The sequence below is a fragment of the Pseudanabaena mucicola FACHB-723 genome (genome assembly GCF_014696385.1).
Taxonomy (GTDB): domain Bacteria; phylum Cyanobacteriota; class Cyanobacteriia; order Pseudanabaenales; family Pseudanabaenaceae; genus Pseudanabaena.
Map to the genome: position 1 here is coordinate 1 of NZ_JACJQB010000015.1, position 57671 is coordinate 57671.

Genomic DNA, 57671 nt, shown 5'->3' on the forward strand with positions numbered 1-57671 from the left:
AACGTCTTCCTGAAGTAAGTGAGGCGGTTGTTCATACTGCCATGATTTCTCTCATGCTCAATCGCCTTTCTGCTTAATATTTCTTTTACAAATACCTTCTAGCATTAGTCTCATTAATTTTTATCTTGTCATAGAGATTGCAAAAAATTTCCTGTGTATTTGGGAATCGATAGTTGCGAATGGGTCTTATTTGAATATCGAGATCTGCAATGACAAATATTTTTTTAGGATGAAAATATTGATTTTCTACATCATTTTCAAGAATTTCCGCAAGAGTGAAATAAACATTTACAACATCGTTGCAGTCGCCACAGTTGAAAAAACAAGGTCGAAGACTTGCCCATGTTTTTGGGATACAGGCACTATAAAAATTTGCATCTGGAAAGTGTTCCATTTTTTTATAGTACAGAGGAGACAGTGTACCACCTTCTTTGTAAACTAATCCTTCACACAAAACAATAATTTTATTGCTAATTTTGCTGTTACTTAAAATAAATTTGCAGTGTTGTTCTAATTCTTCCTCACTAAAACTCATAATTAATCACTACGTCTTTCTGTAAGTTTTGGTTCTAATATTTTGACGTGAGAGGGAGTTAGCGCATTACATAATTCGTAAGAGTGAGTAGCTAATATATACTGATTGCTAGAAACCCAATCAAGTAAATCTGAGACTATCTGATACTGCCAATCTGGATGTAATGCAAGATCGACTTCATCCATTAATACAATAGCATCTTCAATATTTCGGTGTTTTAACCACATATAGATACTTAGTCGTTTCAGTTCTCCATGACTCAAATCCTCTGGATATAGCTCAACATCATCATCAGGCAAATTTGTTGTAAAAGTTAATGCAGAAAAATCTGGTTTTAGGTTAACACGTTTGTTATTTAAAAGAGCATCTAAATCATTTAATAAAGCTTTATAACTATTTCCATATTCACCCGTTCCTAAAGCTTGTCTAAAATCTTTATCTCTAGCATCTTTAAAAGATTCTATCAGTAAATCCACAGCCAGAAAATCATAAGTAAAGAGTCCACTTAAATGAGCATTCGATTCTTTTAGCTTTTGAAGATAACTAGTATGTTTTACAAAACTATGTCCATGCTCTGCAAATAATAGCTTTCTAACATCTTGAGATAAAAACAAAAAAACTTGAGTTGAAGGAGCCGCCAAAAACACCTTATTTGATATAGATTTTAGAAAATCTTTAGCTTCTTTAATGTCAATTTTATTAGCTTGACAAAGTAATATTCTTGGATCATTTTTATTGATTTTATCTCCATAGCTACATATGTACTCAATATTTTTAGATTGAAGTCCTATCATTAGTTCTTGAACTAATAAGTTTAAAGTGTCAACTACAGATTTCAAATCATTTATCCTGATTTGTATATCTTGTTGTTTTTCTTTTAGTGCTGTTTCAATACTTGTATAAACTACTGATAAAAGCTGCGGATCTACTGGTAAAGACCTTGACACCTCAATCCCCAAGTTCCGTAACTCCGAACTAAGTTGTCTTAAACTAATGGTTGCAATATCCTTATTATCTCTAGATACAGAATATAGGGTCTTTAAGACATCTGAGACTCGATTTAAATCTTTAGACAAGACATTTATCGTTGTCCTTGTTTTTTCTAATTCAGTAATCAAAGAGAAATCTAGTTTTGTATCCTCCTTTTTGTCATCTGTTAAGTTTTGGTTAATATAAGAATTTCTACAGACAAAGAAATCTAGCTGTACGCTTTTTTTACCATCCCAAATATCAACTATTGCTAGTAGCCTTTTATGCTCATCTTTACGTAAATCAAATCCACTTAGTAAATTCTTTAAAGCAAAATGCTTTTTAGGACTAGCTGAACAATGTAGTAGTACAAAAATCAATTGCAATAAAGTACTCTTCCCACCACCATTTTGACTACCAAGCGGGAATACTCTAGGATTAAAATCTTTCTCGAAAGTGATATCTACATCCTTTAGAACCCGAAAATCAGGAACTTGAACTCTTTGTAAATGCATATAGACTCCTGTTGTTTTCTTGTAAACGCTTAATCAACTGATTCCTGCTCAATTAATTTTACTGCATCTGCCAAAATCTCATCGCGATCGCACATTGCCGCTAACTCATCCGCCTCATAGCGCCCTTCAAAAGCCTCGATCGCTGCATTAGCAAGCGCAATATTATAGGCTTCTGCCAAGGTTTCAGTAAGTTCTAATTTACTAAGATAAGTTCCCTTAGCCTTACGACGCTGATTTGTACGCCGAATTTGAACTATTGAGTTGTAAATTGAAAGATCCCAAGATCTTGTAGAGCGTTTTTCTACTTTCTGTTTGATGAGGTGAACTAATAAAATAATACTGTAGCTGAAAATTTTGCTGATTTTGTCATCTTTACTCATCTCAGTCATTTCCTCAACCAAAACCATCGCCGCAGGAATATCACCACAAACTAGCAATTCCTTTAGAGTCATTAATTCTTCCATGAAAATATAGCCTCGTTATTAAGTAAATAGATGGGGTGGCGATAAACACCACCCACAAACTTAGACAACTACAAAATTCACCAACTTTCCGGGAACAGCAATAACTTTTTTGATTTCCTTACCTTCGAGATACTTCTGCGCCGCTTCCGAACTGCGAGCATATTCCTCCAATGCTTGCTTATCATTGCTGGCGCTAGATGGAACTTGAAGACTGCCGCGCACTTTGCCATTGATTTGAATAACGAGCGTAATCTCATCAACGGTTAGTGCATCAGGATCATGGATAAGCCAAGATTGATTATGAATGGAATCTTCATGTCCAATTAGTGACCAGAGTTCCTCTGCAATGTGTGGTGCAAAGGGAGCAAGCAAAGTTAAGAGAGTTTCCACACCTTCTAGGAAAGTAGCCGAACTCTTGTCTTCAGCATCTTGCAAAGCATTGCTCAACTTCATCATTTCCGAAATCGCGGTATTCAGTTGATAGCCTCCATCGAAGTCTTCAGAAATTTCCTTAATCGCGATGTGAATTGCTCGGCGGAGATTCTTATCAACTTTTTTAGAAATACCATTCTGTCTAGTTTCTGCAAAACTAGACACTAAGCGCCATACCCGATTTAAGAAGCGTTGCTGACCTTCTACGTCCGCATCTTCCCATTCTAAATCCTTTTCAGGTGGGGCTTTAAAGAGAGTGAACATTCGCAAAGTGTCGGCTCCATACTTAGCGATTGCATCTACAGGTGATACACCATTGCCCTTAGATTTGGACATCGTGGCAAAGAGCGCTTGCAAAGGTTCGCCAGTTTTCGGATCTTTCGGATCTTTCGGATCGACCAAAGCTGAGGGAACCCATTTATCTTTGCCCCCTTTGTTGGGATTCATGTAAGTCAAACCCTGCACCATGCCCTGAGTTAGCAATCGCGTAAATGGCTCATCGAATTTGAGTAAGCCGCGATCGCGTAAAACTTTAGTGACAAAACGTGAATAGAGTAAATGTAAAATTGCGTGTTCCACACCACCGACATATTGATCGACGGGCATCCAGTTATTAATGGCATTGCGATCGCCTACTTCTTGATCGTTCTTTGCATCAGCAAACCGCAAGAAATACCAAGAAGAATCAATGAAGGTGTCCATCGTGTCAGTTTCACGCTTTGCCGCCGTGCCACATTTAGGACAGGAGACATTGATCCAAGATTCCTTTTGAGCGAGAGGCGAGGCTCCTCGTCCTGTGAGTTCCACATCTTCGGGCAAGATCACGGGTAAATCTGACTGAGGCACAGGCACAATGCCACAGCTAGGGCAATGGATAACGGGAATGGGACAGCCCCAATATCTCTGACGGGAAATCAACCAGTCACGCAAACGATAGGTGATTTTGGCGGTTCCCCATTGATTCTGTTCGGCAAGTTCCACAATCTTAGTTTTCGCGGTTACAGAATCTAAGCCGTCAAACTCTCCCGAATTGACCATGATTCCTGCTTCAGTGTAGGCAGATTCCCTCACCCCCTGCCCCTCTCCCATAGGGAGAGGGGAGTTAGATGTGATTACGGTTTGAATGGGAAGATTGTACTGTTTAGCGAAAGCAAAATCACGAACATCGTGGGCAGGAACTCCCATGACTGCGCCTGTTCCATATTCAAATAGAACATAGTCAGCGATCCAGATGGGAACTTCTTTTCCTGTGAAAGGATTAATCACACTTGCACCGATCGCTACACCACGTTTGGGGCGATCATCAGAAGTGCGATCGATTTCACTAAGATTTTTAACTTCTTGAATGAATGTTTCAACCGCTTCTTTTTGAGCAGCACTGGTTAGAGTTTCGACTAGCGGATGCTCAGGGGCAAGCACAACATAGCTCACACCGTAGACAGTATCAGGACGGGTGGTAAAGACTGTGATTTTTTCTTCACTGCCAACGATGGGAAAACTTAGCTCTGCGCCTGTGGACTTGCCGATCCAGTTGGCTTGCATGATCTTGACGCTAGAGGGCCAGTCGTTGAGCTTATCCAAATCTTGCAAAAGCTGCTCGGCATAGTCGGTGATTTTCAAGAACCATTGACGCAATTTGCGCTTCTCGACAATCGCCCCCGATCGCCAAGATCTGCCTTCACTATCCACCTGTTCATTGGCAATTACGGTCTGATCAATCGGGTCCCAGTTAACCTTTGCTTCCTTTTGATAAGCCAACCCTGCTTCTAAAAACTGCAAAAAGATCCATTGTGTCCATTTGTAATAGTCGGGCGAACAGGTTGCTAACTCGCGATCCCAGTCGTAGGACAAGCCCACTTGCTGAAGTTGCGATCGCATATTGTCGATATTCGCGTAAGTCCATTTGGCGGGGTGAGTATTGCGATCGATCGCCGCATTTTCCGCAGGTAAACCAAAGGCATCCCAGCCCATTGGGTGCAACACTTGATAGCCCTGCATTCTTTTGTAACGAGCAATCACATCGGTGATCGTGTAATTACGGACATGACCCATATGCAGATCGCCCGATGGATAGGGAAACATTGACAGTGCATAGAATTTCTTTTTGTCTGCACTAATTGCGTCGTTGCTTACTTTGTCAAGTTGTTTATCTGCCCAAACTTTTTGCCATTTGGGTTCGATCTGCTGGGGATTGTATCTAATGTCCATTACTTATCAATATGCGAAAATATGCGGATACAGAAGCAAGCAATCTACGCGATCGCTAATCTTGAATCTTAATAATACTAAACATTTAGCATGAAAGCTCTAACCTATCTGAATTGAGGACATAAAACCCAAGAAGTAAGTTGCGGTGCTTCGTACCGCAACTTACTTCTTGGGTTTTGAAATGTCTTTCGCATACATGTCCTCAAACATTACACACTACCGAATCATTGATAGCGCTCAAGCCTTATGCTGCAAAAATCCCACTAAACTCTGCAAAAACGAATTGCTAATCTCAGTACGTTCTGGTGTATTTACCACTTGGGTCGCATTAACTTCGCCATTCATATCCACAGGCACATTATTAGCAACAACACCCATATCAATATCTGGAACTTCTTCGACAATGCCGACCACAACTAATCGAAATGCAATTTGCTGCACTTTCTCAATCGGCAATTGCAACTGATTTGCCATCTTTTTGAGACTAGTTGCACCGTCAGCAAACCGCAAGATTTGATTCTCATGGGCATCTAAACGTAGAGGAGAATCACCAGAAATAATATTAAATAATGTCGAATTAGGTTCAGGTAATTTACTCTGAAGGGTTTTCCAATCCTTGAGACTGCGTAAGCCCATTAACGTCGTTTCAGTGGCGGGTAAACTCAAACCCGTCATCTCAGCTTTAGGCAAGTCAACCTTAGCATCAAAACGGAATTGACCAGTTTCTATTTGAAAAAGAGCGCAGACCTGACGCAATACTTGAATGCTAAATAGTAGTTTTAGTTGATCAGGTTGCAAGATGCCCAAGGATTTGAGATTAATACCAAGGGGCGCATTCTCCCTAATCAATCTATCTACTTCATTGCGATTACGATCATTAATCCATCCCCTTTGTTCAATAAGTTGAGCTAAGCCTTGATTATCTAAGCGATCACCTGCTGCCACAACCCTCCCGCCATGCAACCAGATGTAGCGTAAAAATGGCTTGCCTGTGCGGATATCTTGTGGATCTCTAATAGTTAATACACCAGTTTTCTGACCTTGATCTAAAAACTGGAATATCTCTGGAAGAGAAAACTCGGACAAAGAGCCTGTAATTGCCATAACTGTGAACTAGAGAATAAATATCCAACCCTACGTCATCATCATCTAAGCATCTTAAGGATGAATGTCACCAGAATATATATCTAGGAAGCTTGCTTAGACATATAGTATTGCACGAGAGCCACGATTGCGTTGACAACCGTATCTCGATCATCAGCATTTAAGATCACCACGGGTGGCTGATCTTTTTCATCAACAAAGCCTAGGGCTAGTTTAATGTTGTCGCTTGACCATGCCCCTTCACAATCCATGTGGGTAATGCCAATGATGTAGGGTATATGGACACGCCGATTCATAAAACTGAGGATGCGTCTAGCATAGCGAAACTCATGGGGACGATGCGCGGCTACTAGCAAAACAAAAGCATGGGCTTTGCGAATTAAAATATCCCACATAAAGTCAAAACGCTGCTGTCCTGGAGTTCCATAGATATGCAAAGCCATATTTGCTCCAAAGGTCAAACGACCAAAGTCCATGGCAACAGTAGTTCTATGTTTTATTTCTGCGGTTTCGTCTGTGGCACGGCGATCGGTGTCAACCACATCAATCTCACTCACAGTTCTGATAAAGGTTGATTTCCCCGCACCAACCGTACCAGCTACAACCAAGCGCATGATTTCCATAAATTTTTATTCTTTCCCTTTGTCTTGGTTATAGCATAGCGATTTCCAGTTTAGTCAGAGCTAGTTCAACTAATGCGGAAATCGCTATGTCAAAGCATTTACAAGAAATACCTATCCAAGGGCTGTCTTAAGTTCACCGACTACCCGTTTGATTTCTAGCATTAGAACACCTTGTTTAGCAGCTTTACTGGCTAATACTAGCAAAACAGCTTCTTCACCGCAGCTAGTCAAAATTCCATAGCCATTATCGCCTTCTACATATAGACGATCAATACCGCCTCTGGCGAGTTCATTGCCAATGCGTTCACCGAGAGATAGCATTGCCGCAGACATGGCTGATACTCTTTCTTCATCCATGCCACTGGGGAGTGTTGAGGCGAGAGGCAGTCCATCGGGCGATACTAGGGCAGCGCCTTGGACATCACTGGTACTAGTGACCAGATTTTGTAGAATGCCTTCTAATTTGGCAACATTGATAGACATTATTTTCTCCTTGGTTTTAGTTGTTGGTAAACTTGCTAGAGACGTTTTGATTATCCTCTAACATAGTCAATTGCAATGCATTTGGGGATTAGCCAATCACATCAAACTCAATCACATCATGGTCGCTGCCACGGAGGACAGATTCTATCTGTTTACCCCGTAGGCGTTTTCCAGTCACCTTCTCTAATACCCCCTGAATTGCTCCCATGGTGAAGGTGAGCTTGCGTGCAGAGCCTTGAGGTTCTCCAGCCGAACAGATTGTTTCCTGACAGTAAACCTTGATTGTGTGATCAGTTTCTTCCGCCTTGTCAACAATACAGAGCCTTGTGCCATCTTTGCCAAGGGCTTTTTGCAGCGCAGGAACTACTTCAGCAATTGTCATGTGGTCACCCAGCCCAAGCTGTTCAGCAAGTTGTTTGCCTCGGTTGCGCCCCGCAGCAATGAGAGTGATAGCTGCGGCTTTTTCCCCTAAAGCTTCTTCTGCACCAGTGACTACGGCTTTAAAACAGACAATACTGCTAAATTCGCCTAGTTCTTTCCGAGCCATATTCATCATATACCTCAATATAATTCTTGAATTTTGTTTAATGACTGAGGTTGATTTGGGAACTCTATTTCATACTGGATGCGCCAGTAGCAATCATCCGTTTAAACAGACCTTCAGTCCATCCAGTTTCCCGTAGAACTGCCGCTGAAGACACTTCTACATAGGCTTGCTCAATAAAGGCAAGATCAATCATACAAATCCGACCTAATGAATCACGCAATTCTTCAGGTAAGCCTGCGGCTTTGAGTTGTTTGCCGACTTCATTGACAACGGTTGCCATCGCAGGAACAACATGCTGTGGCCCGATCCCAATCTGTACATGCACTAGACCAATTCGCCAGCGACGAGCGGCATAGGCACTTCCCCAATTGTCCATACCTGTAAACATTTCCCCGAACCACTCAATGAAAGTTTCATTGAGGCGATGCATTCTACCTTCTTTGGCATTGAGGATCTCGTTCATTTCGGGATCACGGGCTAGGTATCCGTAAAATACTTCTGCCATTTGCAAGGCAATCGAACTTCCCCATGCTGCATTTGCTTTAAGTGATGCTTTGTCGGCAGCGGAGAAATCCATTCGTTTCTCCATTGTTGTCATAAAAGTCGTAGGATCGAGAGCCATAACAGTACACCATGATATAAAGAGCAAAATTGCTTCTCAATTCTCATACCATCCGCAGGATTAGTAATAGACAATATCCACCCCCGCAAGTTGGTCATGAAAGTCTGGATGAGAAAGCTCAAGATAAACTGTGAAATCGAGATAAAGGTTAATTTACTGAGCAAGGCGAGGTCACTTTATTTAGAGCTTTTCGCCATATCATGTGGATAAACCATTATAATTAAGATTTTTTTATGACTTGTTTAAGGCTTGCTTAACACTCGTTTTATTTCAATCTCGGTCTTAATTATCAATCTAAGATGACTGGTTATGAAACAAATGCAACATAAGGTAATAATTTCTCCTAAATCTTTATCTTTTTGGTGGTTAGTTCCCAAAAACTGGCTTTATTTTATATAGCAAAGCAAGAGTTAGCTAGGATAAATTCAAACCCCAGAAAGCGAGTGGCGGCGATTCACGCTGCCACTCGCTTTCTGGGGTTATGTCTTAAGTAAAAGTTGACTTCCCATAACGGTAAAAAAGCTGCAAACTGCGATCGCGGAAAAAATAGCCGTGATCAAGTTGTTATACAATTTATATAGAAGAAGTACATAAAGACACCTACGCGAAGTAAACATAGGTTAGTTTATGTAAACTCGTCTAAGTGTTGTTTGGGCGAATCTAGAATGGTAATGGATACAAAACGAGACCAAAGTATTGACGGCTTTGTGAAGAGATTTGAACTAGCCTTGTCAGGATTTCTGGAAAGCTCAAGGAATCAGGGGAGAGAGCTTGATGTAAAGCTGTTTCAGCAAAATGTTTTTAAAGCTGCCAGTAACTATAGAAGAAATTATCTTAAATCCCATGGATTCATACAGATTTTTGGCAGTCGGAAGCTATCAACTCTTTCTTCTATTTACATTCCACAAAGATTGCAAGCTCATACTTCAATTCGTAATTTTGATTCTGTGGATGAATTAGAAGAAGCATTCTCTCGCGATCTCCAGAGGGGGAGTCACACTAAGGGTAATAACTTATTGGGGCTAAATGTTGCCAATGAGGAGGAATACTTAACAGTATTGGGAGAGCCTGCAACGGGGAAAACTACTTTTTTAAAATATATCGGGCTAGAAGCATTAAGACATCCTGAAGGTAGATATAAGCATAATCTGATCCCTGTGTTTATTCCAATGTGGAAGTTTTGCCACGATAGTTATACACTCTTGGCGGCAATTGCCGAGGAATTTGCCAGATCGGGGTTTCCTGATCCGCAGGGGATCGCTAAGTGGCTACTGGCGCAAGGAAAGTTATTGATTCTCATTGATGGACTGAATGAAGCAACCACTAAGCAAAAAGAACTCTCTAGTAATTTACGCGATTTTGTCAAGAGTTATCCTAAGAACCGTTACATTGTCTCTAGTCGATTGATTTCCTATCAAAATAGCCTTGGACAGTTTCTCGAATTGGCATTGCAGCCTTGGAGTGATTTATTAATTCAGGAATATATTCATAAGTGGTTTACCCTTTTGTATCAAGGGAAGGATGGATTACCATCGGAGATTGAGACGGTCGACGATGATACGTTGGATTTTGGGCAATTAGATCAGGCTTCATTGAAGGCACAGCAATGTTGGCAAGCCCTGCAATCGAATCCCATTGCCAAGGAATTGGCGAATTCTCCTCTACGACTATCGTTACTGTGTTTACTCCACGATCGCCGTTATAGTTTCCCCAGTCATGGCAGTGGGCTTTACCAGAAGGCGATTAATTTAGTGTTAGAAGAGCAAGTTGTGAAATGCCAAGCTCTTAATCTTCAAGCGGGTAATCTTCTGACCACCGATATTTTGGAACTTTTCTTGACTGAGATTGCCCATCAAAGTTTTGAAACTAAGCGGACACATCTTCCTTTAGCGGAAGTAACAGAAAATTTGCAAGTCTTGCTCTCGAACTGTAAGAAGCACTTGCGAGGATTAGATCTTGATTTTGCACTCAAGGTGTTGCAGCAGGTGGAGCTTTGTAATTTGAATACATTGGCTAGCGCCACTGACTCAAAGGGGAATGCTGTTCCAAATTTTATTTTTAGTCACATTACTTTTCAAGAATATTTTGTTGCTCGCTATATCTATCATCATCACAAAATAGAAGATACTGTGACGAATTATCTAAGCGATCGTCGTTGGCAACAGGTGTTTTTGCTATTGGGGGGAATGATGTTAGGGAACGTTGAATCATTGCTTTTATCCATTGAGGCAAGGGCTGCTAAATACATTTGTACCAGTAAATTGATGGGGATGTTGGATTGGCTAGAACAGATATCTTGTCAGAGCAAAGGTGACATCAGGCATGTGGCAAAACGGATTGCCGCTTTGTTTATTGCCCGTCCACGATTTCTGGCGGAGCTTGCGCCTGCAATGGGTTTAACCAATATGCTGAGTATTGCCCGTGCGCTATATGGAATGTTTGAAGAACCGCTTGATTTTGATCATATTTTTGCTACGGATATCTCGATGAGTCTTGCCCATGCTCTTGATTTTGATAGCACTACCGAAGTTCATTTGACCATTCAGCTTGCTCAGAATTTAGAACAAGCGCTCTCTAAAATGAATTTTGACGAGCGATATATTAATTTCTCCGCGTTAGTTGCTCGTTTAGAATTGTTAATTTCTCAGGCTCCCAGTTATGATCAGCCCTATGAGATCAGAGAAAACTTTCGTCAACAAATCAATCAAGTGTGGCTCAAAACTCTGTATTTACCAATGGAACTTAATCAAATTTCGCATCAGGAAGTGGAAGCTCTGGAAAATTACCTCTATGCAAATTTATTGATGGTGCAATGTCGGAATATTGCGATCGCAGTTCCTACGAAAATCTGGGACAAAATCGAGTCCAGAATATTAGGTTTAAGCCCTGACCCTGATATTAGTTGACCACTTTGAGGCGATTGACGCGCAAGACAAATTTACCGCCACTGCTGCCACCAAAGGAGGAGACGCGGATGGTGTAGTTACCTGACTGCACCACACGGAAGAACACTAGGGAATTGCTACCCTCGCCAACGGCATCATCATTTTCTGCAACAACTTCACCCTTGCTATCTAGTAAACTCAGCACTGTGTCAAAGCTTTCGGATCGCACCGTAATTTCTAGACGCTCATCCTTTTGGACGGTAATGGTATAGTCACGGGCAAAGCCTTTTTGCCCTGTGGGAATATCTTTGTCGGTGAGGGTATCATTCACATCAATTCCCGTAGTGACTGGTGTGGGCTTGTATGTTGAACTGGATGCGGGCTTGAGTGATTGTGCCGATAGTGCGGACAAATTGGCAAGCGCTAAACTAATCGCCGTAAAACTTGCGATCGCAAATCGCTTGTGAGTCCATGGACGATGGTGATAGCTAGACAACAAATTTAGATACTTCAAGACACTTCTTTCAATTCAGAGAATTTTAATTGTAACTGAGTTGAATCGGCTGTGGACTTTGTGCCATGAGAAAGTGATAAATCTTTGGGGATCGATTTGATGGTGGGTACAATCTGGATTTTGCCATAGAAGTCTTCTTGAAACAGCTCCACTTTCGATTGTGAAGACATGAGCAGCAGTCCCCAAAATACGCCAACCCGATCGTTAAATACGGCCGCAAGATCAGATATTTCAATTTCTTGTTCGGGATGCAGCACAAAATAGCGCTCAATTTCTTCAACCATCTCCGACAAATTTTCTTTGTGGGCAAGCTGGGCAATTGCTTTCATGGCAGCACGTCTTGCCACTTTACCCTGTACCTGTCGCTTGGCAGGTTTGGTGGTTTTGCGATCGACGATTTCGGCAATCGCTTCGATTTGGGCGATTAACTCCTCAAGGGTGATCCGTCTGGCTTTGGGGGGCAGTGCCACAGGGAGACGACGCAACCGTTTGTCAAAATCCGTCGGTAATCTGCCCGAATCTGCGATCGGCTCAGGCTCTAGTCCCTCTAGATCTTCAGGACTATCTTCCTGCTCATAGGCAGCCTGAATATCTGACAAAGAATTTGCCTTGAGCAGTACCAGCATCGAGGCATACAGCATTGCTTGCCCAGAATCGTACAAATCGCGGCGATCGCTCACAATTAAACGCGATAAAAAACGGTCAACGACATCAATTACCTGTACATCCCAAGGATTGATTTCCCCTTTTTCGGCAAGGTCAATCAAGAGAGCAATGGCATCTTTAGTAACTGATTCGGTGAGCGATAGAGTCATGGAGCTTGAAGTAGCGAATGTTTAAAATATCACCGATTGTGGTGATATAGCCACAGAATCTCGCCTAAAACCAGAAGATGAGTTGCTATATCATCAAAATATTAAATTTTTAATCTTTTGCTCTCTCTTCATCAATTTCAACATCGATTGCAGATGCCGAGACGAGACGCTTCCGTTCCTCGATTTCCACGCTGAGATTTTGCACGGTTTCTTGTAAGTTTTGAATCTGTACGTTTTTATTACGCATCTCAATCGACTTTTGCAATCCCGACCATACGCTGAAGATCCAAGCGAGGACTGCACCTAAGCCCATGGCAAGAATCAGCTCGACGGCGATCGGGGCTTCAACTTTAAGTTGAGGGATAATTTGTATAGATGCGGGAGCAGTATTTTCTAGGGCAAATAGCACTAGTGCTAGGGCAACACTAAAAATAACGACAAAATTAAGTTGACGCACAGTGGTTAAACTCTCCTTCTAAAAATACTTAGCTAATGGTTTATCAGACAATGCTCATAATGTCTACATGAAAAAAGAGTGGCGATGCTAATGCTCCTAAATCTTTTTGAAGCTACCCTAAAAAACGATAAAGCCCGCTAAGCGGGCTTTATCGTTTTTAGATCTAGGTTTTAATTGCACTTAGCTACTTAGACTTTGACCGCAGTTTTACGGACACCTGATATTTTCGATTGGTTACTCTTAATTTCTTCTTCAGTCAGAGGAACAATATCAATATGGTTAAACAATGTGGTGACGAAGGTAAATAGCAAAAATGGTAAAGAGGTGACCACAATTAGACCAACTGCACCAAAGGAATAAATTGGCTTGCTCATCAGGGACAAGGCTGATGCTAAAGCGGCAAAAATGACACCCAACCAGACAATTACCTGACCCAAAATATCACTAAGGGTGAGGGTGCAAACAAAGCGATACTTACCAATGTCGTTCATCATTCTTCACCTACTAGGATTGTTAGGATTATCTAGGACTATTATTCAATGCTTAAATATAAAACCCCAAAACCTGTGGCACAGGTTTTAGCTTTGTTTCTTAACTAGTTACTTAGTTCACAGTATACGAATCATGCTTGGGGTTTAGGGTTACGTTTTATTGAGAAACTACGATAAACCCATACTTTGAGTAGCCTCATTGGCGATTAACCCAGACTGGGGCAAAATTTTTCAATCTCTCGTATACTTTTTGTAAATAGTTACATCGCAAAGCTCATCTATGGATATCCGTATTGGCAATGGTTATGACCTACATCGACTCGTCTGCGATCGCAAACTGATCCTTGGTGGTGTCGAAATTCCTTACGAAAAAGGATTGCTAGGACATAGTGATGCCGATGTTTTGACCCATGCGATCATGGACGCAATGCTAGGAGCGCTTGCCCTTGGCGATATTGGTCATTACTTTCCACCCTCTGATCCCAAATGGGCGGGAGCCGATAGCATAATGCTATTACAGCAGGTGCAGCAACTAATTACCAGTCAGGGGTGGCGGATCAATAATTTGGATGCAACTGTGATTGCCGAAGCGCCCAAAATGAAACCTCACATTAAGGCAATGCGCGAACGTCTCGCACAGGCGATCAATTTGCCGATAGATTGTGTCAGTGTGAAGGCAACTACAAATGAAGGGATGGATGCAATTGGTCAGAAAGATGCGATCGCAGTTCATGCGGTGGTTTTGTTAGTCAAATAGTTTTTGCCAATAGTTTTTAAGAGCTACGTTTGTAAATTAGGAAAGATAGGGAAATTGCGATCGTGAGAAGAAGCCTCCAGAAACGCACCAAGATCAAACAATGGAAAGCCCTAGTATTACTGCTGCTGATCAGCGTATGTTCGCTCTTGCTTTGGGGATGCTCAGTCAAGCCAGAAAATCTCAAAAATCGCTTGGTAGTTCCCCTCGACAGTGACATCAAAACCTTCAACCCTATTTTGATTGGTGATGCCTATAGCGGCATTGTGATTGGCTATACCCTCAGTGGCATGATTTCCGAAAGCCCAATTACATCAGAAATTCAGCCTGAACTCGCTGAGAAATGGGAAATTCAGGAAGATGGTAAGCGACTTATTTTTACATTGCGTCCTGATCTCAAGTGGTCAGATGGACAGCCACTCACCGCCGATGATGTCCTATTTACCTATCAAGACATCATTTTCAATGAGAAGATTCCCACAGGCACTCGTGATGTCCTAAGGATTGGGCAATCACAAACCTTACCCAAGGTCGAAAAAATAGACGATCGCCGTATTGCTTTTCAACTTGCTGAACCCTTTGCCCCTGCCCTCCGCACCCTTGGCGGCATCGGCATTTTACCCAAGCATGTGTTTGCCCCGACGCTCCAAGAAGACCCCAAAGCTCCTGACAAAAAATTAAAGTTCCTCGAAACATGGACGCTCAGCACTCCTGTTAATCAGCTCGTTGCAAGTGGTCCCTATATCCTGCAAGAGTATCGCCCTTCCGAAAGGGTTATTTTTAAACCAAATCCCTACTATTGGCGAAAAGGTCAACCATACATTCAACAGCTAGTTATGCAGATTGTTGAATCTCCTGACACGGCTTTACTCCGCTTTAGATCGCAGGATTTTGATATGTATCGCCTGCGTGGTGAAGACTATCAATTGCTCAAACGTTTTGAAGAACGCGATCGCTACAACATTTATAATGCTGGCCCCTCCACAGGGCAAGCATTCATCATGTTTAACCTCAATAAAGGTCGCAATCCGAAAACTAATCAACCCTTTGTCGATCCCATCAAATCCCAATGGTTTAATGATGTAAACTTCCGTCGAGCCGTAGCCCATGCCCTCAACCGCGACGCAATGATCACCAATCTAGCGCGAGGCTTAGCCCAAACCCAAAACTCACCCGTCTCCATTCCTAGTCCCTATTTCCTTTCTCCTGAACAGGGTCTCAAGGTCTATGATTACGCACCCGAAAAGTCCAAGGAAATCCTCGTCAAAGCAGGATATAAATACGATGCACAGCAACAACTGCTAGATGCTGCGGGAAATCAAGTCCGCTTTACCTTACTCGCTCCTGCGGGTGGTCGAGTTGCCTTAGGAGCGCAAATCAAGACTGACCTAGAACAAATTGGCATGAAGGTTGACTTTAATCCCGTCGATTTTCGGATTATCTCTGACAAGCTGGACAATGCTAAGGATTGGGATGCCACTATTCTTGGTTTTACGGGTGGCGCTGAGCCTAATAGCTCAATTAATCTCTGGGCAACCGATGGCGACTCCCATCTATTTAATAAGGGGCCAGTTGGCGATGAACCGCCATTTCCTGGTCGTGAAGTTGCGGATTGGGAAAAACAAATTCACAATCTGATGATTAAGGGCGCACAGGAATTGGATGAAACTAAGCGTAAGGCAATCTATGCTGAGTATCAGCAACTAGTTCAAGAACAACTACCGCTCATCCATTTAACAATGCCTCTGTATTTGGTGGCAGTTCGCGATCGCGTTGAGAATGTGCAGCCTTCAGCCCTTGCTGGTAGTACGGGTGTGACGGGCGCATTGTGGAATATTGAGCAGCTAAAAGTCAAATAAAAAAACAGGGTGCGTAGCACCCTGTTTTTTTATAAGCTAGATGCCTTAATAACTATCAGTTTTGCTAACAGTTGTATTAATCAATTGTTGATTGGCTTGGTTAAGTCGATCAGCGATCGCTTCACGCACATCACAATTAACCGCAGAGTCAGCCAGAACTTCCTGAGCCATTTCTCGATAGACAGCACTAGTCGTCAAGTCTACTTGATCGAGTTGGTTGAGATTCTCATAGATAGTCTCAAGTGAAACTGCAACATTGCTTTCCATAAATTGTTCCTTGAATGTTTTACACGCAAGGGGCTTAAGCCCCTTGACCATACGCTGAGCTAGACCAAAACAAAAAATGGCATAGTCATTTTTTGTTGTAAAACCCTTACTGGGCTTGGTTTTTAATTCACGAAAGTGTGACAACACTTTCGTGAATTAGTTCGTAAATTTAGTATTAGGGTAAATCTGTATCACCCATAAGATAGCGATCGCACTCACGAGCAACCCCACGACCTTCGTTAATCGCCCAGACGATTAAACTCTGACCACGGCGGCAATCTCCTGCGGCAAAAACTTTAGGAATACTCGTTGTGAATTGACCATGATTAGCTTTGACATTACTGCGGGGATCGCGTTCCAATCCGAGCGAATCTAGCAAAGGTTGCTCTGGCCCTAAAAATCCCATTGCCAATAGGACAATCTGAGCAGGGATAACTTTTTCAGTACCAGCCACTTGCTTAGGAATGAACTGACCTTTGTCATTGCGTTCCCACTGCACTTGGACGGTGTGGACAGCTTTGACTTGACCTTGTTCGTCTCCCTCGATCTTAGTCGCAGTCGTAATGTAGGCTCTGGGATCGTCACCAAACTTAGCACTTGCCTCTTCCTGTCCATAGTCCATTTTGTAGACTTTGGGCCATTCAGGCCAAGGATTATCCTTCGCACGGGTTTCGGGAGGCTTGGGCATAATTTCGAGCTGCACAACACTATTGCAACCATGACGAATCGATGTACCCACGCAGTCAGTTCCCGTATCACCACCACCGATGATCACGATGTCTTTACCTTGGGCAGAAATAAAGTCATCCCCTGACTGACCATTGAGAACGGCCTTGGTATTTGCCGTCAGAAATTCCATTGCGAAATGAATGCCCTTCAGCTCGCGACCTTCGATGCTTAAATCACGGGGTTTAGTTGCACCAGTACAAAGCACCACCGCATCAAAATCTTTTAGTAAATCTTCCGCTGCCAGATCTTTACCAATTTCTGTATTGCAAACAAATTTCACCCCCTCTTGCTCAAGGATATTGAGGCGGCGCATCACCACTTTTTGTTTGTCTAGCTTCATATTGGGAATGCCATACATCAACAGTCCACCTGGCCGATCAGCCCGTTCATAGACTGTGATCCAATGTCCTGCTTTATTCAGTTGGGCGGCGGCACTGAGTCCTGCGGGTCCAGATCCAATTACGGCAACTTTTTTACCCGTGCGCTTGGCAGGAGGTTCTGGCACGATCCAGCCTTCTTCCCAACCCTTGTCAATGATGGAATATTCAATATTTTTGATGGTGACGGGAGGATTAGTGATCCCCAGTACACAGGAACCTTCGCAGGGAGCTGGGCAGACACGACCTGTAAATTCTGGGAAATTGTTGGTTTTATGGAGGCGATCGAGGGCTTCGCGCCATAGTCCGCGATAAACCAAGTCATTCCATTCAGGAATAAGGTTATTGACGGGGCATCCGCTTGCCATGCCACTGATCAAATTACCTGTATGACAAAAGGGTGTACCGCAATCCATACATCTTGCCCCCTGATTTCGCAGTTTCTCTTCGGGCATATGCAGGTGAAACTCGTCCCAGTTTTTGATGCGCTCGTTGGGGGGTATTTCCGTTGGTGCTTCGCGGAGGTACTCAATAAATCCTGTTGGTTTTCCCATTAGTCTACTTTTCTAAGTTTTGATAAACAGCCCATACGTCATTTTTAAACGGCTGAACTGGCTCTAGTTGTAATTTACGGTTTTCTTTAATATTAATTAATATTGCAGCCTTGGTGAAGACTGCATAAAGCGTAAGTTCGATAACCCGATTTGAGCACCGCGAAGTGCCGCTCAAATCGCTAAAAACATTAATAAATTGCTTTCATGTCGATTGCAGCGATCGCACTGAGGCGATGACATGATCGGCAACGATTTGCATCTGCTCTAGGGTGTTGAAGCGCCCAATACCAAACCGAATCGAAGCATAGGCTAAGTCAGGCGAATGTCCTAGGGCAGTCAGCACATGGGAAGGAGCAGTTTTTGCAGAGGTACAGGCTGAGCCTGAGGAAACGGCAACAATTGGTTGTAACGCAAGCATTAAGGCTGATCCCTGCACGTTGGGAAAACTCACATTTAAATTACCTGCCAAGCGATGAGTGGCATGTCCATTGAGCAGAATATTGTCTAGCTCATTTAATCTTTGCCATAGATACTGTCGCAGTTCTAGAGCCTGTTGTTGTTCTTGAGCTTGATTTGCGATCGCAATTTCAATAGCCTTGGCAAAGCCGACGATCTGTGGCGTATAGAGAGTTCCCGACCGCATTCCCCGCTCATGTCCGCCACCATGCAATTGCGGCGCAATCGTGACTCTGGGGTGGCGACGACGGACATATAAAGCCCCAACACCTTTCGCCCCATAAATTTTATGGGCAGTGAGCGACATCAAATCTATCTGCATCGCCTGTACATCGAGGGGGATTTTGCCGATCGCCTGCGCGGCATCGCTGTGAAATAACACTTGATGGGCGTGACAGATTGCCCCGATGGCGGCGATCGGTTGCAACACCCCGATCTCGTTATTGGCCGCCATGACCGAAACTAAAATCGTGTCAGGACGAATTGCTTTTTCTAGTTCTTGTAAATCCACTAACCCATCGGCTTGTACAGGCAAATAGGTGATTTCAAAACCAAGGGATTGTAAATAGGCACAGGGATCGAGAACGGCGCTATGTTCGGTTTGTAAGGTGATAATATGCCGACCTTTGCTATGGTAAGCCTCAGCTACGCCCTTAATTGCCAGGTTGTTTGACTCGGTTGCACCACTAGTAAAGATAATTTCTTCAGGAATTGCCTTAATTGCCAAGGCGATCGCCTCCCTTGCCGATTTCACTGCCGCTTCTGCTTCCCAACCATAGAGATGTCCGACGCTTGCAGGATTGCCAAAGGCTTCGCAAAAATAGGGCAACATTGCAGCGAGCACCCGTTCATCAACGGGAGTAGTGGCATGACAGTCTAGATAAATCGGTCTTTTCATACATATCTATCAAAAAGGGACGCGATGCGTCCCTTTTTTTAGCTTGATTTGATTAAATTGCTAGCTCAATAATTGACTCGAAGTTTTGAAGAGCTTCCTTGAAAGCAGTTTCGGCTGCGATCGCATTTTTGTCTTTGGCCGCGTTGTCAAGTTTGACGAAATTTTTGAAGAGTTCGTTTGCCAAGTCATTAGCTTTATCTTTTTCGGTTTTGCCTAACTGGCTAGCGATGCTTCTTAACTCGCGACGAATTTCGCCAAATGGTCCATGGATATAGGTAATAACGTCGTTCCAGTTAGAAGTATATACAAACTTTTCTAGACGATCAAAGCGATCGCTTAGCACTTGTAACTTTTCCGCAGAAGCTGCAACTTGCGCCGCAGTCAGTGCGGCAGTCGCAGGTTGAGTGAATACAGGGGTAAACAATGTGCCGACTAGCGCCACCATTATGCAAAATGCGATCGCAGCCTTTTGAAAGCTGACTAAATAACCTGCCCAATGATTTTTGAGATTCAACACAGAAAAAATTACTCCTTTTCGATATTTATCAATAATTACAAACAAAGCACAAACAGAACGAATTACAAATTTTTAGGCGTTCTAAATAGCTAGACCTAGATCTAAAGCCTTTGGCGCAAGCTGCTCTTGCGCCAAAGCTTTTAGGGTTAGTTACTTAAAGCGCCAATGTAAGACTAGTTTACCTGTTTCAAAGCCTCTGCCGAACCAACTACCGAAATTGCAGGGGTAGCAAAATACTTCTGAGCGACTCGTTGAACATCAGCTTCCGTGACTGCGGCGATCGATGCCACAAATTGCTGATCAAACTCCAAGCCTAATCCCATCACCTCATACCATCCATAGACCTGAGCAATTTGACCATTGGTTTGTTTACCGAGGGCATATTGTCCCAAAAGTTTGCTCTTGCAAATGGCGAGTTCTTCGGCGGTAATTGCCACATCGACAAGGCGTTCACATTCATGGCGTAATCCCGCAAGTGCTGTCCCTGTATTCTGGGAAGCAGTGCCAATATAGGCAACAAATTGCGATGTTTCTAATCGAGTGGGGTAAAAAGCAGAAACTTCATAGGCTAAGCCCCGTTTTTCTCTCAATTCCACAAATAGACGGCTGGACAGCCCATTGCCTAAGTAAGTGGCGATAATTTTGAGAGCAGCATAGTCGGGAGACTGCACCGATGGCACAGGATAACCAATGACAATAATTGCCTGTTGGGTATCTTGCTCATGGGTGACTAATTGCGGTTGAAATGTGGGTGCGGGGGTGGATATAACAGTGGGCAGGGCAGGGTTTGCCCAATCGCCAAAGGCTTCTCCCACTAGGGAAAGGGCTTGCTCTGAGGAAATATTTCCAGCAATACTGACCACCATGTGATCGGGACGTAAATGCTGATGGTGGAAATTGACGAGATCCTGCCTTTTCAATCGACTGACCGTGGCTTCAGTGCCAAGGCTGGAAAATCCGTAGGGATGCTCGCCATACATCAATTTTTGCAACTGATCATAGGCAATGGTGAAGGGACGCTCCTGCTGCGATCGGATTGATTGAATTGTCAGCCGTCTTTCTAGATCAATTTCACTGTCAGGATAACTAGGCGATCGCAAAATCTCTGCTCCCAACATCAGCATGTCATGAAAATCTGATGAAATTGTTTTCATGGATAGCAAAAAATAGTCACTGGAGGCTTCTGTGCCTAGGGATGCGCCGATGGATTCCACCTGTTCGGCAATTTCTAGCGATGAATAGCGCTCAGTACCACGGGTCATGATCGATGAGGCTAAATGGGTCAGCCCTGATTTCTCCAAGGTTTCTACCCGTTCACCACCTGCAAAAAAACAACGTGCCGCCACGATATCCGCCGTGGGATTTTCGGTAACTAAGACCACAATGCCATTGGATAGCACCAAGCGATCGCTAATTCGTTTTGACATTGTTGTTGACAAGTTTTTCTTCCCTAACTTTATGATGGACAAGGTTTGAGTAACTAGGCGCACTTAATATAGAAAACCCTAAAATCCATGGCGCAAGCGAAGCGTGCGCCATGGATTTAAAATCTTTTATTTACGCCCAACTACTCAGTCTATTATCACGTTTTCTTTCTTTATCTTTATTTATCATTGTTACTATTTGCCCAAAAATCATGACAATTTCTACCAATCCCGATGATGTATATGTACTTGCCCAATGGTTAGCGGGCGATCATAGTAACTGGGAGCAGGCGATCGACAACCCGCCATTTTTTGCCCATATTCGCGTGGGCATTCGCGCTCTGCCCAATCCTATTAGTAATGATGGGGTGTGGCTATACCTTGAGCAAGCTTACGACTATGAGTTAAATCATCCCTATCGCACTGCGGTACTTAACATCATTTACAGCCATGAGCATGGGCGGATTGAGATGATTAACTATCGCCTCAAGAATGCCGAGACTTTCTTTGGTGCTAGTCGCGATCGCAATCGCTTGGCGGCAATTGATGCCGATGCGATCATCAAGCTAGAGGGCTGTACACAATGGGTACATCGTGATGACATCAAAACCTTTAAGGGTTCCGTTGAACCGGGTAAAAAATGTTGCATTAACCGTAAAGGTGTAGATACTTACCTAGAAATCGCCTTTGAAGTAACCGAAAACACCTACAGCAGTCTTGATCGTGGCTATGATCTAGTCACCGATGAGAGGGTCTGGGGTTCGATTGCAGGCGCATTCCAATTTGTCAAAAAGGCAAGTTTTAGTGATGAAATTGCCACAACATCTACTCCCTAAGAGCTATTCCTCAGGTATAATTGATGGCTGAATGATCGAATTTTTAAGATTTGTAGCTCTGTTTGAAAAATTGAAAAAAATTTGTCAACAGTCTATCAGTCGAACAAGTATACGATCATTCATCGCTTTTTCAGTACAAGTTGAAAGAGCAACCCTAGTGTGAGTATAAAAGGTGTAATTTGAAAGTCCTCGTGGTTGGCAGTGGCGGTAGAGAACACGCCCTAGCTTGGAAATTGTTGCAATCTCCCAATATTGATCGTGTTTTTTGTATCCCCGGAAATGGCGGTACGGCAACTATGCCCAACTGTCAAAATGTTTCCCTGAGCATTGACGATTTTGAAGGGATTTTACGATTTGCCCAAGTTCAAGGCGTAGGGTTTACGGTCGTGGGGCCAGAGTTACCCCTAGCCCTTGGTATTGTCGATTATTTTCAGGCTGCCGAAGCACTCATTTTTGGCCCTACGCAAGAGGGGGCGCAAATTGAATCTAGTAAGTCTTGGGCAAAGACACTCATGCAAGAGGCGAATATTCCCACGGCGGCTAGTGCAACTTTTCAGAGCCATGATGCTGCGCTAGCCTATGTGCAGGAACAGGGCGCACCGATTGTGATCAAAGCCGATGGCTTGGCTAGTGGTAAAGGTGTTACCGTGGCGATGAGCTTGGAGGAAGCTACCGAGGCAATCGATCGCATTTTTGCGGGACAATTTGGCTCCGCAGGTGAAACGGTAGTTATTGAAGAATTTATGACAGGTCAAGAAGTATCAGTTTTGGCTGTCACCGATGGCAAAACGATTCGTCCGCTCATGCCTGCCCAAGACCATAAACGTTTGGGGGATGGCGACACTGGCCCCAATACTGGCGGCATGGGAGCCTATGCCCCCGCACCTATTGCCACACCTGATTTGATGGTAAAGGTACAGACCCAGATTTTAGAACCTGCGATCGCAGCTTTGACGGCACGGGGTATCGACTATCGCGGCTGTCTCTATGCAGGTTTGATGGTTACCCCTGAAGGTGAACCCAAAGTTGTTGAATTTAACTGTCGTTTAGGTGATCCTGAAACTCAGGCAGTTTTGCCATTATTGGACAGCAATCTCGATGAATTGCTCATGGCTTGTGTCGAGGGCAAGCTTTCTAGTTTTGCACCGATCAAGTGGAAAGCTCAGTCATCGGTATGTGTGGTCACGGCCGCAGGTGGCTATCCTGACAAAGTGGAAACAGGTCAGTTTGTCACAGGTATTGGCAAAGCTGAAGAGCTTGGTGCGTTTGTATTCCAGTCTGGCACAAAACTCAAAAATAATGCCTTGGTGACCAGTGGCGGTAGGGTATTGGGGATCACAGCCTTGGGAGACAATTTAAAGAGTGCGATCGCAAAAGTTTATAGCGCTGTTGGGGCTGTGAGCTATGACGGCATGTACTATCGCAAGGATATTGCGAGTAAGGCTTTAAATTCAAGTCAATAAAATCAGTAAAAAAGGGTTAGCGCCTTCTAAGCGCTAACCCTTTTTTATTAGTCTGCCATGCTCAAATTGACGGTAATTGTTAGTTTTAAAGAAGAGTCAGTATTGGAATCATGAATCTGTTGTAAATAGCGATCGCCAATTGGTTCATTTAAAACCCGTGATAGCAATTGCAACAGTTTAGAAGCCCCATTACTAATTTCTTGACCGAAGGAATCTACAGGAGTAGATAAGCTGGGAGTCGCGGCATTGACTATCTGGGAGCTATTAGCAACTGGAGAATTTGTTGTTGTATTTAATATACGATTGCTATAGCGGCGCAAGACCACCTGTAAGTTGTTTTTAGTGACTCGATCACCGAAGGCATCTGATAGTAATTGCCATAGTTTGTAGCCCACATCTCTGATATAAGCAGCATCATAGCCAGCCTTATCTGCAATCTCAGAATAGGTACTACCTTCCCAAGTATAGCGAAAGATTGCTTCTTGAATTGTGCTGAGGCTCTTGTCAGCCAAAACAGAATCGACAATATTGAGTGCGTCTTCAATATTCATTGTTATCCTCACATTTCACTAATTAATTGTGTTTGGTGAGATATCCTTTCAAACTATTAGCGAGTCAAAAATATTTTTATTTTAAATTTGGATTTTCAGTCTTGATTTTAAATTTTGACTCATAAGTGGGAACTCCCTAATCAAATCTCCATTTAATTAGGCAAACAAACAGTTTGTACTCAACACATTTACTAATACTTGTCCCAGCTTACTGCTCAGATCAATGACTAAAATCCTTGACTAAGATTGCAATTACTCAACACCCATCCGTTAGACTCGCCCAAAGTTTGAGGGGAAATCCCAACATCAACATTGGTTGTCAACATAAGAACAAAACATGAAAACAAAATGTTTTCGAGGTCGCTCCTGTTGACACAGCTAAAGTAGCACAGTTTATTTAAACTTGTTATCTCTGGTAATTGTATATATTTGTATATATGTAAACCTCAAAAACATTTAATAGCAAGGTTCTCAGGGTTTGTCATATATTTTTGACTTAAACTAAAATTGTTTTTGCTGACAATTTTTTTAAGATTTTACGATTTTAATCAAGACAATAACAGGCAACTTCTTGTAACAGAAAAAGTCAGTTATTTTTTGCCAACATTTTCTGACAAAAAACAATTTACGATCGCAGCTAATATTGCCATAAATCATCGGTAATGCTCTTAATATCATGGGTTTAGCGCCCGTCAATCCTTGTTTTTACATATTTATAAACCCCAAAAATGATAGAAAATGGTCTTTTAATGGTTACAGAAGAATAAATATGGCAAACAACAAAAAAGAAGTATTGGTGCTAGCACTGACTTTAGTGATTTGTGGTGGCTTGGCAGGTGTGGGTATTTTGTTTTTTACTAAGAACACATCTCTAACTACGATCAGTAATCCTGTAGCCATATTGAATGAGCCAAACTTCATGGCAAATCGCAGTAGTGAGGGCGAGAAAATACTGATTAAAGCGGAGGTAAATCCTGAAAAGGAAAAGGCAATCGCCGCAATTGCCAACAAGGACTATGGCGCAGCAATTTTGCAATGGCAAGCCTCTCTAACTAAGCAACGGAGTGACCCTGAAGCGCTAATTTATCTGAACAATGCCAAAATCGGCGATCAAAAAGCTGTCAAAATCGCCGTCAGTGTTCCTATTGGTGGCAATGTCAATGTGGCTAAGGAGATTTTGCGTGGGGTGGCACAGGCACAAACGGAGATTAATGATCAGGGTGGTATAAATGGCGCACCTCTGAAAATTGCGATCGTCAATGATGATAATAAAATTGACATTGGCACAAAAGTTGCTCAAGCCCTAGTCCAAGACCAAAGTATCCTCGCGGTGATTGGGCATAACTCTAGTGAAGTTTCAATTGCGGCGGCCCCCATATATCAAGCAGGGGGATTGGTGATGATGTCATCAACGAGCATTGCCAAAGAGCTTTCAGGCATTGGTAGCTATGTATTTCGCACAGTTCCCAGTGTGCGATTTCAAGCCGATGCGCTGTCACAATATGCGGTGAAACGGCAAAACAAAAAAAATATTGGTATTTGTCTGAATTCTACGGCTAAGGCTAGTCAGTCTCTCAAGGAAGACTTTACGGCGGCAGTATTTGCCGATGGTGCAAAAATCAGTCGCATCGACTGTGATCTGTCCAGTCCTACTTTTAATGCGGACAAGGTAATTAACGAGATGCTGAATGATCGTGTGGATGCTCTTTTGCTATCCCCCGGTGTCGAAAAAATCGAAAAAGGGATTGAAGTCGCAATCATTGCCAGAAATCGTTTGTTATTGCTGGGAGACTCAACTTTATATACTTTTAAAACTTTGCAATTAGGACAATCTGCGATCGCAGATATGGTGTTAACTGTGCCTTGGCATCCAGACTTTTTTGTGGACAATCCCTTTGCGAGTAATGCGGTGAAACTCTGGGGTGGTGATGTGAACTGGCGTACTGCTACCAGCTATGATGCCACTTTTGCGATCGCAGGAGGATTGCGTAAAAACGATAGTCGCGTGGGCTTGCAACAAACCCTATCTAGCAATGGTTTTGAGCTAGAGGGAGCAGCAGGGAAAATTGCCTTCCAACCATCAGGCGATCGGGCAAATCCTGCAATTTTGGTAAAAGTTAGCAAAGGTGAACGCTCAGGCGTGGGTTATGACTTCGTACCAATGCGCTAACTTCTTAATATTTTACTATGCAAGCATAAGAAACTTCAAAAGCTCGGCTTTGCCGAGCTTTTGAAGTTTTTTGTAGAGATGTAATTATGCTTGGTATTTCTTGAAAACCAAAGTCACATTGTGACCACCAAAACCAAAGGAATTAGAAGTCGCCACATTGATAGTCATTGGACGAGACTGGTTCGGCACATAATCCAGATCGCATTCAGGATCAGGATTTTCTAAGTTCATGGTTGGCGGCGCAATGTTGTTTTTGACTGCCAAAACGGTTGCTACAGCCTCAATGCCACCCGAGCCGCCCAATAGGTGACCAGTCATGGACTTAGTAGAGCTAACTGCAACTTTATAGGCATGATCTCCCAAAACTTGCTTGATTGCCTTAGTCTCAGTCTTGTCGTTAGCGGCGGTACTTGTGCCGTGAGCATTGATATAGTCCACCATATCAGGGGTGACATCGCCATCCTTGAGAGCTAAAGACATGGCTCGTACTGCACCCTCACCATCGGGCGAAGGCGATGTCATATGGTAAGCATCGCAGGTGCAGCCATAACCAACAATTTCCGCATAGATTTTTGCTCCCCGCGCTAGAGCATGGTCAAGATTTTCAAGAATTAAAATCCCTGCGCCTTCACCCATCACAAAACCATCGCGATCCTTATCAAAGGGGCGTGAGGCATGGGCAGGGTCATCATTGCGACGAGACATGGCACGGGCTGAGGCAAATCCCGCAAAACCAAGGGGGGTGATTGCCGCCTCAGTACCACCACAAATCATTGCTTGGGCAAAGCCACTTTGGACTAAACGAAATGCATCCCCGATCGCATTGGAGCCAGCCGCGCAAGCTGTGACTGTGCAGGAGTTAGGTCCCTGTGCGCCAGTGTGAATGGCAGTCAAACCTGCTGCCATATTGCCGATCATCATTGGGATCATGAAGGGACTGCAACGGCTTGGTCCCTTGGTGCGAATAATTTCGTGCTGATCTTCTAGCACTTGCAAGCCACCAATCCCCGTACCGAGCAGAACGCCAATTTGAGCAGCATTAGCTGGCGTAATTTCTAGATTTGCGTCACGCAATGCTTGGATACTGGCACATACACCAAATTGAGAAAATCGATCCATTCTGCGTGCTTCCTTGGCGGGAATAAAGGCTAGTGGGTCAAAGTCCTTGACTTCTCCACCCACACGGCATTCATGATCGGTTGTATCGAAGCGAGTAATTTCGGTAATCCCGTTTTTGCCATCAACTAGACCTTGCCAGTATTCTTCGACCGTGTTACCGATCGGTGTGATTGCACCTAGTCCAGTGACAACGACGCGAGAGAGGGGCTGAGGATTTTGCATTTCGTTTGGAGTCAATATGTCAAAAATTTCATAAATGGTAAAGCTCTGTCGCAGAGCAACAAAGCTTTACTTTCAAACAATTACTTAAGCAGCTTGCTTGCTGTCAATGTAATCAACTGCATTCTGAACTGTAGAGATCTTTTCTGCGTCTTCGTCGGGGATTTCAACGCCGAACTTTTCTTCTAGAGCCATAACTAGCTCGACAGTATCGAGGGAGTCAGCGCCAAGGTCGTTAGCAAAGCTAGCCTCAGGCTTAACTTCGGCTTTATCAACGCCTAATTGTGATGCAACGATCTCTTGAACTTGCTCAAAGGTACTCATTTAATTAATCTCTGTTTATAACCAAAAACTTTTTAGCGTTTTTCATTTTATCGGATAAAGGTAGTTGTAGATACAAGATCGACAATATCCGCCTTAAAAATTTTTGCGGACAGGTAAGGATTTCGTTCTATGCGTATTTTGAACTATTGAGTCTGTAAATCATGTGATCTGGTGTGAACAGAGGCTTTATCTATACTTCTTCCTGATTCGTACTTTGGTCTGCAATACCAAATTTCTCCATGCCACTTTAAGCCGCAATAGGCTGTAGTCTAAGTTTACTGTCATCAAAATTTGTCATGAAACCGCCTGCCATCATCATCTTAGGAGAAACAAGTATTGCGATCGCAAAGCAAATCCAAGCAAGCCTCCCCGACGCGCTAATTTATGGACTGGCTAGGCGTTGCCAATCTGCGGATCTGTACTATGACCAGTTTGGCGAAACCATTGCCGAACTTTTTAGCCAAGGACATACCCTGATTGGCATCTGTGCCGCAGGGATTATGATTCGGGCGCTTGCACCATTACTTTCAGATAAGCGGGCTGAGCCACCTGTAATTGCGATCGCAGAAGATGGTAGCGCCGTTGTGCCGCTATTGGGTGGACTGAATGGGGCAAATGTCATGGCAAGGAAGATTGCGACAGCGTTGCAAGTGCAGGCAGCGATTACAACTACTGGGGATTTAAGATTTCAAACGACATTGCTATCGCCACCCTCTGGCTATCGCTTGCTTAATGATGACCAACAGGCAAAGACATTTTTAGCGGATTTATTAGCAGGGGCATCCGTGCGGTTAGTTAGTAATTTACCAACTGATATATCTTGGCTCAGCGAAAGTAATCTTCCTTTTGCTGATCATGCGAGCCACTGCATTGAAATAATTAATGGAGATGTCGATGGCACTGCAATCGCAAATAGACTTAGTTCTCAATGTTTAATCTATCAAGTTAATCAAATTACTTCTATTCCAGAAGTAACCCCCACAGGCAAACTCTCGATCATTGGCACAGGACCAGGAGCCGCAAAATGGATGTCTCCCGAAGTGAAAGCGATTCTTGAAGATGCGACGGACTTTGTGGGCTATAAAACCTATGTGAATCTAGTAAAAGCATATACCAAGGGAAAGACTGTCCATGCCTCGGATAATCGGGTGGAACTAGACCGCGCTCGTCATGCTTTGGAGCTAGCTACGCAAGGAAAATCCGTGGTGATTGTGTCTTCAGGGGATGCAGGGATTTACGGCATGGCGGCCGCCGTATTTGAAGTTCTTGATCATGATCGCAATCCTGAATGGAATCAACTCGATATCCATGTTGCCCCTGGCATCTCCGCAGTTCAAGCTGCCGCCGCCGCCATTGGTGCGCCCATTGGGCACGATTTCTGTCTGATCTCCCTATCCGATATTCTCAAACCTTGGGAAGTAATTATTCAAAGATTAGATGCGGCGGCTCAAGCTGATTTTGCGATCGCAATATACAATCCCATTTCCACCCAGCGCAAATGGCAACTTCTAGCTGCCAAGGAGACGTTATTGAAGTGGCGATCTCCTGAAACGCCAGTAATCTTAGGGCATCGGATGGGTCGCAAAGGTGAAAATGTGCAGGTAATTACTTTAGCTGAGCTAAAGCCTGAACTCGCCGATATGCAGACGGTAATTATTGTTGGTTCTAGTAAAACCAAGACTTTAAAAATTTGCGATCGCGTCCGTGTTTACACACCCCGTAAATACGAATAATTAGCTCATTAAGTATTGTTAAATGATTTGGGAAAACACTGCCCGAAGGGCAGCGCTTCCACAAACCTAAAAATCTACAAATGATTTAGAACTGCTATATTTATTATCTGCACTTCGTAAGTTTGCGGTAGTAAACTTAGCGATACCACAACATATAGGCAAATATCTCAGCCAAAATATGCACACTAAAGATCCTAATTCTGATTCTGAGCCTAATTCCCAAGATCAAAAATCTTCTCTCTTAGTTGAAATTGGTCGTGGTTGGGAATGGGTAGTTTTTTCAGTCAAAGTTTTGAGTCGTGTCGGTAGTCCCTACGAGATTCTCAAAACTATTTTGAATTCCATCAAAATTTTAGTATCTCGCACACTTAGGCAATGGGGATTTGGTGGTAAGTAATCTATGTATAAGAATTCTGAAGATTACCCATTTACGCAGTCATTAGAGGCAAATTGGCAAGTCATTAGACAAGAATTGGAGCAGCTTGGTCGTGATGATTTTCTGGATTGGCCAGAGAAACATCTGTATGGCAAGGGATGGCAAACTTTTGGGCTATATGCTTTTGGCATGAAACTTGGTAAAAACTGTAAACTCTGTCCAGAAACTACCAAATTAGTGGAACAAATTCCCAATATGGTCACAGCGGGTTTTTCTTCACTAGTGCCGGGAACTCATATTTCCCCTCATACTGGCTATCCTGATGGTGTATTGCGCTGCCATTTGGGTTTGATTGGTTGTGATGGATGCAGTTTGCGTGTTGGCGATGAAATTCGCAATTGGCAAGAGGGCAAGTGCTTAGTTTTTGATGATACAACTGAGCATGAAGCTTGGAATCGCGGCGAACAAACCAGAGTTGTATTGCTGATTGATTTCAAGATTGATGATCGACAATCCAAGTCCGATGCCTCACAGTCTAGCAAAACAGGATTTTGGCAGAAGCTTAACCCATTTCACAAGCAGTAATTATAGAAGTAAGTGGCGGCGCATCGCGCCGCCACTTACTTCTCGTTTAGCGAAAGTTCAACCCTCTAGATTAAAAAAGACTCAACTTCCTTCACATTCTCCACACTACCAATAATTAACGGTGTGCGCGTATGCAGCCGATCTGGAATTACATCAAGAATCTCTTGAGTGCCTGTGGTCGCACGACCACCTGCTTGTTCAATTAGAAATGCTAAGGGAGCAGACTCGTACAGTAAACGTAACTTTCCATCTTCATGACCAACTGTACCAGGATAGAGAAATATACCACCCTGAAATAGAATCCGATGGATATCGGCAACTAAAGCGCCCGAATAACGAGCCGTATTGCCTGCTTGGCTATGCATATGGCGCACATATTCACGCATGGGTTCTTGCCATTGCCAAAAGTTGCCTTCATTGACACTATAAATAGAACCTTTAGTGGGCATATGGATATTCTCTTGAGAGAGAATAAATTCACCAATACTAGGGTCAAGGGTAAACGCATGTACGCCCTTGCCTAGCGAATAGACTAGCATCGTGCTTGTGCCATAGAGAATATAGCCAGCCCCAATTTGCTTGCGTCCTGCCTGTAGTAGATCCAAAGCTTCGCCCGATTCATCATTCCCTTCTTGCTGACGGATTGAGAAGATAGAACCGATCGCTAAATTTACGTCAATATTGCTAGAGCCATCAATAGGGTCATAGAGCAAGGTATAACGCCCAATGGGGCAATTTTCGGGAATGTAATAGGGCTTTTCCATTTCTTCGGAAGCCAGCCGACAAACTAAACCACTTTGCTCAAAGGCTCGCAGAAAAACTCGATTGGCGTAGCGATCCATGTTTTTGACTGCTTCCCCTTGGACATTGACCTCACCCGTTACCCCCAACACATTTTCGACTAGCCCTGCACGGCTGAGGTGACGAGCGATCGTTTTACCAGCCAAGCCAATCCGCCCCATCAATGCACTCAAGTCATAGGCTGCGGGCGAAAATGTTCCCACCTGTGAGAGAACATGTTGCGAAAGTGTCATAAAGTCACGTCCAAGGACGATCTCTTCGGCGGGATTGAGTCTGGTAGAATCGAGCATGGGTGCAATTACCTTAATTCTTCCTTTTTATTATGAACTAAGCAGATAGGCATGAGTAAATTCAAAATCTAGAAGCTTGTGTCGCTCGCTACACAGGCAATACAAGATCTGGGTTTCACCTATGCTGAACTACTTAGACGCATTGAGATTATTCTTTCAACCATAGCAATAGTCATGAGCATTTGTCCTAGTTGTCAAGCTGTAAACCCAGATGGCTATAAGTTTTGTCAATTTTGTGGCAGTAAAATTGGGGGCGATAGCCCTGTAAATATTTCTGAAGATCTGACTATTAATTCGGAAATAGATGCATCGCCATTGGCAGTTACCACAAATATACAGACAACCCCAGAGACTAGGATTCAGGTTGAGGAAATAGAATCAGCATCTTTAAAAGTAACTGCGGAAGAAGGAATTCCTAAAGTAGAAACTAGTGAGGATATTCCTTTAAAATCAGAAGCATTATCTGCTGCGACTGTTGATTCTCCATTGTGTTTTGAGATCAGTTATGCCGCCAAAACTGATGTGGGCGTACAGCGTGAGCAAAATGAGGATGATTTTGTGGCGATCTTCCAAAGTCGGACTACACAGCGTAAAGAGCAAAACTGCGATCGCAGTCAGCATGGTTTATTTGTGCTGTGTGATGGCATGGGTGGTCATGAGGGCGGTGAAGAAGCAAGTGCGATCGCCGTGAAATCAATTCAAGAACAATTTCTTCCCTTTTGGGTGGATACCTTGCCTGGAGAGAATAAACTCCGCGAAATTATTGGTAATGCGAATCAAGCCATCTTTGAGCAAAATGAAATCAAGCATAACCAATCTGTCGGCAGAATGGGAACAACACTGGTGATGCTTGCCCTTCACAATCACGAAGTGGTGATTGCCCATGTTGGGGATAGCCGCATTTATAAAGTGACCAATAGTACCGTTCCAGAAATAGTCCAAATCACCCGCGATCATGAAGTTTGTAATCAACTGCTCGATCAGGGCATTGACTTCATTTCGGCAATGACGAGAGTTGATTCCCATCAACTTACCCAAGCTTTAGGCCCGCATTCCCTTGATTACATCAATCCTGATATTCAATATCTCAAGCTAACTGAGCCAACTTTGTTTTTACTATGTTCTGATGGTTTATGTGATCGCAATGTTGTAGAGGATAATTGGCGATCGCATTTATTACCGATTTTAAATGGAGAGATTGATGTAGAAGTTGGCATGGAAAAGTTAATTGAGTTAGGCAATCAATTGAATGGTCATGACAATATCACGGCAATTTTGGTGTTAGTTACCAAAGCTACTTTTCTCAACTCCTAGACGTTGCTTAATGATTCTAGTTATAGCTATCATTAATTTTTCATGCGTTTGGAACAATTACAGGCATTTTTGGCGGTCGCAGAAACAGGAAACTTTCAACAGGCGGCGCAAAAATGTGGGGTTAGTCAATCAACGATCAGCCGGCAGGTACAATCTTTGGAGGCAACTGTCGGTATCTCACTGTTTCATCGCCAAGGTAATGCCAAACTCACGTTAGGGGGCGATCGCCTGTTGCCCCATGCCAAGAAAATCTGCCAACTTTGGTCAATGGCAGAGCAAGAATTAATTGATCTACAAGCAGGTAAACAAACCGAGCTTTGTGTCGCAGGGATTCCGTCCGCTTGTGCCTATCAGTTGCCGCCAGTTTTGCAAGCCTTTGCCAAAAATTACCCCAAGGTACAATTGCGAGTGACCACCTTAGGGAGCGATCGCGCTCTGAAGGTGCTAAAGGATGGCTTAATCGATATTGCGATCGTCATGAATAATCCCTTTCTGGCAGCGAGTTCGGAAATGGTAATTGAAAGGCTATACGACGAGAGGATTCAGATATTAATGCCTGCAAATCATCCTCTCAGTAAAAAAGAGCACATCACATGGCGAGATTTGCACCATTGCCCACAGGCTGTATTTAAGGATGGCTATGGATTGCAGCGCCTTGTTCAAGATCAGTTCAATCGCCAAGGTATTTGTTTAAATGCTGTTCTCGAACTCAATTCCCTCGAAGCTTTTCGGGGCATCGTCAAGCAAGGTAGTTTAATTGCCCTCTTGCCTGAAACTTTTTTAACGGAGTTGGTAACTGACCCTAACTTAACGGTGCGATCGCTGAACGATCCAACCTTGACCCGCGAGATTGTGCTTGTCACAACTAGCGATCGCATTCAGATTCCACCTATTCAATATTTTTGTAAGCTAGCGGCGCAATTGATCCAAAAGGTTGATCTCGCTAATGTCAAAAGCGTAATTTAGGCAGAAACATGGGGTCAGTAAGCCTTCTGAACTATAATTCAGTTTGAACCGACTTTTGCATAAAATTCAACCTAAAGTGATGAGTAACGAGTTTCGCGAATTTTTGCGTAAAGTGGGGAGTGGAACACATACCAGCAAAAGCTTGACGCGCCAAGAGGCAGAAACAGCCACAAAGATGATGTTGCAAGGAATTGCGACTCCTGCTCAGATTGGAGCATTTATGATTGCCCATCGGATTAAACGTCCCACCAGTGAGGAACTGGCGGGAATGCTTGATGCCTATCAAAAACTGGGGGCAAAGGTCGATGCGATCGCAAATGATCTACAGGTGCTAGTGCTGGGATCGCCCTATGACGGCAGATCTAAAACTGCGCCCGTTAGCCCTGTCACCGCCATGGTTTTAGCCGCTGCAGATATCCCTGTATTGATGCATGGTGGCGATCGGATGCCCACTAAAGAAGGATTGCCATTTATCGAAATTTGGCAAGCTTTAGGTTTAAATTTCGCAAATCTGACCATTGCGCAGGTAAAAGAGAGTCTAGAGCAACATAATTTTGGCTTTGTCTATTTACCGCAGCATTTCCCTTTAGCCCAAAGCATCGTTCCCTATCGCGATCAGATCGGCAAGCGCCCCCCCTTTGCCACCCTAGAGCTAATGTGGTCACCCTATCAAGGTAAGCAATTGATTGTGTCAGGGTTTGTCCATCCACCCACCGAGACTAATATTCGGGAAGCCTTTAAACAGCATGGAATTAAGGAATTTGTGACGGTCAAGGGTTGGGAAGGTAGTGTGGATTTACCGCGATCGCGCACAGCTATTATCGGCATCAATCACGGTGAGCATTTTGAGAGATTGATTTTGAATGCCCGTGACTATGGCTTTAGTCCCGAAGATCCTGTGATTGCTAATGCCACCGATGTCGCCACCAAGATCATCTCTGCCCTCAACAATGAGCCTTCGGAATATTTAAATTCCGTGTTGTGGAATTGCGGCTTTTATCTATGGATCTATGGCGTGCATCGCGAAATTGCCCCTGCGATCGCCCATGCTCAAGATTTGCTTGCCAGTGGTGCAGCCATGAAACAGTTCGCAGCATTACGCCAACAATATTCTTAACAGCCAGAGATGTAAGTAGAGGCAATTCATGAATTGCCTCTACTTACATCTCTGGCAAATCTGGTTTGTAACGCGACGCGACCCACTTTGGTATAGCGATTACAATTGAGTTATGAAACTCTCTACTGTGCTGCTCATTTTTGGTGCGATCGCAATTCCCTTTGCCTTATATGCGGTAAACAAAGTCATGTCTGCTCCCCTACCCGTCGGATTTCCTGCGCCCACTGCCCATAACATCATCGAAGTTAAGCAATATCCAGCCTATCGCTCTGGTACATATACCTATGAAGGGAACCTCAGCGAAGCCACTAGCTATGCCTTTAATCCGCTATTTCGCCATATTAGCAGTAACAATATTTCCATGACTTCACCCGTGGAAGCTCGCTATCCCATGACTGCAATCGATCAACCCGTCCAAAGCGGCAAGGCAAAAGTTTCTTTTCTATATAACAACAACGCCATCAATCCGCAGCAAATCGCCCAAGATATTCAAGTGGAAGATCATGCGCCGATGTTAGCTGTGAGTTTAGGTGTGCAGGGAGCCTATGGGTACGATCGCTTTCAGAGCGATGTTGCCAAGCTTAAGCAATGGCTGGCTGAGCATCCAGAATATGAAATTGCAGGTGAACCAAGGGAATTTCTCTACGATTCTCCCTATACACCTTCACTATTAAAGCGTCGAGAAGTGCAGATTCCCATTCGTGCCAAAGTTTGAATCTAGCCCCTAATCGTTCTAAAAATGGCTTAGCCATTTTTAGAACGGTATAAAATCCTGTCATTTTTAGCATTGCCCCAATTGCCTCAATTCTATGCAAGACAACTTAAAGCAAATTCTGGATCATGTCGCCAAGGGGGAGCTTAGCCCAGAAATCGCTTTAGAAAAACTCAAATATCTCCACTACGAAACCGTGGGCGACTTTGCCAAAATTGATCACCATCGCACCCTGCGGACAGGTTTTCCAGAGGTAATTTTTGGTTTGGGCAAGACTCCCGAACAAATTATCCAAATCATGCGGGTAATGGAATCGAAAAATCCCTTAGTAATGGCAACCAAGATCTCTGAGTCTGTCTATGCTGAAATTCAGCCAGCATTGCGAGGCTTGCGATATTTCCCGATCGCAAAAATTTGTTGTCTAGGCGAGTCCACCATGCAAAAGCAAGGCACAATTACCATTCTCACCGCAGGTACTGCCGACTTACCGATCGCCGAGGAAGCGGCAGTTACTGGTGAACTCTGCGGATTTCAGGTCAAAAGACTGTGGGATGTTGGCGTAGCAGGGATTCATCGTTTGCTTAGTCACCGCGAGACAATCGCTGATGCGGAGGTGATTATTGTCGTGGCAGGGATGGAGGGAGCTTTAGCCAGTGTGGTCGCAGGTTTAGCCGACTGCCCGATCGTGGCAGTCCCTACTAGCATCGGTTATGGTGCTAGTTTTAATGGACTTGCGCCCCTGTTGACCATGCTCAATTCCTGCGCCACGGGGGTGGGAGTAGTCAATATTGACAATGGCTTTGGGGCAGCGATGTTGGCAGGCAAAATTTTGCGATCGCGTAATCTAGAGACTTAATCTGCTCGCGTAGCAGTCAAATTAAGCTCTGATACAAAGCGCCGCCGCATAGTTCGCATCTAAGCTCAATTCGGTACTTAATAACTTGAGCTGCCAACCGTCAATTTGCCACACCTCGCCCATAGGTCTCTGCAATAAAGGTGAGACATCAACACGATCAAGGAGATTAGCAATCCCCTGACCTGTGGCTTTGCCATAGGCTTCTTTGAGTGTCCATGCCCGATAAAAAGCTAAATATTGTTGATCAGGCTGATCGGCTAAATCTCTGATGATTTGTTTCTCGGCGTTCACAAAATAGCGATTGGCAATCTCTTCCACATCACATCGCAAATTGAGATATTCCAAGTCAATCCCCAACTCGCGATCGCAAGATACAGCATAGATTGCCAAATCCTGTGAATGGGCTAAATTAAAATGAATTGGCGAATTTTTTAAATGAGGTTTGCCTCGATCGCCATAACTAAATTGTAGATCCTGTGGCTCACAGCTTAGATGCTGTGCCAAAATTTCTCGCAAATTCCCCCTTGCTGCGACAAAATTACGCTTGAGCAGTTCACGTTTAAATCGATTAGCCCTTTTCTGTTCATCTGCTGAGAGCCACTGCCAAAATCGTTCGCCATCAACGGCAGTGATATCTAAATTAGCTCGATATAGTTGTAAAGTTGGCTCCATGATTACGAGCTATTTCCATGTCAGAATCTAAATACAGCCTATGGAGGCTTCGAGTAATGCAGAAATATTTTTGAAAGCGGCGCGAAGCGCCGCTTTCAAAAATATTTCTAGGTTTTAATTAAGCGCAAAGCGCTGTAAACTCTTTGAACTTGAGATGAGATTGGAAAAACTCTATGAATTTGCCTCTAGTAATCGGCGCACTGATCGTCTCCTTACTGCTGCTGTGGTGGTTGTTGAGTGTGATCAAAGCTAGCTTTAAAACTGCATTTCTAATAGTTGCTGTAATTTTTGCAATCCAAGTATTAACGGGTATTGGACCACAACAAATCTTTGCTCAAGTTGGGCAGTGGTTCAACAATTCACTCAGTGGTCTAGGCGACTGGCTACAAAATTGGGGCAACAAAGGCAAAGGAAATCTTGAGAAAACCCAATCTATGATTTGGCTCTTGCAAACTGCGATCGCAATGCTTAATTTATAAACCAAATAAAAAAAGGGATGCTCAGCATCCCTTTTTTTAGACTTTAGCCACCTGCGATCGCAGGAATAATGCTGACCTCATCGCCATCATTAAGAGGAGTATTTGCCCCGTCAAGAAAACGAATATCTTCGCTATTCACATAAAAATTAACAAAGCGGCGGAGATTGCCTTGGTCGTCACAAATGCGAGCTTTGATGCCAGGACAATTTGCTTCAAGGGATTCAATGATTTCTTTAACCGAAGCGCCAGCACATTCTACGGTGGCTTGGTTATTGGTCAATTGTTGCAAAGGGGTGGGAATGAGAACTTTAACAGCCATATTTTTTGTATCGATTCAGAGAACTTGAAACTTAAATTTTGCCATACTGACCGTCTTATACCAATTCACGAAAATGTGTCAACAATTTTGTGAATTAAAAACCAAACCCAGTCAGGGTTTTAAAAACACAAAATGGCATAGCTACTTTGTGTTTTGGTATTACATCTTAGCGCGATCGCGATCGCGGTCAAGTTTTGCCCTGCGTGTCTTGGCACATTAAACTATTAACGTCTGACCTTACCCGCAAATCCTGAAGCCTTAAATTGTTTGAGTTCGAGAGGTTCAGGCTGTTCCGCAGGGATGGCAACCATCAGTTGAATCTCGCTCTTACCCGCAGGAATTTCATCTACAGAACCCAGTCTGGTGCGCTCAGGCATCGCATCGTTACCATTGGCATCATAAATGCGCCCAAAAATATCGGCATTGTAGACAACCTTACCCGATGGGTTATTGGCTAAGCCTTTGACCATATAGCACTTAGCCGACATTACCCCGCCACCTAGCACCATATTTTTACCAGCATCACCAGTACATTTTTCATAGGTAAGTTGCGTCAGCTTGATTTGGACCGTTGCCCATGCAGGAGCGCTAAAGGCAAAGGTACAAACGCAGAGTAGCAGTGCCAATCCGCCGATCTGGAGAGTTTGTGAAAATTTCTTGAAAAGTTGGGTGCTTTGCCAAAGCTTTGCATTGAGGAGCTTGGTATAATTTGCGATCGCCATAAATAAACCTTCTGGTAAACCCGTTAATTAAGACCGTCGATAAAAAATTTTCTGAAAAAGAATGGCTTCTTTGACGTGGTAAAATTCATTCTAGCTCTTGAAGGAGGTTTACTTTATAATGCAACTTGGCTTATTGATCGCAACGTTACCTGAAGCGTACAGAATTTTCGACCCACTGGTAAACGTTCTTCCTGTTATCCCTGTATTCTTCTTGCTTCTCGCCTTTGTATGGCAAGCCGCAGTCGGATTCAAATAGGTTTTACATAGGTTTAAAATTAATTAAAAAACTTATAAAAAACTTTTCAGTCTGTTTATAAAACCAAAACGATATAAGCAATCGGGGTGACGGCAACGTTACCCCGATTGCTTTAGCACTAAAAAATATTACTTCTTAGCTATGGAAACGATCGGACGTTGGACGAACAAATTTTTGATGTTCAATTTGTTCTTAGTATTTTTCTTTTTTGCATGGTTACTAGTAGCTCTCGGTGGTGAAAGCTTAAAAATCAATTTGGGTCTAGAGCTATGGCGACAACTATGGGAGCCATTAATTCAACCCGTGCTAGGTATTGTCATGGCAGGTGCGATCGCTAGTGGCATAATTTCCAAGGTCAAACAAAAATTGGCTAAACCTCAACAATAAAAAAGAGGGACAGTGCTTTGCACTGTCCCTCTTTTTTAATTCACCCAACTGGGCATCAGTAAAATTGGCGGATCGTAATTCCCTGCTTGCATTCCCTGCCCTGCTAACTTTGAACTAAATTGATCTGCGATCGCATTCAGCTTGTCAGTACCCGCAATATCAAATGCTCTTGCAATAAAGGGTAAAGCGATATTCACACTGGTTTGGCTAAATAATTGATCGATCAATCGCTCGAAGGATGCTGGCGACTTGCGGAGCGGTAATTCTTGATCTTCAGGTAAATTGAACTGCTTTCTAGATAGCGATCGCAAATCTGCTACGGCTTGATCGAGCGTTCCGATGGCATCCACCAACTTATTGGCTTGAGCTTGCTTTCCTGTATAGATCCTGCCGTCTGCCAATTTTCGGACTACCTCCAAGTCTAGCTTGCGCCCCTTAGCTACATCACTAATAAATTCTTGATAGGTGCTTTGCAGCAATTCCTGTAGTAATTGTCGCTCTGGCTCACCTAGCTCACGAAAGGACGAGAAAATATCTTTATAAGGACCAGTTTTAATAGTTTGAGGCTGAATCCCCAAACGATCTAATAATTCTTTAGCATTAAATCCATTCAAAATCACGCCAATACTGCCAGTGAGCGATCCCGCATTGGCATAAATTTTGGTCGCAGCACTCGCTGCATAGTAACCACCACTAGTTGCCTGATCGAGCATACTCACCACGACAGGTTTTTTCGCAGCCAAATCCTTGACGGCTTCGTATAGCTCTTTACTTGCGCCGACAGTTCCGCCGGGGCTATTGATGGATAGCAATACTCCTTTTACCGATTCATCATCGATTAGTTCTCGCAGGCGATCACGTACAGACATGGCACTAGAACCCGAACCACGCGCACCTGTGATTGCGCCATCTAAGGCGACTAATTCCAGACGATTGCGATCGAGAACTTTCTTGAGATCGAGTGCCTCATCCATTTGGCGACGCTGAATACCAAAGGTGGCAGAGACAAAGCAAACGGCGACTAAAACGAGCGCAATGATGCGATTGAGTTGCATAGCAAAATTTTTGGGCAGTTGACTTTAGTTTAGTACAAAACCCAGAAAGTATAGGCATTGCATCACGTCGCCTATGCGTTCTGCGTTAAAATCATCACCTGTAACAAAACTATTAATTTACTCAGCTTTTTTGTAAGCTTTCTTCACAATCATGGCTAATCAAGCGCTTAACAAGACCTCAAGTACAGCATCCCCTAAAGATAAAGAAATAGTTCGCGATTATTTTAATTCCACTGGATTTGATCGCTGGCGGCGGATTTATGGTGAGGGTGATGTCAACCGAGTGCAGCGCGATATTCGGACTGGGCATCAACAAACCGTGGATTATGTATTGGACTGGTTTAAAAATGACAAAAACGCGATCGGGCATACTGTCTGTGATGCAGGTTGTGGCACGGGTAGTTTGAGCATTCCCCTCGCTGCAATGGGCGCAAAGGTATATGCCAGTGACATTTCTGAAAAGATGGTGGGTGAAGGTAAAGAACGCGCCACTGATCCTGAAAACCCTGTATTTGAGGTCAAAGATTTAGCCTCTTTGTCGGGGTCATATGATACGGTAGTTTGTCTTGATGTCCTGATTCACTACCCCGATCGCGAATCGGAAGAAATGATCGCTCACCTTGCTTCCCTTGCCAAATCTCGACTCATCCTTAGCTTTGCCCCCAAAAATCCTTACTACGTGATGATGAAGAAGGTCGGTGATATGGTTCCGGGCCCTAGCAAAGCTACTCGCGCCTATCTTCATAAAGAATCTGATGTGCGCCGTGTGCTTGAAAGGCTAGGTTTCACGATCAAGCGCAAAGAATTTACAGCTACCTCGTTTTATTTCTCCCGCCTATTTGAAGCAGTCCGTAAATAGTACAGGGCTTCCGCCAAAGAACGAGATGTGGGAGGCAATTCATGAATTGCCCCCCACATCCAACACTTAGGTAAGAATTCTTTACACTTTATAAATTTGCGATCGCAGTGAAATAGCCTCAAAACCTGTTTGAATAAGAAATAGTGCTTTTAGTTCAGTAGGGGAAGCGCTTTGCTTTACCCCTAAATTCCTTTAAATTTTATTTTTATTATTTAGTTTGCCCTATGGTTACATCCTCAACAGTTCGCATTAGTTCTCGCAAAAGTCAGCTAGCACTGGTACAAACGCATTGGGTACAAGCGGAACTTAGTAAAGCACACCCCGATCGCCAGTTTGATGTTGTCACCATGAGTACACAGGGCGATAAAATCCTTGACGTGGCTCTCGCCAAAATTGGTGATAAGGGCTTATTTACAAAAGAATTAGAAGTATCAATGCTGACCAAGGAATCTGACCTTGCAGTACATAGTCTCAAAGATTTACCAACCAACTTACCAGAGGGGCTAATCCTTGGGGCAATTACTGAGCGCGAAGATCCCGCCGATGCTTTAGTTGTTCATGAAAAATTAAAGGATAAGACTCTGGCAACTTTGCCATCAGGCACAGTGGTCGGTACATCGTCTTTGCGCCGCCTAGCCCAATTGCGTCATTACTATCCTCACCTCACCTTTAAAGATGTACGTGGCAACCTTAATACTCGTTTGCAAAAGCTTGATGCAGGTGAATATGACGCGCTAATTCTGGCCGCCGCAGGTTTGCGCCGCTTGGGTATGGGTGATCGTGTCCATGAGGTGATTGACTCAGAAATCTCTCTCCATGCCGTGGGGCAGGGCGCATTGGGGATCGAATGCCGCGCTGAAGATCCTGATATTTTGGCTTTGTTTGCGCCAATTATTCATTACCCCACCACTCAGCGTTGTTTGGCAGAGCGTGCCTTCTTGCGTGAACTCGAAGGCGGCTGTCAAGTGCCGATCGGTGTGCATACCTCGATTGACGGTAATAAGCTAACACTCAAAGGTATTGTGGCAAGCCTTGACGGTCAAACGCTAGTACAAGGTGCCGTGACTGGCGATTTGGGCAGTCCTGAGACTATCGGTGCAGATCTGGCTGAAGATCTCAAATCTAAGGGCGCTCAAGATATTCTCAATAAAATCTTTGCTGAAGTCCGCGCTTAATCTTTACCTTAAGCCCAAAAAGGGAGGTCGCCTAGCGACCTCCCTTTTTCAATTACTGGCATTGGCGATTTCTAGAAGCCGACGTTTTTGGTCTTCTAGGGCAACTTTTACGCGATCGCATTCTTGCTGAAATTCATCACCCAGTCTAGAAAACTCAACGGAGGCAAAGTTAACCTCCCCTTGCATTGCTTGTTTTTCCAATAACTTACACATATTTGATAGCTTCATCGCTCCAATCGAAGCACTAGATGCCTTGAGAGAATGACTACCGACCTTGAGCGCATCAGCATCCTGATTTGTAAAGCCATTCAGAACGATGTCTCTAAATTTCGGTAACTCTTCTAAATAAGAATCAATTAAATAGGTAACCGTAGGGGACTTGTCGCTAGAGCCAATCATTTTGGCAAGATGATCAAACACATTGACATCAAAAACAACTGTGTTCACGTTTGCATCTGGAATAATGGGTTCTGACATATCAGGTGCTGCCATAGGTAAATCTACTAGAGCTTGAGCTAACTGATTAACGCGAATTGGCTTAGAGATATAGTCATCCATCCCTGCTGCCAACATTTTTTTGCGATCGCTTACCATCGCACTAGCCGTGACTGCGATGATTTTAGTATGTTTCGCTGAGTTTTTTTCTAGTTTGCGAATTTGTGATGTTGTTTCCAGACCATCCATTTTTGGCATTTGGATATCCATCAAAATGAGGTCATAATGCTCATGTTGCAAAGATTCAAGGACTTCTAAGCCATTGCTAACCACTTCACAGCTATAGCCGAGTTGCTCTAGGAACAGAATCATCAGTTGTTGATTAACTAAATTATCTTCTGCGACTAGGATTTTTAATGGAAATTGCTGAGCTAAATTTTGAGGAAAAAATTCATGATCTTCTAAGTTAATCGTTGGTTGAAACTTTTGAAACTCAGTAATAGAAATAGTTGATACGAAAATAGTGAAGTAGAATGTTGCACCGTTGATGTTTTTTTGGTAGTGTGACTGGGCTAACCAATGTGATGCAGGATTTCCACCAATTGCGCCATTGCTTTCTACCCATATTTGACCATTCATCATGGTGGTTAGTTGCTTACAAATGGATAGCCCTAAGCCTGTGCCACCATAGTTACGAGTTGTGGAGGAATCAACTTGAGTAAAGGCTTGAAATAATTGGGATATCCTCTCTTTGGGGATGCCAATGCCTGAGTCACTAATAGAGAAGAGAAGTTCATACTTGATGTCTGTTGGATCATTTGGAGCATTTGAATGAGGATCTTGATCAGATGTGCTTAGTACACTGACGTTCAATGAGACTCCACCCATATCTGTGAATTTAATAGAGTTCCCAATTAGATTGACTAAAACTTGCCTGAGTCGAGTAATGTCACTCACGATGAGTTCGGGAACTGCCAAGTCAATCTTGTAACCCAGTGCAATCTCCTTCTCCGCCGCTTTGACATTCAATAAACTGAATACATCTTCAATACAATTTGATAAAACAAAGGGATGGTTTTCTAATGCTAATTTGCCAGATTCGATTTTAGAAAAGTCAAGCACATCGTTAAGAATATTCAAAAGACTTTCACCACTGCTACTGACAATCTCGGCAAAATTTCGCTGCTGTTCCGTTAGCTTTGTCTCTAACAACAACTTAGTCATACCAATGATTCCATTCATGGGTGTGCGAATCTCATGGCTCATCATTGCCACAAATCTACCTTTGGCTTGATTGGCTAGTTCTGCATCTTGTTTCGCAATTGCCAAGGCTTCATTTTGTTGAGATAGTTCCGCTGTGCGAAGGTTGACTCGTTCCTCTAACTCAACGACAAGATTCTGATAGAGTTTTTCACTGTCTCTAAGAGCAATTTCGGTGTTGCGCCGTTCGCTAATCTCTTTTTCTAGAGCCTGATTGGCTTGCATTAACTGCTCTGAGCTAGGCATTGCTAGTGCCGTAGGAATCAGTGTTAATAATTCAAAGGCAGTGTAGATCGAAATCAAAGCAGTCATGGCTTTGAGGATGCCTGATATCCAGTAGACGGGATACCATAGCGTCCAGATTTCCATGATATGCGTGATCCCACAGGCAGTAATAAATGCCCCAAATAGCCACGATACTTTTTTGAATGCCTGAGCGTCTTGACGCTTGCTTACAAAGTAGATCAACATGATTGGGATCGAAAAATATGCTAAAGCAATGAATCCATCGGCGAAAACATGTAATCCCACCAAATTCGTCTGCCATAGGTAGCAATGACCATGGGGAATAAATCCATTAGTTTTTAATAACTGCAAGATGGTTGCGATCATGTTGGTCTATCTATATATGAGTATCACTGATCATCTTGATCGGTGTTTAGGTGTGTGAGTAGAGTTGCTAACTATGGTGCTGTATATGCTCAGCGATTACATGTGATTCCCGTCACATGGCTGGCTTGAATTTAATAAAAACAAATGAAACCTTGTATTTATGCTGACAAATATCAAAATGCTGCTAGAGGCTTGTCAAAATCTGAACGTTGACTACGAGATTGTGCATCCCAACCAAAATTTGGTCAAAATTAAAATTGACGATCGTGAATATTATTTTACTAACTACTCGACTCCATTAACACCACAATCTATTGCGGAAATATTTAAAGACAAGCAATATTTCTATCAGATTTTCCATGGTGTAATTAATATGCCGACGACAATTTCTTTTGTATCGCCTTATTGCGATCAGAAATATCAGGAGTATTTGCAATTTTCGACCATTGAGCAAATCATTGCAGAAATAGAGAAAGAATTAAGCTTTCCCGTGATTGTTAAACGCAATCGGGGTTCAGGCGGCAATAATGTATTTCGATGCTTTGATCGGCAACAGATTCAGAATGCTTTAGAGACAGTTTTTAATGTTAATTCTAAAAATTATGACTATGTTGTACTAGCCCAAAAGTCAATCAATATTGTTAAAGAATATCGTTGTGTCTGTCTTGATCAGCAACAGGTATTGCTGTATGACAAGGATTTTTCGCAGGCTGAGTTTACGGGCAACCTGAGTCCTTTACATTGGCAAGGTGCGATCGCAAAACAGGTCTGCGATCGCAAAATTATTACTGCTATTGATGAATTTATACGCCCAATTTTCGAGCAGATGACTGATATTGCCTATGTTGGCTTGGATATTGCCGTGGATGATCAGGGGGTTTTTTGGTTAATCGAGGCAAATTCCCATCCCAACTTTGATATTTTCTTACGTGACAATGGTAAAACGGCGCTTGTTGAAATGTTTGAAAAAATTGTGCAGTATTTAAAATAAAGCTTGTGTAACCGCGTAGCGGTTACACAAGCTTCTAGGTTAGTTAATGTTTTGAAAAGCGGCAAAGGGAATCGCGGCAGCGATCGCTTTGGGCATCGCTCCAGTTAGGGTTTTAACTGCCATATCCCATAACTTGGCTGGCTCTAGATCTGCGCCGATCATTTGCCAAATTCGCATTAGCTCCTCCGTATGCAGACGATTATCCTCGGTGAGAGCCAATAAAATGCGGCGGCGGATATATTCACCATCCTTAGAAGTTAAGAACTTGATGCCCATGCTCGCCGTGGGAATAATGTCAAACTGACCATCGGATTTTGCGATCGCAAGTAGGTTCTCCAGTCTTGTCCATTGAAATTTGTCATCTTTAAAGAGAACTTCCAATAGTCTTGACCGTAAGCTTTCTGATTCATCAGTGAGCAATCGTCTCGCCACGTAGGGATAAGCAACCTGTACAATCCGAAACTCAGGATTGAGGCTGAGAGCAACACCTTCTTGGGTAATTACGGAGCGAATAATCAGGGCAAACTTGGCAGGCAAGCAGAAAGGATAGTCATACATCACTTTCGAGAAGCGATCGGTGACAACCTTGAAGTTAAAGTCTTTGACCTTCTCAGACATGATATCGCCGAGTACCGATTCGAGCGCATTGACGATGGGCTTCATTTCGATGTCGGGCTGTAAGAAGCCAAGTCTTACATAGTCCTGACCAAGTTCGTCATAGTCCTTATTGAGCAGATGCACAACGGAATCAACTAGTTGCTCTTTGGTTTGCAAATCCAATTGATCCATCATCCCAAAATCGATATAAGCCATCTTGCCGTCATAGGTGGCGAAAAGATTGCCAGGGTGAGGATCGGCATGGAAAAAGCCAAATTCGAGCAGTTGGCGTAACCCAGACATTACGCCAATACGCACAAGATTATCGGTATTCAGTCCTGCGGATTTAATTTGGTCAATTTCATTGAGCTTGATGCCATTAATCCATTCCAAGGTGAGAATGCGATGGGTGCTGAACTGGCGATAAATGGAAGGAACTTTTACATTGGGATCATCACGAAAGTAACCCGCAAAGCGCTCGGCATTGGTCGCTTCATGCTCGTAGTCGATTTCTTCAAATAGCTTTAAGCCAAATTCATCGACAATGGCTTCAAGGCTATTCCCCAGATTGAGCGGCAGCAATGGCCCTAGCCAACCAGCAAACCAACGCAGGATAAATAGATCGAGCGTCAGGGTGGGAATGAGGTGAGGACGCTGCACTTTCACAGCAACTTCTTCACCTGTGTAGAGGGTGGCTTTGTACACCTGACCCAGACTGGCAGCAGCGACAGGATCTTCTGAAATATAGCGATAAACTGTATTAACAGGTTTGCCTAGCTCGGACTGAATAATGTCAAAGGCCTCGGCGTTAGAAAATGGTGGTAACTGATCTTGCAGTTTGGTTAGTTCTTCAAGAAAGTCAACCCGCACTAGGTCAGGACGGGTAGAGAGGGCTTGCCCGACTTTGATATAGGTGGGGCCAAGGGCAGTAATAATGCGCCTTAGTTGTTCGGCTAGTTTCGGTTGACTCACTGTGTTGCCAGTCAAGACATCCCAGCCGAAGGCTAGTCCAAAACTAATTGCAAAATAAATGATTTTAAAAACCCGACTAATCGCTAGCCAAGGGCGACGACCGTAATATTCGGCATTGGCTTTGGCATCGTAGCGATTTAGCTGTTCAAGGGGATGCTGACTCACGCTGATTAATTACCGTTTTTTAGATCCGATTAATCTATCAGTATACAAAACTACATAATATAGTGGGAATAAATTTTCCTAAACACAGCAATTCCCACTATCAAGAACGATGACTATGAGCAACTCTCTCAAACGCACTCCTTTGTACGATCTCCATGTGGCGGCTGGTGCGCGACTGGTAGAATTTGGCGGTTGGGAGATGCCCGTCCAATATAAAGGCATTGTCGCCGAACATAATGCGGTGCGATCGCAAGTTGGTATGTTTGATGTATCCCACATGGGCAAATTTGCAATTTCTGGCGAAGGGGTAATCGAAGCCTTAAATAAACTTGTGCCATCAAATCTAGGGCGTTTAAAGGTGGGGCAAGCATTCTATACGGTATTGCTAAATGAGCAAGCAGGCATCATCGACGATGTGATTTTTTATCGTCACGAACCCGACGGCGATCGCGAGAATTGGTCCGTGATTGTCAATGCCTCCACCTGTGCCAAAGACAAGGCATGGTTGCAGCAACATTTAGGCGATCGCTTGGTGGATAACTCTGAGTCCCAAATCTTGATTGCGGTACAAGGCAAAACTGCGATCGCAACATTACAAGATCTCGTAGTTTCTGACCTCTCAAAATTGCCAAGGCTACGGTTTGGACATACCAATACTGAAGTGTTGGGCGTACCTAGTTTTGTCGCTCGCACAGGCTATACAGGCGAAGATGGCTGTGAAATTATGACCGATATTGATACAGGGAGAGCGCTCTGGCAAAAACTACTAGATCTCGGTGTGATGCCCTGTGGCTTAGGCTGTCGCGACACCTTGCGACTAGAGGCAGGAATGCATCTCTATGGTCAAGATATGAATGAAACCATTACGCCTCTCGAAGCAGATCTTAATTGGATTATCCATTTAAAAGAGAAGGGTGATTTTATTGGGCGTGCGGTCTTAGAAGAGCAAAAAGCGAATGGACTGACGCGCAAATTAGTTGGTTTGGAATTGGCTGGTCGAAATATTGCCCGTCATGACTATCCCATTCGTTATGACGGCGAAACCGTGGGAGTTGTCACCAGTGGCACAATGTCGCCAACCTTAGGCAAAGCGATCGCTTTTGGTTATGTCCCGCCGCACCTCTCTAAAAATGGTCAAATTTTACAGGTGCAAATTCGCGATAAAGAATTTGCCGCCACAGTCACAAAACGTAATTTCCTATAAATTGCCTATTACATAGCTGTAGCTATTTGGGTTATGGCATAACCAAAACCCAAAATAGAGTTGCGGCACGAAGCGCCGCAACTCTATTTTGGGTTTACAGCCTATTGAGGCTTTGAGTAGTACAGAAATATTTTTGAAAGCCAAGGGGATTGATTCCCTTGGCTTTTAGCTTAATCACAGAATTTCAAATGCACTTAGTGATACCAATTTGGAATTTTGATACTTTCATTACATTTTGTTTTAAAGACATGCATCTTATATGCTATGTTGGTACATGGCACAAAAGTGTTGTATTAATTTGATTAATCGCAGGTAGCACCTAATCAATAGCTCAAAATTAAGCTAATAATAAGTAGCGAACAAGTTTTTTAAAACAAGTTTTTTGTAGCGGCTGCTCTAGTCACCTGCTGAAGATTTCATAGCGTAGAGGTTTTCTATTATTATGTCCATTCGCCTTTATGTTGGCAACTTGCCAGCAGAATTAGATCGCCAAGCTCTAGAAAAAATTTTCAATGAATCAGGTGATTCAGTATCTTTGAAGGTTATCACCGATCGCAAAACAGGCAAGTGCCGTGGTTTTGGATTTGTGACCGTTGGCTCTGATGAAGTCGCTGATGTGGTTATTGAAAAGTTCAATGGCTATGATTTCAACGGTGCTGTATTGAAACTAGAAAAGGCTCTACCCCGTACCAAGGGTAAGGCTGAAGATGGTTCTGATACTGACGAAGATACTGATGTATCCTCTCATTCTGAAGATGAATCTTCTACAGGTGCAGTCGCCGCACCAGTTAAAGCTGCTGCGAAACGCAAAAAACGTAACAATAACAAGAAAACGACTGGAAGTACATCTACTTCTAGCAGTTCTTCGGAAGCACATCAACCCGATCCACGTTGGGCAAGTGATCTAGAACGCCTGAAACAACAGCTTTTAGAAGCACAAGGCGCAGCTAAATAAATTCAAACTCAAACAAAACAAAAAAACTCGCATCGCGAGTTTTTTTGTTTTGTTTGAGTTTTTAGATTGGCTGCGGGAAATAGGGAAATGCATCGGTGACGGGGGGACGTAACCAGAATCTGAGGGTATAGAAAATCAGTTCCTTTACTTCAGTCCATACCCGTTCTGATCTCACAAAGGATTCAGCATTAAACAAAAAATACTTGGGTTTGACTGTAAATTGCTTGCCAACTGGCCAAGGACATTGTTTGGCAAGGTCACTATGACTATCGGATGGATAGCTAGCAATCGTTAGAGCCGTATTGAGCTTTTGATTTCTAAAGGACAAAAAAGCTCGCGTGGCTTCGATTGGCGAAGTAATTAGGACAATGCGTTGATTGTTGATACTGTCTGTGGGAAGCCGCTTATTGGTTTCTAAGGATTTAATGAGTCTATTGATTTCATCGCCGCTACTTCTTACGCTAAATCCTGATGGCTCGATGATGAGCGACGCTCGCATCTCTTCGGTATTTGACAACTTCATGATTTGCTGACACATGAGATCGGCTTCAGTGAGATCAACGGTTGACAGCAGTTCAATGGATGTGGTGTTGTCAAGAAAATATTTTGCAAATCGAGGATCGAAAAACAAGCCAACATTATCTATGTTGCCAATAATTTCATTTTTTATGTCATTTTTTCCACGATTTGGTGGTAATTCAGGCGCAATTAAGCAAGGATATCCTTTGCTAATGGGGTACGTAATCTTCTTGCCGCCACTGAGGATGATGTAGGGCTTTTGGTTTGGTGCAGAGTCGTTCCATATTCTAACTGCTTCTTGTAGCCTTGGCTCATAGGGGGGATTGTCTGCCAAAACCACGATCAAATCATAAACTCCACGCTGAAGCTCTTGTAAATCTTGACCAGTTAAATTGTTGACGGGACGACGATAGGATTGCTCGATCGCATTTTCGCCTTGCTGTTCTAGGTAACAGGTGAATATCTCAGATGTGGCATTATTAGTTGCGATCGCAAAAATAAGTAAGGCAATGATTATTTCTCTTCGGACTATACTGACCTTTTCTACAGCCCCCTTGTTGTCAACCTTTTCGCCACTTCTGATACTAATATTTCTGAGCCGAAGCCAGTAGTTGGCAGTCAGTAATAGCAGTACAATTCCGACCAATGTGAAGGGGAAGGTTAAAAACTCAACCACAACTTTGGGGACTGGGTCTTCAACAAAGCGAAAATTGGCAAAAATAATGACAACTAATGCCGCAAATATAACTAGACCAAATATGCGAAACCAGTCCTTGGGAATCGCTCTAAATAGAATAATAAAAATAGGGATCGCAATAATCCAGATCAGAATATTGGTTAATAGGTCAAACACTATCCCTCCAAAATTCCTTACTATTAGTTTTTCTGTTCAAAAAATCGTGCCAGAACCGAATAATTGATGTGATCTTCTTGGCTGATTTTTGTTTGCGATCTGTCGAACATGGTTATGACTAGATATGTCAGTGCAATATGCTAGTCAATAGAGTCATATCTGTAAAGGGCTTTATCTGTTTTTGTCATTGTTTATCTGTTTTTGCCTGATTTTTGATGGCAAATTTATCAATTTGGCGATGAATGATTGGCACTGCACCTAAATTTATAGGCTTTAATTAAGAAATGTACTTTGTGCATTCTTAATCCAAACTGCAAATTCTATGCCCGCCAAAGAAGAGTTACGTTTACCCAGTTGGTTACGTCCGCAAATCGGAAAAGCTGATCAAATCTCTGAAGTTCAACAAATTATTAAACAAAGAGGTATCCATACAATTTGTGAGGAGGGACGTTGCCCCAATCGTGCCGAGTGCTATGCCCAAAAGACGGCAACTTTCCTTTTGATGGGGCCAACCTGCACCCGCGCCTGTGGTTTTTGCCAAGTTGATAAGGGGCATGCGCCGATGCCTCTTGATCCTGAAGAAGCAAGTAAGGTGGCGGATGCAGTAAATTTATTGGGCTTGGATTATGTGGTTTTAACTTCGGTGGCACGGGATGACTTGGCAGATCAAGGGGCTAATTGCTTTGTGGAGACGATGAATGCCATTCGACGATCGCGTTCCCATGTCAAAATTGAGGTTTTGACACCCGACTTTCGTGGCGATCGCAATTGTATTGAAACGGTGGCTTTAGCTAGCCCTGTTTGCTATAACCACAACATTGAGACAGTTAGACGATTACAGGGCAAAGTCCGCCGTGGTGCGAAGTATGAACGCTCTCTATCGGTTTTAGCGATGGTTAAAGAAATTGATCCGCGCATTATTACCAAGTCAGGGCTGATGGTGGGGCATGGTGAAACCCTCGAAGAATTGACGGAAACCATGCAGGATGTCTATGCAGTTGGCTGTAGTTCGCTGACAATTGGACAATATTTGCGCCCATCCCTTGAGCATTTACCAGTACAAAAATATTGGACTCCTGAAGAGTTTGAGCAATTGGGTGCGATCGCAAAACAGATTGGGTTTACTCATGTGCGATCTGGAGCTTTGGTACGCAGTTCCTATCACGCTAGCCAGATTTCTTAAAATAAATATTTAAAAGCACAGCAAAGCGGCGCTTTTAAATAGCTTTTAAATATTTATTTGGTTTTAAGAAGTATAGTTTTTAAGACAGAAAAATAGCGGGTAATGGCAACGTTCGTAAATCCACTCCCCGCTAACTCTTGTTCAATGAAACAATTGAGACGCAGATATAACTTCCCACATAACTAAGCTGATTTTCATCGGCTAAAGCGCTTATTTGGAAGGTTATTGATTCAGATCCGCCAGTAAAAATGCGCCTCAGCCGCATTTTTACTGGCTATACCAAATACTCTCAATGCGATCGCAAATTTCTATAGCTGCATCGTGGTAATCGGCTAACACTGTGACATGACCTAATTTGCGCCCAACTGATGATTGTTTTTTGCCATACCAATGAATGTGCGTATTGGGTAAACTTGCGATCGCAGTGCGCTTATCGGCGTAACCTGCATCCTCACAGGACTTATTCTCAAAACCTAATAGATTCACCATTACTGCCACGGGTGCAACCATTGACACATTGCCCAAGGGCATGGCACTGACAACGCGCAGCAATTGTTCAAATTGAGAGGTTTGACAACCTTCAATGGTGTAATGACCTGAATTGTGGGTGCGTGGCGCGATTTCATTAACGCTGACATCGCCTGTTGCTGTTAAAAAAAATTCAATGCCCAAAACCCCGATCGCATTCAAGGTAAGCATGATTTGCTCAGCAATTTTTTTAATGCATTCACTCACTTGATCATTAACCCTTGCAGGGGCAACAGTCCGCCGACAGACTTGATTGGTTTGCAGTGTTTCCACAACAGGATAAATAACAATTTCACCTGATTCCGAGCGGGCAGCAATGACGGCAAGTTCGCGCTCAAAAGGAATAAATGCTTCAGCGATCGCAGGCAGTTTCTGCATCATTGCCCAAGCCTGTTGCAGCTCAGTTTCATTCTCGATTACCCAAGTGCCTTTGCCATCATAGCCATGCCTTCTTGCCTTTAGCACCAATGGATAGCCAAGTTTTGTCGCCGCCGCCAACAGATCGGCTTGATTATCGACAGCATAAAATTCAGGAGTGGGAATGTTATGAGCTTGAAAATGTTGGCGTTGATTTAATTTGTCAACGGAAATTGCGAGGGTGTCGAGTTTGGGTAAAAACAACAAATTGCGATCGCGATCGATTAGTTCTTGAAGTGCCACGAGATCGACGAATTCGTTTTCAAAGGTAATTACTTGGCAGTATTGAGCCATCTCGGCAGTTGCCCTAGCATCAGCAACTTTGCCATAAATGACGCGATCGGCAACGGTTACGGCTGATTCTTCGGGGCTAGCTGCTTGCACAGACAGCTCCAGTCCAATCCTCTTGGCGGCAATTGCCATCATCCATGCCAATTGTCCACCACCAATCACCCCGATTTTCTGTCGAGTAACCACTGCAAACTTCCTGAATCAATATTTCTTTAAGTTAACAAATGTTCTCATATTATCAACCCATGTAAGTAACGAGGCGCAATTAAATATAAAGCCCTAAAACCTGTGACGAAAGAGCTTGCACAAAAGGTTTTAGGGCTTTAATGATGTCTAGAAGAGAGTCACGACATGACGCGCCACATCCATCTTTTAGGTGTGATACTAGGTGTTATGGTCTGACACAATTGGCAGCAGCTATATGATTGCCATTGAAAAGAATGATGATGAAAACTTTGTAAAGTTTAGTACAATGCTTAACATTCCCTAGAGTAAGTATTTATTCTCATCGACATGACATCAGCCCAATTTCCTTGGCTTACTGCGATCGTCCTGCTGCCCCTCGTAGCTTCCTTACTCATACCCATCTTGCCAGACAAAGAAGGCAAAACTGTACGTTGGTATGCATTAGGCGTAGGTATCGCTGACTTTATCTTGATGTGCTATGCCTTCTGGAAAAACTACGATCCGAGCAGCTCGACCTTTCAACTCGCGGAAAAGTACACTTGGATACCCCAACTAGGTCTTAGTTGGGCAGTTTCGGTCGATGGCATCTCTGCGCCTTTAGTGTTACTCGCAGGACTTGTCACCACACTGTCGATATTTGCAGCATGGCAAGTTAACATCAAACCTCGTCTGTTTTACTTCCTCATGTTGGTGTTATACGCCGCCCAGATTGGCGTATTTGTCTCCCAAGATTTACTGATGTTTTTCATCATGTGGGAAGTCGAACTCATTCCTGTATATCTGCTCGTTTCCATCTGGGGAGGTCAGAAACGTCAGTATGCAGCGACCAAGTTTTTACTCTATACTGCCGCCGCTTCTATCTTCATCCTCGTTGCTGGTTTAGCCATGGCGCTTTATGGTAATAACCTCACCTTTGACATGGCAGAGCTAGCGCTCAAGGATTTCCCCCTTGCCCTAGAACTTCCACTTTATGCAGGTTTATTGATTGCCTTTGGTGTCAAACTAGCGATTTTCCCTCTCCATACTTGGCTGCCAGATGCCCATGGTGAAGCTTCTTCACCTGTATCGATGATTTTGGCGGGTGTACTCCTCAAAATGGGTGGCTATGGTTTAATTCGCTTAAATATGGGACTACTAGATCATGCCCATGTTTACTTTGCGCCAGTTTTAGCGATGCTCGGTGTGGTTAATATTGTCTATGGTGCGGTCAACTCCTTTGCCCAAACTAATATGAAGCGCCGCCTTGCATTTTCATCAGTCTCGCATATGGGGTTTGTGCTGATTGGGATTGCCTCATTCACGGATTTGGGAATCAGTGGCGCAATGTTGCAAATGCTCTCCCATGGCTTGATTGCCTCTGTGTTGTTCTTCCTCGCTGGCGTTACCTACGATCGCACTCACACCATGCTCATGACCGAGATGGGCTATATCGGCAAAGTAATGCCCAAGGTGTTTGCGCTGTTTACAGTCGGTGCGTTAGCATCCCTTGCTTTACCGGGCATGAGCGGATTTGCTAGCGAGATTTCGATCTTTGTGGGGATGACATCCAGTGATGTTTATAGCTCTACTTTCCGCACAGTTACGGTATTTCTAGCCGCAGTGGGCGTAATTTTAACGCCGATTTACTTACTGTCGATGCTGCGTCAGATTTTTTACGCCTCCGATGCAAACCCCACTTGCGATATCAATCCATCGTGCGATATCTCTGATATCAGCCTCAAGGCTCAAGGGAATCAGGATGTAGTTTGTTTTGGAACCAATTGCATTTTACCTAGCGAAGCTGATTTTAGTGATGCTCGTCCCCGCGAAGTATTTATCGCCCTATGCTTGCTAGTTCCAATCGTGGCGATTGGTGCTTATCCCAAACTAGCAACTAATCTCTATGATGCAACTACGGTTGCGATTAATTCACAGGTGCGTCTCGCCCGTGAGCAGGTTGCCTCCGCTAAGAGTGAGCAAATCTTTGCTGAGCAGTCTGGATTCCCAACGCTTGCAGAATCACCAAGTAAGGCAGTTGTAGCAACTAAGTAGAACTTCTCTAATTAGGGTTAACAAGCGATCGCTGCGATCGCTTGTTTTCTTATGTATAGCAAAGATCGGAATAGTTAGGGCAATTGGCAGAAAGTTTGTTGAACAGCATTCCATAAACGAGACTGTAAATTTCTTAGTGTTTAATTGACAAATTTAACGAAAAAACAATGGTTTCAGCCTGAATTTACACAAAAAATTTTACAGTCTCCAGACTATTAACCTATTTGCTGGGTGTAAATCCAAACGAGTTATCAATTTTCTGGCTTATTTACGCAATCATCGTCATCGTATTCCTGCGTATGGTTATCTACAAAAACAGGGTCTTCCCATTGGCTCTGGCTCTGTTGAATCAACAAGTAAACAGATTGGTCGTCGGGTCAAGATTTCTGGCGCTCAGTGGCATAGAGACAATGTTGCTCAAGTTTTGAAACATCGTTGTGCTTATCTCAATGGCTATTTCTATCCTCCTAAGTATTTCTACTCAGTGCCTAATTGAGATGCTCCCGTTGGAGACTGTAAATTTCTTAGTGTTTAATTGACAAATTTAACGAAAAAACAATGGTTTCAGCCTGAATTTACACGAAAAATTTTACAGTCTCCCCGTTCTTCCATATTGTCCTCTCTAGTCATTAACTATTGTACTCGAATGATTTTAGGTTGCTAATCATGGGTTTAATGTTTACCTTGGCTCGCATCAACTATTTGAGTATTCGTTGTATGTTTCCTCCAAAGGCTTTGTTAACTCTCTCGATTTGTTTGGGAGCTTCTTTCATTTGCGCGAAAAGTTTTAGGGCTTCATCTTTGTCTTTTTGTGCTTTGAAATGTTTTCCCATAGCTTGATGTGTTAGAGCGCGTTGAAAGTAGGCTTCGGCAAGGTCACAGTTTCCACCAATTTTATTAAGTTTCTCTATAGCTGTGTCATAGTTAGAGATTGCGTCATCCCACTTACTCTTCATTCTATCAAGAGTAGCTAAACCAACTAGAGCATTTGCCTCAACTTGAGTGTACTGACTATCCTTTGCCTCCTTTTGGGCATTTTTGTACATCTTTAATGATTTCTCAAAAAATGATTTCTCAAAATCTGACAAGTTCATGTATGCTTTGCCCATGAATAACCATCGATAGCACTTTGACCAAGAGTTCCTATTAGTTATCTCCAACTTGCCTTGTACTTTTTCAGCATAATCAATTGCTTCCTGTCTGAACCCTAATACAGAGTTCACAAAACTCAAGCAATAGTATGAATCAAATGTATACTCATTTTTATATTTCTCCTCATCTATATTTTTTGATAGTTTTATACATTCTTCAAAATTTGCTTTCGCTTGCTCAAGTTCCCAAAGCTCTATTTGACAAAGTCCTATATTCAAGAATGCCACTGCTTGAAGGCGAGGTAAGTCATATTTAATTGCTATTTCTTTTGATGTTTCATGAAAGTCAATAGCCTCCTTTATATCTCCCATTAACCAACAAACATCCCCTAAGATATTGTATATCCTGCTTAGTTGATATCCATCAGTCATATGATTGACTACTGTCCTAATATCTGATCTGATATCGCTAAGCAATCCTAGTCTATAAAGTGAACCTCCCAAAGTCTCTTCGCTTGTCTCTTTA

General features: G+C 43.3%; 55 protein-coding genes and 1 pseudogene (1 of these 56 running past the window's edge). 25 read left to right on the forward strand and 31 right to left on the reverse strand.

Annotation, left to right across the window (positions count from 1 at the left end; translation table 11 throughout):
• Window positions 1–85: 85 nt before the first annotated feature.
• The 9 genes from H6F41_RS09295 to H6F41_RS09335 all read right to left on the reverse strand — a co-directional run bounded on the left by H6F41_RS09295 (window position 86) and on the right by H6F41_RS09335 (window position 8502).
• Entirely contained in the window at window positions 86–535 is a 450-nt protein-coding gene (locus H6F41_RS09295) for a hypothetical protein (RefSeq protein WP_190403204.1), read from the reverse strand.
• Window positions 536–537: 2 nt separating this feature from the next.
• A complete protein-coding gene (locus H6F41_RS09300) occupies window positions 538–2019 on the reverse strand; it encodes an AAA family ATPase (RefSeq protein ID WP_190403205.1) in 1482 nt (493 codons plus the stop codon).
• A gap of 29 nt (window positions 2020–2048) precedes the next feature.
• Window positions 2049–2483 carry a DUF29 family protein gene (locus H6F41_RS09305; RefSeq protein WP_190403206.1) on the reverse strand — a complete coding sequence of 145 codons (435 nt, stop codon included), beginning with the start codon at window positions 2481–2483 and terminating at the stop codon, window positions 2049–2051.
• Window positions 2484–2543: 60 nt separating this feature from the next.
• Window positions 2544–5123: a leucine--tRNA ligase gene (leuS, locus tag H6F41_RS09310; protein ID WP_190403207.1), complete on the reverse strand. Its 2580-nt coding sequence runs from the start codon at window positions 5121–5123 to the stop codon at window positions 2544–2546.
• 237 nt (window positions 5124–5360) lie between these two features.
• Window positions 5361–6227 (reverse strand): DUF4388 domain-containing protein, encoded by an 867-nt coding sequence (locus tag H6F41_RS09315; protein WP_190403208.1) that lies wholly within the window; start codon window positions 6225–6227, stop codon window positions 5361–5363.
• Between the two features lie 83 nt (window positions 6228–6310).
• A complete protein-coding gene (locus H6F41_RS09320; RefSeq protein WP_190403209.1) occupies window positions 6311–6850 on the reverse strand; it encodes a GTP-binding protein in 540 nt (179 codons plus the stop codon).
• 111 nt (window positions 6851–6961) lie between these two features.
• Window positions 6962–7333 (reverse strand): roadblock/LC7 domain-containing protein, encoded by a 372-nt coding sequence (locus H6F41_RS09325; protein WP_190403210.1) that lies wholly within the window; start codon window positions 7331–7333, stop codon window positions 6962–6964.
• Window positions 7334–7421: 88 nt separating this feature from the next.
• The gene (locus H6F41_RS09330; protein ID WP_190403269.1) at window positions 7422–7886 is read right to left on the reverse strand and encodes a hypothetical protein; all 465 of its coding nucleotides are present in this window, start codon (window positions 7884–7886) and stop codon (window positions 7422–7424) included.
• Between the two features lie 58 nt (window positions 7887–7944).
• The gene (locus tag H6F41_RS09335) at window positions 7945–8502 is read right to left on the reverse strand and encodes a protoglobin domain-containing protein (RefSeq protein WP_190403211.1); all 558 of its coding nucleotides are present in this window, start codon (window positions 8500–8502) and stop codon (window positions 7945–7947) included.
• 671 nt (window positions 8503–9173) lie between these two features.
• Here H6F41_RS09335 and H6F41_RS09340 point away from each other — a divergent pair.
• Window positions 9174–11408, forward strand: a complete 2235-nt coding sequence (locus H6F41_RS09340; protein ID WP_190403212.1) for an NACHT domain-containing protein — start codon at window positions 9174–9176, stop codon at window positions 11406–11408.
• On the opposite strand, the gene H6F41_RS09345 is transcribed toward H6F41_RS09340, so the two are convergent.
• The 4 genes from H6F41_RS09345 to H6F41_RS09360 all read right to left on the reverse strand — a co-directional run bounded on the left by H6F41_RS09345 (window position 11401) and on the right by H6F41_RS09360 (window position 13664).
• Entirely contained in the window at window positions 11401–11901 is a 501-nt protein-coding gene (locus H6F41_RS09345; protein ID WP_242022990.1) for a PPC domain-containing protein, read from the reverse strand. The two genes, H6F41_RS09340 and H6F41_RS09345, sit on opposite strands and share 8 nt — an antisense overlap.
• Complete coding sequence (locus tag H6F41_RS09350) at window positions 11898–12716, reverse strand: segregation/condensation protein A (RefSeq protein WP_190403213.1); 819 nt, start codon at window positions 12714–12716, stop codon at window positions 11898–11900. The genes H6F41_RS09345 and H6F41_RS09350 overlap by 4 nt, the downstream gene beginning before the upstream one ends.
• A 109-nt stretch (window positions 12717–12825) precedes the next feature.
• Window positions 12826–13173, reverse strand: a complete 348-nt coding sequence (locus tag H6F41_RS18960; protein ID WP_190403214.1) for a LapA family protein — start codon at window positions 13171–13173, stop codon at window positions 12826–12828.
• 188 nt (window positions 13174–13361) lie between these two features.
• Window positions 13362–13664 carry a hypothetical protein gene (locus H6F41_RS09360; protein ID WP_190403271.1) on the reverse strand — a complete coding sequence of 101 codons (303 nt, stop codon included), beginning with the start codon at window positions 13662–13664 and terminating at the stop codon, window positions 13362–13364.
• A 280-nt stretch (window positions 13665–13944) separates the two neighbouring features.
• On the opposite strand from H6F41_RS09360, the gene ispF reads away from it, so the two are divergent.
• Complete coding sequence (gene ispF / locus H6F41_RS09365) at window positions 13945–14421, forward strand: 2-C-methyl-D-erythritol 2,4-cyclodiphosphate synthase (RefSeq protein WP_190403215.1); 477 nt, start codon at window positions 13945–13947, stop codon at window positions 14419–14421.
• A 62-nt stretch (window positions 14422–14483) separates the two neighbouring features.
• Complete coding sequence (locus tag H6F41_RS09370) at window positions 14484–16277, forward strand: ABC transporter substrate-binding protein (protein WP_190403216.1); 1794 nt, start codon at window positions 14484–14486, stop codon at window positions 16275–16277.
• A gap of 45 nt (window positions 16278–16322) precedes the next feature.
• Here H6F41_RS09370 and H6F41_RS09375 read toward each other — a convergent pair whose 3' ends face one another.
• The 5 genes from H6F41_RS09375 to H6F41_RS09395 form a co-directional block, all read right to left on the reverse strand.
• Window positions 16323–16544: a hypothetical protein gene (locus tag H6F41_RS09375; protein WP_190403217.1), complete on the reverse strand. Its 222-nt coding sequence runs from the start codon at window positions 16542–16544 to the stop codon at window positions 16323–16325.
• A gap of 175 nt (window positions 16545–16719) precedes the next feature.
• A complete protein-coding gene (locus tag H6F41_RS09380) occupies window positions 16720–18204 on the reverse strand; it encodes a glutamate synthase subunit beta (protein ID WP_190403218.1) in 1485 nt (494 codons plus the stop codon).
• 202 nt (window positions 18205–18406) lie between these two features.
• Window positions 18407–19558 (reverse strand): cysteine desulfurase family protein, encoded by a 1152-nt coding sequence (locus H6F41_RS09385; protein ID WP_190403219.1) that lies wholly within the window; start codon window positions 19556–19558, stop codon window positions 18407–18409.
• A 52-nt stretch (window positions 19559–19610) separates the two neighbouring features.
• Complete coding sequence (gene psbQ / locus H6F41_RS09390; RefSeq protein WP_190403220.1) at window positions 19611–20075, reverse strand: photosystem II protein PsbQ; 465 nt, start codon at window positions 20073–20075, stop codon at window positions 19611–19613.
• A 173-nt stretch (window positions 20076–20248) separates the two neighbouring features.
• On the reverse strand, window positions 20249–21502 hold the full coding sequence (locus H6F41_RS09395; RefSeq protein ID WP_190403221.1) for a M16 family metallopeptidase: 1254 nt from the start codon (window positions 21500–21502) through the stop codon (window positions 20249–20251).
• A 209-nt stretch (window positions 21503–21711) separates the two neighbouring features.
• Between H6F41_RS09395 and H6F41_RS09400 the strand changes: the two genes are divergently transcribed.
• Together H6F41_RS09400 and purD are read left to right on the forward strand one after the other, a co-directional pair.
• On the forward strand, window positions 21712–22335 hold the full coding sequence (locus tag H6F41_RS09400) for a chromophore lyase CpcT/CpeT (protein WP_190403222.1): 624 nt from the start codon (window positions 21712–21714) through the stop codon (window positions 22333–22335).
• Between the two features lie 179 nt (window positions 22336–22514).
• A complete protein-coding gene (gene purD / locus H6F41_RS09405) occupies window positions 22515–23798 on the forward strand; it encodes a phosphoribosylamine--glycine ligase (RefSeq protein WP_190403223.1) in 1284 nt (427 codons plus the stop codon).
• A gap of 47 nt (window positions 23799–23845) precedes the next feature.
• Here the strand turns inward: purD and H6F41_RS09410 are convergent, their stop codons facing one another.
• Window positions 23846–24349: a hypothetical protein gene (locus tag H6F41_RS09410; RefSeq protein ID WP_190403224.1), complete on the reverse strand. Its 504-nt coding sequence runs from the start codon at window positions 24347–24349 to the stop codon at window positions 23846–23848.
• 769 nt (window positions 24350–25118) lie between these two features.
• Here H6F41_RS09410 and H6F41_RS09415 point away from each other — a divergent pair.
• On the forward strand, window positions 25119–26519 hold the full coding sequence (locus tag H6F41_RS09415) for an ABC transporter substrate-binding protein (protein ID WP_190403225.1): 1401 nt from the start codon (window positions 25119–25121) through the stop codon (window positions 26517–26519).
• Window positions 26520–26603: 84 nt separating this feature from the next.
• On the opposite strand, the gene fabF is transcribed toward H6F41_RS09415, so the two are convergent.
• The gene (gene fabF, locus H6F41_RS09420; RefSeq protein WP_190403226.1) at window positions 26604–27860 is read right to left on the reverse strand and encodes a beta-ketoacyl-ACP synthase II; all 1257 of its coding nucleotides are present in this window, start codon (window positions 27858–27860) and stop codon (window positions 26604–26606) included.
• Window positions 27861–27944: 84 nt separating this feature from the next.
• Window positions 27945–28181 (reverse strand): acyl carrier protein, encoded by a 237-nt coding sequence (gene acpP / locus H6F41_RS09425; protein ID WP_190403227.1) that lies wholly within the window; start codon window positions 28179–28181, stop codon window positions 27945–27947.
• A gap of 296 nt (window positions 28182–28477) precedes the next feature.
• Here acpP and cobJ point away from each other — a divergent pair, with 296 nt between their 5' ends.
• The 3 genes from cobJ to H6F41_RS09440 all read left to right on the forward strand — a co-directional run bounded on the left by cobJ (window position 28478) and on the right by H6F41_RS09440 (window position 30875).
• Window positions 28478–29914: a precorrin-3B C(17)-methyltransferase gene (gene cobJ / locus H6F41_RS09430; RefSeq protein WP_190403228.1), complete on the forward strand. Its 1437-nt coding sequence runs from the start codon at window positions 28478–28480 to the stop codon at window positions 29912–29914.
• A 178-nt stretch (window positions 29915–30092) separates the two neighbouring features.
• Complete coding sequence (locus tag H6F41_RS09435; protein ID WP_190403229.1) at window positions 30093–30311, forward strand: hypothetical protein; 219 nt, start codon at window positions 30093–30095, stop codon at window positions 30309–30311.
• Window positions 30312–30314: 3 nt separating this feature from the next.
• Window positions 30315–30875, forward strand: a complete 561-nt coding sequence (locus tag H6F41_RS09440; RefSeq protein ID WP_190403230.1) for an aspartyl/asparaginyl beta-hydroxylase domain-containing protein — start codon at window positions 30315–30317, stop codon at window positions 30873–30875.
• Window positions 30876–30940: 65 nt separating this feature from the next.
• On the opposite strand, the gene fbp is transcribed toward H6F41_RS09440, so the two are convergent.
• Window positions 30941–31966: a class 1 fructose-bisphosphatase gene (gene fbp / locus H6F41_RS09445; protein ID WP_190403231.1), complete on the reverse strand. Its 1026-nt coding sequence runs from the start codon at window positions 31964–31966 to the stop codon at window positions 30941–30943.
• Between the two features lie 78 nt (window positions 31967–32044).
• Between fbp and H6F41_RS09450 the strand changes: the two genes are divergently transcribed.
• The 5 genes from H6F41_RS09450 (at window position 32045) to larB (ending at window position 36931) form a co-directional block, all read left to right on the forward strand.
• Window positions 32045–33280, forward strand: a complete 1236-nt coding sequence (locus H6F41_RS09450; RefSeq protein WP_190403232.1) for a protein phosphatase 2C domain-containing protein — start codon at window positions 32045–32047, stop codon at window positions 33278–33280.
• Between the two features lie 42 nt (window positions 33281–33322).
• A complete protein-coding gene (locus H6F41_RS09455) occupies window positions 33323–34246 on the forward strand; it encodes a LysR family transcriptional regulator (protein WP_190403233.1) in 924 nt (307 codons plus the stop codon).
• A gap of 79 nt (window positions 34247–34325) precedes the next feature.
• Complete coding sequence (locus tag H6F41_RS09460) at window positions 34326–35363, forward strand: anthranilate phosphoribosyltransferase family protein (protein ID WP_190403234.1); 1038 nt, start codon at window positions 34326–34328, stop codon at window positions 35361–35363.
• Window positions 35364–35475: 112 nt separating this feature from the next.
• Complete coding sequence (locus H6F41_RS09465) at window positions 35476–36078, forward strand: heme-binding protein (RefSeq protein ID WP_190403235.1); 603 nt, start codon at window positions 35476–35478, stop codon at window positions 36076–36078.
• 94 nt (window positions 36079–36172) lie between these two features.
• The gene (larB, locus tag H6F41_RS09470; RefSeq protein WP_190403236.1) at window positions 36173–36931 is read left to right on the forward strand and encodes a nickel pincer cofactor biosynthesis protein LarB; all 759 of its coding nucleotides are present in this window, start codon (window positions 36173–36175) and stop codon (window positions 36929–36931) included.
• A 21-nt stretch (window positions 36932–36952) separates the two neighbouring features.
• Here larB and H6F41_RS09475 read toward each other — a convergent pair whose 3' ends face one another.
• Window positions 36953–37603 carry a 4'-phosphopantetheinyl transferase family protein gene (locus H6F41_RS09475; RefSeq protein WP_190403237.1) on the reverse strand — a complete coding sequence of 217 codons (651 nt, stop codon included), beginning with the start codon at window positions 37601–37603 and terminating at the stop codon, window positions 36953–36955.
• A 173-nt stretch (window positions 37604–37776) separates the two neighbouring features.
• On the opposite strand from H6F41_RS09475, the gene H6F41_RS09480 reads away from it, so the two are divergent.
• A complete protein-coding gene (locus H6F41_RS09480) occupies window positions 37777–38082 on the forward strand; it encodes a hypothetical protein (protein WP_190403238.1) in 306 nt (101 codons plus the stop codon).
• Window positions 38083–38125: 43 nt separating this feature from the next.
• On the opposite strand, the gene H6F41_RS09485 is transcribed toward H6F41_RS09480, so the two are convergent.
• Complete coding sequence (locus H6F41_RS09485; RefSeq protein WP_190403239.1) at window positions 38126–38401, reverse strand: MoaD/ThiS family protein; 276 nt, start codon at window positions 38399–38401, stop codon at window positions 38126–38128.
• A 224-nt stretch (window positions 38402–38625) separates the two neighbouring features.
• Window positions 38626–39123 (reverse strand): hypothetical protein, encoded by a 498-nt coding sequence (locus H6F41_RS09490; RefSeq protein ID WP_242022992.1) that lies wholly within the window; start codon window positions 39121–39123, stop codon window positions 38626–38628.
• 118 nt (window positions 39124–39241) lie between these two features.
• On the opposite strand from H6F41_RS09490, the gene H6F41_RS09495 reads away from it, so the two are divergent.
• Entirely contained in the window at window positions 39242–39379 is a 138-nt protein-coding gene (locus H6F41_RS09495) for a photosystem II reaction center protein K (RefSeq protein ID WP_175357294.1), read from the forward strand.
• Window positions 39380–39520: 141 nt separating this feature from the next.
• On the forward strand, window positions 39521–39766 hold the full coding sequence (locus H6F41_RS09500; protein WP_190403240.1) for a hypothetical protein: 246 nt from the start codon (window positions 39521–39523) through the stop codon (window positions 39764–39766).
• A gap of 35 nt (window positions 39767–39801) precedes the next feature.
• Here the strand turns inward: H6F41_RS09500 and sppA are convergent, their stop codons facing one another.
• The gene (sppA, locus tag H6F41_RS09505) at window positions 39802–40821 is read right to left on the reverse strand and encodes a signal peptide peptidase SppA (RefSeq protein WP_190403241.1); all 1020 of its coding nucleotides are present in this window, start codon (window positions 40819–40821) and stop codon (window positions 39802–39804) included.
• Between the two features lie 151 nt (window positions 40822–40972).
• On the opposite strand from sppA, the gene bchM reads away from it, so the two are divergent.
• Window positions 40973–41680, forward strand: a complete 708-nt coding sequence (gene bchM / locus H6F41_RS09510; protein ID WP_190403242.1) for a magnesium protoporphyrin IX methyltransferase — start codon at window positions 40973–40975, stop codon at window positions 41678–41680.
• A gap of 224 nt (window positions 41681–41904) precedes the next feature.
• Window positions 41905–42855: a hydroxymethylbilane synthase gene (gene hemC, locus H6F41_RS09515; RefSeq protein ID WP_190403243.1), complete on the forward strand. Its 951-nt coding sequence runs from the start codon at window positions 41905–41907 to the stop codon at window positions 42853–42855.
• Window positions 42856–42903: 48 nt separating this feature from the next.
• On the opposite strand, the gene H6F41_RS09520 is transcribed toward hemC, so the two are convergent.
• Window positions 42904–45162, reverse strand: a complete 2259-nt coding sequence (locus H6F41_RS09520; protein ID WP_190403244.1) for a response regulator — start codon at window positions 45160–45162, stop codon at window positions 42904–42906.
• Between the two features lie 160 nt (window positions 45163–45322).
• Between H6F41_RS09520 and H6F41_RS09525 the strand changes: the two genes are divergently transcribed.
• Complete coding sequence (locus tag H6F41_RS09525; protein ID WP_190403245.1) at window positions 45323–46153, forward strand: ATP-grasp domain-containing protein; 831 nt, start codon at window positions 45323–45325, stop codon at window positions 46151–46153.
• A gap of 39 nt (window positions 46154–46192) precedes the next feature.
• Here H6F41_RS09525 and H6F41_RS09530 read toward each other — a convergent pair whose 3' ends face one another.
• The gene (locus H6F41_RS09530; RefSeq protein WP_190403246.1) at window positions 46193–47887 is read right to left on the reverse strand and encodes an ABC1 kinase family protein; all 1695 of its coding nucleotides are present in this window, start codon (window positions 47885–47887) and stop codon (window positions 46193–46195) included.
• 115 nt (window positions 47888–48002) lie between these two features.
• On the opposite strand from H6F41_RS09530, the gene gcvT reads away from it, so the two are divergent.
• The gene (gcvT, locus tag H6F41_RS09535) at window positions 48003–49091 is read left to right on the forward strand and encodes a glycine cleavage system aminomethyltransferase GcvT (RefSeq protein WP_190403247.1); all 1089 of its coding nucleotides are present in this window, start codon (window positions 48003–48005) and stop codon (window positions 49089–49091) included.
• 442 nt (window positions 49092–49533) lie between these two features.
• On the forward strand, window positions 49534–50046 hold the full coding sequence (locus H6F41_RS09540; RefSeq protein ID WP_190403248.1) for an RNA recognition motif domain-containing protein: 513 nt from the start codon (window positions 49534–49536) through the stop codon (window positions 50044–50046).
• A gap of 61 nt (window positions 50047–50107) precedes the next feature.
• On the opposite strand, the gene H6F41_RS09545 is transcribed toward H6F41_RS09540, so the two are convergent.
• Window positions 50108–51418, reverse strand: coding sequence for a YdcF family protein (locus H6F41_RS09545; protein ID WP_190403249.1), 1311 nt, complete (start codon window positions 51416–51418; stop codon window positions 50108–50110).
• Window positions 51419–51740: 322 nt separating this feature from the next.
• Here H6F41_RS09545 and lipA point away from each other — a divergent pair, with 322 nt between their 5' ends.
• Window positions 51741–52601: a lipoyl synthase gene (gene lipA, locus H6F41_RS09550; RefSeq protein WP_190403250.1), complete on the forward strand. Its 861-nt coding sequence runs from the start codon at window positions 51741–51743 to the stop codon at window positions 52599–52601.
• Window positions 52602–52868: 267 nt separating this feature from the next.
• Here lipA and H6F41_RS09555 read toward each other — a convergent pair whose 3' ends face one another.
• The gene (locus H6F41_RS09555) at window positions 52869–54023 is read right to left on the reverse strand and encodes a 5-(carboxyamino)imidazole ribonucleotide synthase (RefSeq protein ID WP_190403251.1); all 1155 of its coding nucleotides are present in this window, start codon (window positions 54021–54023) and stop codon (window positions 52869–52871) included.
• Window positions 54024–54350: 327 nt separating this feature from the next.
• Here H6F41_RS09555 and H6F41_RS09560 point away from each other — a divergent pair, with 327 nt between their 5' ends.
• Both H6F41_RS09560 and H6F41_RS09565 read left to right on the forward strand, forming a co-directional pair.
• On the forward strand, window positions 54351–56054 hold the full coding sequence (locus H6F41_RS09560; RefSeq protein ID WP_190403252.1) for an NAD(P)H-quinone oxidoreductase subunit 4: 1704 nt from the start codon (window positions 54351–54353) through the stop codon (window positions 56052–56054).
• Window positions 56055–56301: 247 nt separating this feature from the next.
• A pseudogene (locus H6F41_RS09565) lies at window positions 56302–56550 on the forward strand (hypothetical protein); the annotation flags it as partial.
• Between the two features lie 202 nt (window positions 56551–56752).
• On the opposite strand, the gene H6F41_RS09570 reads toward H6F41_RS09565, so the two are convergent.
• On the reverse strand, window positions 56753–57671 hold the end of the coding sequence (locus tag H6F41_RS09570; protein ID WP_190403253.1) for a tetratricopeptide repeat protein. 1574 nt of this gene lie beyond the right edge of the window; the window shows 919 of its 2493 coding nt (coding positions 1575–2493); its start codon lies off the right edge, out of view; the stop codon is at window positions 56753–56755.

Excerpts from the sequence above, each read along its gene's own strand:
- lipA (WP_190403250.1), top strand. The coding sequence starts at position 51,741 with ATGCCCGCCAAAGAAGAGTTACGTTTACCCAGTTGGTTACGTCCGCAA.
- H6F41_RS09540 (WP_190403248.1), top strand. The coding sequence starts at position 49,534 with ATGTCCATTCGCCTTTATGTTGGCAACTTGCCAGCAGAATTAGATCGC.
- hemC (WP_190403243.1), top strand. The coding sequence starts at position 41,905 with ATGGTTACATCCTCAACAGTTCGCATTAGTTCTCGCAAAAGTCAGCTA.
- H6F41_RS09315 (WP_190403208.1), bottom strand. The coding sequence starts at position 6,227 with ATGGCAATTACAGGCTCTTTGTCCGAGTTTTCTCTTCCAGAGATATTC.
- H6F41_RS09480 (WP_190403238.1), top strand. The coding sequence starts at position 37,777 with ATGAATTTGCCTCTAGTAATCGGCGCACTGATCGTCTCCTTACTGCTG.
- H6F41_RS09395 (WP_190403221.1), bottom strand. The coding sequence starts at position 21,502 with ATGTCAAAACGAATTAGCGATCGCTTGGTGCTATCCAATGGCATTGTG.
- H6F41_RS09300 (WP_190403205.1), bottom strand. The coding sequence starts at position 2,019 with ATGCATTTACAAAGAGTTCAAGTTCCTGATTTTCGGGTTCTAAAGGAT.
- H6F41_RS09375 (WP_190403217.1), bottom strand. The coding sequence starts at position 16,544 with ATGGAAAGCAATGTTGCAGTTTCACTTGAGACTATCTATGAGAATCTC.
- H6F41_RS09500 (WP_190403240.1), top strand. The coding sequence starts at position 39,521 with ATGGAAACGATCGGACGTTGGACGAACAAATTTTTGATGTTCAATTTG.
- H6F41_RS09305 (WP_190403206.1), bottom strand. The coding sequence starts at position 2,483 with ATGGAAGAATTAATGACTCTAAAGGAATTGCTAGTTTGTGGTGATATT.
- H6F41_RS09410 (WP_190403224.1), bottom strand. The coding sequence starts at position 24,349 with ATGAATATTGAAGACGCACTCAATATTGTCGATTCTGTTTTGGCTGAC.
- H6F41_RS09465 (WP_190403235.1), top strand. The coding sequence starts at position 35,476 with ATGAAACTCTCTACTGTGCTGCTCATTTTTGGTGCGATCGCAATTCCC.
- H6F41_RS09460 (WP_190403234.1), top strand. The coding sequence starts at position 34,326 with ATGAGTAACGAGTTTCGCGAATTTTTGCGTAAAGTGGGGAGTGGAACA.
- H6F41_RS09455 (WP_190403233.1), top strand. The coding sequence starts at position 33,323 with ATGCGTTTGGAACAATTACAGGCATTTTTGGCGGTCGCAGAAACAGGA.
- cobJ (WP_190403228.1), top strand. The coding sequence starts at position 28,478 with ATGAAACCGCCTGCCATCATCATCTTAGGAGAAACAAGTATTGCGATC.
- H6F41_RS09340 (WP_190403212.1), top strand. The coding sequence starts at position 9,174 with ATGGATACAAAACGAGACCAAAGTATTGACGGCTTTGTGAAGAGATTT.
- H6F41_RS09400 (WP_190403222.1), top strand. The coding sequence starts at position 21,712 with ATGACAATTTCTACCAATCCCGATGATGTATATGTACTTGCCCAATGG.
- H6F41_RS09320 (WP_190403209.1), bottom strand. The coding sequence starts at position 6,850 with ATGGAAATCATGCGCTTGGTTGTAGCTGGTACGGTTGGTGCGGGGAAA.
- gcvT (WP_190403247.1), top strand. The coding sequence starts at position 48,003 with ATGAGCAACTCTCTCAAACGCACTCCTTTGTACGATCTCCATGTGGCG.
- H6F41_RS09380 (WP_190403218.1), bottom strand. The coding sequence starts at position 18,204 with ATGGGAAAACCAACAGGATTTATTGAGTACCTCCGCGAAGCACCAACG.
- larB (WP_190403236.1), top strand. The coding sequence starts at position 36,173 with ATGCAAGACAACTTAAAGCAAATTCTGGATCATGTCGCCAAGGGGGAG.
- H6F41_RS09435 (WP_190403229.1), top strand. The coding sequence starts at position 30,093 with ATGCACACTAAAGATCCTAATTCTGATTCTGAGCCTAATTCCCAAGAT.
- H6F41_RS09415 (WP_190403225.1), top strand. The coding sequence starts at position 25,119 with ATGGCAAACAACAAAAAAGAAGTATTGGTGCTAGCACTGACTTTAGTG.
- H6F41_RS09325 (WP_190403210.1), bottom strand. The coding sequence starts at position 7,333 with ATGTCTATCAATGTTGCCAAATTAGAAGGCATTCTACAAAATCTGGTC.
- leuS (WP_190403207.1), bottom strand. The coding sequence starts at position 5,123 with ATGGACATTAGATACAATCCCCAGCAGATCGAACCCAAATGGCAAAAA.
- H6F41_RS09485 (WP_190403239.1), bottom strand. The coding sequence starts at position 38,401 with ATGGCTGTTAAAGTTCTCATTCCCACCCCTTTGCAACAATTGACCAAT.
- bchM (WP_190403242.1), top strand. The coding sequence starts at position 40,973 with ATGGCTAATCAAGCGCTTAACAAGACCTCAAGTACAGCATCCCCTAAA.
- H6F41_RS09520 (WP_190403244.1), bottom strand. The coding sequence starts at position 45,162 with ATGATCGCAACCATCTTGCAGTTATTAAAAACTAATGGATTTATTCCC.
- H6F41_RS09330 (WP_190403269.1), bottom strand. The coding sequence starts at position 7,886 with ATGAATATGGCTCGGAAAGAACTAGGCGAATTTAGCAGTATTGTCTGT.
- fabF (WP_190403226.1), bottom strand. The coding sequence starts at position 27,860 with ATGCAAAATCCTCAGCCCCTCTCTCGCGTCGTTGTCACTGGACTAGGT.
- H6F41_RS09525 (WP_190403245.1), top strand. The coding sequence starts at position 45,323 with ATGCTGACAAATATCAAAATGCTGCTAGAGGCTTGTCAAAATCTGAAC.
- H6F41_RS09475 (WP_190403237.1), bottom strand. The coding sequence starts at position 37,603 with ATGGAGCCAACTTTACAACTATATCGAGCTAATTTAGATATCACTGCC.
- acpP (WP_190403227.1), bottom strand. The coding sequence starts at position 28,181 with ATGAGTACCTTTGAGCAAGTTCAAGAGATCGTTGCATCACAATTAGGC.
- H6F41_RS09350 (WP_190403213.1), bottom strand. The coding sequence starts at position 12,716 with ATGACTCTATCGCTCACCGAATCAGTTACTAAAGATGCCATTGCTCTC.
- H6F41_RS09360 (WP_190403271.1), bottom strand. The coding sequence starts at position 13,664 with ATGAACGACATTGGTAAGTATCGCTTTGTTTGCACCCTCACCCTTAGT.
- sppA (WP_190403241.1), bottom strand. The coding sequence starts at position 40,821 with ATGCAACTCAATCGCATCATTGCGCTCGTTTTAGTCGCCGTTTGCTTT.
- H6F41_RS09385 (WP_190403219.1), bottom strand. The coding sequence starts at position 19,558 with ATGAAAAGACCGATTTATCTAGACTGTCATGCCACTACTCCCGTTGAT.
- H6F41_RS09490 (WP_242022992.1), bottom strand. The coding sequence starts at position 39,123 with ATGGCGATCGCAAATTATACCAAGCTCCTCAATGCAAAGCTTTGGCAA.
- H6F41_RS09440 (WP_190403230.1), top strand. The coding sequence starts at position 30,315 with ATGTATAAGAATTCTGAAGATTACCCATTTACGCAGTCATTAGAGGCA.
- H6F41_RS09335 (WP_190403211.1), bottom strand. The coding sequence starts at position 8,502 with ATGGCTCTCGATCCTACGACTTTTATGACAACAATGGAGAAACGAATG.
- ispF (WP_190403215.1), top strand. The coding sequence starts at position 13,945 with ATGGATATCCGTATTGGCAATGGTTATGACCTACATCGACTCGTCTGC.
- fbp (WP_190403231.1), bottom strand. The coding sequence starts at position 31,966 with ATGCTCGATTCTACCAGACTCAATCCCGCCGAAGAGATCGTCCTTGGA.
- H6F41_RS09560 (WP_190403252.1), top strand. The coding sequence starts at position 54,351 with ATGACATCAGCCCAATTTCCTTGGCTTACTGCGATCGTCCTGCTGCCC.
- H6F41_RS09495 (WP_175357294.1), top strand. The coding sequence starts at position 39,242 with ATGCAACTTGGCTTATTGATCGCAACGTTACCTGAAGCGTACAGAATT.
- H6F41_RS09295 (WP_190403204.1), bottom strand. The coding sequence starts at position 535 with ATGAGTTTTAGTGAGGAAGAATTAGAACAACACTGCAAATTTATTTTA.